This window comes from Salinicola sp. 4072, assembly GCF_036663415.1.
Lineage (GTDB): Bacteria > Pseudomonadota > Gammaproteobacteria > Pseudomonadales > Halomonadaceae > Salinicola > Salinicola salarius_A.
The window spans coordinates 1-57,297 of the sequence record NZ_JAXOVV010000012.1 but is presented as its reverse complement, the minus strand read 5'-3'; the positions used below and the strand labels follow the sequence as shown (position 1 = coordinate 57,297).

The following is a 57,297-nucleotide window of genomic DNA, read 5'->3' as shown; positions in this document are numbered from 1 at the left end:
ATGTCGTAAGCCGGGTCGTCGCTGACGTACCAGACATCGGCGATCGAGGTTGCGGTATTGGCATGAGCTTCCTGCGTCGGATCGACACGAAACAGCTCGGGGCGCAGTTGCTGGCAGAGGAACTGGGTCAGAAAGGGACGTTCCGGATCGTGCAGCATGTCCAGCGCCACGCTCACTTCCTCGTTGCGGCCGCCGGGCAGATGCGCCATGCGGCGGAAGATGATCGGGCACGCCTCGGAAAATCCCCGTGCCGCCACCAGAGCGTGATCGCGCTGGATGCTGTCGCTGTCGAGCGCCACCATGGCGATGCCGTCACCCACCGTGATCAGGCGCGCCTCGATCAGACGACCAAACTGGAAACCGTTGTCGTCCTGATAGTCCAGGCATTCCGGGCGACCGATGCCGATCAGCTCGATGAAGTTGTTGCTGAAGAACAGCAGATGGTTGTCTGTGCCCCAGGGGTGCCGGTGGCGCGAATTGACGTTGAAGCCGAGATCTCTCGCCGCCTGGGCGGCGTGATCGAGATGATTGACCGCCAGTAAGGGGTGATCGATGCCGAAGCTCATGAGCCTTTCATCCGTGGTGTGGTTGTCTGCAGTATTGCCCAATATCGGAATTCCTGAAGGCAGGGTACGGGATAAGCCTTCGGTTTTCTCACCTCAGCGCCGCCATGGCGCGGTCGATGTCTTCCTTCGTGTTGTGCCAATGCGGCGAGATCCGCACCAGGGCGCCGGCGGTCGGCAACCTGACGTTCAAGGGTTCGGCGGCGGTATCGCATACCTTGGCAACGATGCCGGCCGCATCGAGCTTCTGGTGAATCTGTAACGGTGCAGCGTCCGGCAGGTGGATCGTGGCGATGCCGCTTTCCGGCCGTTGCAGCAGCGGCCGAAACCCTCGTTCGCGGGCCAGCTCGTAGACCCGCTCGGTCAGCGTCGTCAGATGTTCGCGCAACGCCTCCAGCGTGATCTGCTGCAGTTCGTTGATCGCCGCTGTCAGCGCGACCTGATTCATGATCGAGACGTCCGAGGCATCGAAGCGCCGCGCCTGGGGGAGGTCGAGAAAACGCTGGGTTTCCCGGTCCAGCCGCAATCCCGCCAGTTCCGGCGCCGGGTTGGGATGCATCATGGCCACTGCCGGCTGGCTGACGTAGAGCAGCGCCATGCCGCGGGGGCCACGGAGCCACTTGCGAGTGGTGGCGACCAGTACGTCGCAGCCGAGCCGGCGCACATCGACTTCAGTCTGACCCAAGCCCTGGGCAGCATCCACGATCAGCGGGCAGTGTGATGGTCGAGGCAGATTCCCCAACGCTTCGACATCGTAGCGACGGCCTTCGATACTGGTCACCAGCGGCGTCAGAATCGCCGCCACGTCCTCGCCGATCTGACCCGCGATCGCCACGGGATCGAACTGACCGTCGGCATCGGTCGCCAGCAGCTCGATGTTGCGTGGCGACTCGTCGCTAAGGCGTCGCAGCAAGACGATATTAGAGGCCCACTCGCCGGGTGCGATCAGTAGACGCCGGCCGGCGAGATTCAGATTACCGACCACCTGGGCCATGAGCTGGGACGTGCTCGTGCCGAAAGCGACCTGAGGTTCGGGAGCGCCGATCAGGGTGGCGGCCCGGGTTCTCGTTGTCGGCAGGTCCCAGATCGCACTTTCGAGACGCTGGCGCGGGTAGGCCGCCATCTCCGCTTCCAGCCACTCTCCTAGACGTGCCGAAACCGCCGGGCTTTGCAGACCGACGGAGGCGTTATTGAGATAGCACAGATCGGATGGCTGCACGGGAGTTCCTGCCTTGGCGGTCGGGTTCACCCTGTATGCTGCCGGGGAATCGCTACCCGCGCCACCTCAATGGGTGCGAATCGAGCAGGATGCCTGCCTCGTTCCAACGAATTCGGGGCAGGCGGGCGACCGAGGCCGCCCGGAACCGATTATTCGTGGCCGCTGCCGTAGCCCATGGCGACGCTGGCTTCGACGCCGGTCTCGACCCAGACGCTCTGCGGTACGGTGTACTCACGCAGACCGTCGAGGCCGCTGGAGCGGCCAAAGCCGCTATCGCGGAAGCCACCGAAGGGCGACATCACGTTGATCGCCTTGTAGCTGTTGATCCAGACGGTGCCGGCGCGCAGTTGGCCGGCGACACGATGCGCCTTGGCCGGGTCCTGCGTCCATACCGCGCCGGCGAGTCCGAAGCGGGTGCCATTGGCGAGACGAATGGCGTCGGCTTCGTCATCGAACGGCATGGCGACCACGACCGGGCCGAAGACTTCCTCGCAGGCGATCTCCATCGAGGCATCGACATCGGCGATGACCGTCGGCGCGAGATAGTAGCCGTCGGCGCCTTCCGGCAAGCCCAAGGGGCGCGTACCGCCGGTGACAACGCGAGCGCCAGCGGCCCTGGCGCGCTCGATCATGCCGGTGACGTGCTCGAACTGGCGCACATTCTGCAGTGGGCCCATGCGGGTGGCTTCGTCTGCCGGCAGGCCGACGGTGATCTGGCTGGCGGCGCGGCCGACGCGTTCGACCACGGCGTCGAAAACATTCCGCTGGATCAGCAGCCGCGACCCGGCCACGCAGCTCTGCCCGGCTGCGGCGAAAACTGCCGCCTGCGCACCCGCCACGGCATCGTCGAGCCGGGCATCGTCGAAGATGATATTGGCCGATTTGCCTCCGAGCTCGAGCACGCTGGGGACCAGCCGACGGGCGCCAGCTTCGGCGATCAGGCGGCCGCTGTCGGGAGAGCCGACGAACACTAGCTTGCTGATACCGTCGTGGCCGGTTAGTGCCGCACCGGTGGTCGGGCCGAGGCCGTTGACGATGTTGATCAGGCCTTGCGGCAGGCCGCCGGATTCGAGCAGGCGGGCGATGACGACCGAGGAGAACGGCGTCAGCTCCGATGGCTTGAGTACCACGCCGTTGCCCGCGGCGATCGCCGGTGCCAGCTGCCAGGCACAGGTGAACATGGGCGCGTTCCACGGCGTGATCTGACCGACCACGCCGAACGGCACGTGGCGCACGTAGTTGAGGTGCGAGGTGGGCACCGGGATGACCTCGCCGTGCTGCTTGTCGCACCAGCCGGCGTAGTACTCGAACATTTCGCGAACCTTGCCGACCTCGCCGCGGCAGTCGCGGATCGGCTTGCCGGCGACCACGCTCTCGAGCTGGGCGAGCGCCTCTTCATGGCCCTCCAGGCGACGAATGGCAGCGTTCATGCGGCGGCCGCGTTCGCTGGCAGTCAGCGCCATCCATTCGACCTGAGCGCGCGAGGCGGCTTCGACAGCCTGGTCCAGCAGGTCGGCGCCGGCATCGCGGTAGGTGATCAGTTCGCCGCCGGTAGCCGGATTCGTCAGCGCGATGGCCTCGCCCCGGCCGGCGACCAGATCGCCATCGATCCAGTTGGAGCAGGGCAGCCCTCCGGCTTCCGGCGACAAGCCGAATTGGGTCAGGAGATCGCTCAACGTCTGCCGTGCCTGGATATCCAGTGCATTCATGCGGAGATCTCCTCGTCGCTGGCAGAGGATTGGACGAAATCGATGCCGGCCTGGGCCAGGATCGGTGAGGTGATGTGGTTGAAATCATCGCCGTCAGCAGGTCGCGTCGAATCAGCATGCCAACCTTCGACGACACGCTGCAGCAGTTCAAGATCGAGCTCAAGGCCACTGGCGGCATCGCGCGCCAGGCGCAGGTCCTTGCGCATCAGGCCGCTGGTGAAGCCGGAATCGAAGCGCCCGGAGAGAATCCACTCAGGGAAATTGACTTCGCTGACGGCACTGCGGCCCGAGCCGCTGTTGAGACCGGCCAGACAGGCCGCCGGGTCGACGCCGGCCCTGGCGGCAAGGGTCACCGCTTCGGCGGTGGCGATCAGGTTGGTGGCGCAGAGATAGTTGTTGGCCAGCTTGACGACGTGACCGCTACCCGGCCCGCCCACATGAGTGCGCTTGGCGGACATCGCTTCCAGCATCGGCATGAGGCGCTCGATTGTTGCCATGTCGCCGCCGAGCAGCATGCCGAGCTGGCCGTTCGCGGCCCCCCTGGGGCCGCCACTAACCGGCGCATCCAGCCATTCGAGACCGGCATCGATCACCTTGGCGGCGAGTTCGCGGCTGACCACCGGATCGCTGGTGGAGGAGTCGACGATGACGCTGCCCTTGGGGGCCAGTTCGAGCAGCCCGGGTGACCTTTCGATGACTTCACGCACATGTTCAGAGGTGGGCAGTGACAGAAGGTACACATCGCTGGCCGGCAGGGATTCAGGGTTCACGGTGGCAAGACCCTGCTCGGCGAGGCGCTGGCGCGCCGCTTCGAACACATCGCTGCCGGTGACGTCGAAGCCGGCGCCGTGAAGCGTCAGCGCCATGTTGCCGCCCATCTGGCCAAGGCCAATGACGGTGATTTTCATGAAGCTCTCCTGGATTGTTCTTGGAATGAATCGCTCTGGAATGAATTGCTTCGGTATGGCGAAACCGAAACCGAAACCGAAACCGACGCCGTCGTCACTCGTTCAGCAGTTTCTGCACTAGCGCCTGCCAGTAGGCAACGCCGAACGGGGCGATGGCGTCGTTGAAGTCATAGGCCGGGTTGTGCAGTGCTGCGCTGTCGCCGTTGCCGAGCCAGATGTAGGCCCCCGGGCACTGCTCCAGCATGAAGGCGAAATCCTCCGATCCCATGCTGGGCGCCATGTCACGGTGGACCTTGCCGATACCCGTGAGCGTCTCGAGCACTTCGGCACAGCGCGCGGCATGCTGGGGAGTATTGATCGTCGCCGGATAGCGTGCCTGATAATCAAATTCGGCCTTGAGACCATGAAACTGCGCGGTGGCATCAACGGCGTCGCGAAAGCGCTGCTTCAGCTTGGCCTTGAGTGCCGCATCGAAGCAGCGCACGGTGCCGCGCAGCTCGACCGTCTCGGGGATGACGTTGTAGGCATCGCCGGCATGGAACTGGGTAATGCTGAGCACGGCGGACTGGTGCGGCGGCGTCTCCCGGCTGATCAGCCCCTGCAACTGGTTTGCCAGCTGGCAGGCGGCGAGCACCACGTCCGTACCCAGATGCGGCATGGCCGCGTGACAGCCTTGCCCCGTCAGGCGCAGGGTGAAGACGTCGAAGGCGGCCATGACCGGGCCGTCGTGCACCGCCGCCTCGCCGACGGCGAGCCCTGGCCAGTTGTGCAGGCCGTAGACCGCATCCATCGGGAAGCGCTCGAACAGGCCTTCCTCGACCATCACGCGGCCGCCGCCTTCGCTCTCTTCGGCGGGCTGGAAGATACAGTGAACCCGGCCGGCGAAGTCCGGAGCTTTCGCCAGTGCGCAGGCAGCGCCCAGCAGCATCGTGGTGTGGCCGTCGTGGCCGCACGCATGCATGCGACCCGGTATCGACGAGCGGTAGTCGATATCGTTGAGTTCCTCGATCGGCAGGGCATCGATATCGGCACGCAGCCCGATGGCACGGCCCGGGCCTCGGTTCCCCTCGATGGTGACAACGACGCCGGTGCCGCCGCCCAGGCCGGTGACCGGATCAAGGCCGTGTTCGCGCAGAATCTTGACGATACGTTGGCTGGTGCGGGTCTCCTCGAAGGCGATCTCCGGATGACGATGGAAATCGCGGCGCCATTCGGTCAATGTTTCAGGATCGGGATAGACAGCGGGTTGATTCATGATCTCCTCCGGCAATGGCTCATGATCTACTCGGATCATCGAGTGGCGCGCTCTGCATAGGTTGGGCTTGCAGAGGTGGAATAGGCCGAGCGCGCCGATGAAAGGACGTTTACAGCAGTGTCTGGTTTACAGCAGCACCTGATTTACAGCAGCGCTTGATTTATAGCAGTACCTGGGCCACGACCGCCGAACCGACATAGGTGCCGGTGAATACCAGCAACGAAATGATGATCAGCTTCCAGCCGGTCTGGCGGAACATCGTGAATTCGCGACGGCTGAGCGCCAGACCGGCGTAGGCGAGCACCGGCGTGACGATGGCGAGAAAGTTGACCGCGGCGAGCTGGTCGACGATCCATCCGCTGCCGGGGAAGAACGGCAACGTCATGACGATACTGACCAGCGATACCCAGGCGACGCCGGGCAGATAGAACGGGGCCGCCCGCGTGATCACCAGGCCGATCAGGGTCATGACGTAGAGAATGATCATGCCCGGCAGGGCGTCGATCAGCGAGGCGCCGTTGATGGTGTTGGCGATCCAGCCGACCACGCAGGCCATGGCCAGTACCGCGGCGGTCTTGCCGAGATGGGCCTCGGGGCGTTCTTCACTGGGGAAATCGGCATCATTGCCATTGGCGGCCATGGCGCCGACCGAACTCGTCGCACGACTGCGCCCACCCAGGCGACGATACAGCCATTCAGCCATGGGCAGCGCGATGAACAGCGAGACATAGAGCCCGGTAGCGTAGGTCAGCAGGTTGCTGGCACCGGCGAAGGCGAGCAGGTCATCCGCGAGATCGGGCGCTGCCCCGGCCAGCGCGCCGGAACACGCCGCGACCATGCTGCCGCTGCCCACGCCGCAGGCCATCGCCAGTGCCCGCGGATCGAACCAGTCCAGCGAGGCCAGATAGCCGGCCATCAGCGCGAACCATAGCGTGCCGAACATGGTACCGACGACATACACGCCCATGACGCCGATCCCCTCCGGCCCCTTGAGGCCGTACTTGTCGGAGATGATCGCGATGTTGGGTTCGCGGGCGATCGAATAGGTGGCACCGATCGCCTCCCGCCCCATCTTGAGCACCAATACCGCTACCGGCAACGCGACCAGCATGGTGCCGAGGTTGCCCAGCTCCTGCAGGATCAGGGCAGGGCCGGCGCTGATGATCTGATCGATGGCGGGGCCAATGGTCGAGCCGAAGCGCGCGATGAACGGCATGATCGAGATCAGGATCAGCGGGGTCGCTGCCTGGCTGAGGCTCTCGGGGAGAAATCGCTTCGTCCCGGAGAACAGGTGCGGATTGAGCAGTACGCCGAGAACGAAGGCGTAGAACAGCGGCAGCAGGAGCAGCGTGCCGGGCCCGAGCGGAATCTTGAGAATGCCGACCCATTCGCTGAGCAGTGACAGCACGACGACCAGCAGGTGCAGCCGCCAGTTGAGCAGTTGGGAGAGGGGCATCGATCTTTACCTCTTTGTTGTTGGTGGTGAGGTCATCCACCGAGTATCCAGAGAGAGCGTGATCGAATGAAAGGCGTGAGGTGTTCTGTTTTTTGGATGACTGGAACGGGATCAGCCATTCGCAACGAAAAACGGGGTGAGCCAAGGCCCACCCCGTCAATGCGATCATGATCGCAGCTGCCCGTCGGTTATCGGGCTAGGCGATCACTCTTCCGGCAGTGCGTACACCACGACCTGATCGCCGACCTGATCCTTGAGGATCGTGTTGCCGCCGGCCACGAAAGCGACGTACTGGCGGCCTTTGTACTCGTAGACCGAGGGATTGGCGACGGCAGGCGCCTGGGCCTGGTCTTCCCACAGCTCTTCACCGGTCTCGAGCGAGTAGGCACGCAGCTTGGCATCCATCGATGCGCCGATGAACACGACACCACCCGCGGTCACGGCCGGACCACCGATGGTCGGCGAGCCCCACCTCTCGGGCATGAAGAAGCCGTACTGCTGAGAGGCGCCGACCGGCTTACGCCATTTCACGTCACCGGTATGCATGTCGATCGCCACCAGTTCACCGAAAGGCGGTTCCCAGCACGGCATGCCGAGCCAGTTCATCGCCACTTTCAGGCGCATGCCATAGGGCGCACCTTTCTGGGGGGCGAAACCACTTTCGTTGCCGGAGCCGCTATCGGCCTCTTCGTAGTCTTCACGGTTGTACAGCTTGACGTACTGCACGATATGCGAGGTGTTGACGATGGCGGTCTGGCTTTCGGGATCGAACGCCACGCCACCCCACTGCACGCCGCCCGAGCTGTCCGGGTAGGTCAGCGCACCTTCGCCTTTGGTGGTCGGCGGCGTGTACATGCCTTCGTACCAGAGATCGTCCCACAGGCGCGAGCACTGGCCGCCGCCCACGGCATCGGCGAGGCCCCAGATCTTGGGTTTCTCGGACTGATCCAGCAATGGCGCCGGTTTGGTCGGGAAGGGCTGCGTCGGTGCATAGACTTCACCCTCGACGGTGCCGTCGCCCTGCGGTACCGGACGCTCCTCGATCGGCCAGACATCTTCGCCGGTCAGACGGTTGACCACGAACAGGAAGCCCTGCTTGGTCGCCTGAACCAGCGCCGGGATCTGCTCGCCGTCGACAGTGATGTCCATCAGCGTCGGGGCGGAGTTGATGTCGTAGTCCCAGATATCGTGGTGAACCCACTGGCGGGACCACACGACTTCACCGGTCTCGATATCGAGCGCAGTGGTCGAGGTTGCCAGCGGCGCCTCTTCGGTGCGGTTGCCGCCCCAGTAGTTCGGTGACGGCGAGGAGACCGGCAGGTAGAGCAGGCCGTTCTCGCGGTCGGCGGACATGTGCGTCCAGACGTTGGCGGTACCGCTCTTCTCGCGCATCTCGTCGGAAAGCGCCTGGAACGTCCATTCGAGATCGCCGGTCTGGGCGTCGAGCGAGAAGATCGTTCCCGGCGGCGCCTGTTCGTAGGCCCAGTCCATGCCGGCCCAGCCGAGCATCAGATGGTCGCCGACCACGGTCGGTGGCTGGAGCACGGAAAGCGGCCACTCGGCGTGGGTGTCGTTCCACTGGTTGACGTTGAGCACGCCGTTGTCGGCGAAGCCCTTGCAGAGTTCGCCGGTATCGGCATCCAGCGCGAACAGCTGCGCGTCCATGGTGCCCATGTAGACGATCTTCTGGCACGGTTCGCCGGCGACCGGATTTTCGGCTTCCCAGTAGGAGACGCCGCGGTTCTTCAGCACCGGCTGGGTCAACGCCTCGCGCGAGGATTTCGTGTCGAAGCTCCACTTCTCTTCGCCGGTGCCCGGGTCCAGCGCAATCAGACGATAGAAGGGCGTACCGATGTAGATCGTGTCGTTGGCGAAGACCGGGGTCGCCGACCATACCGTCGCCGGGATGTCGCCGGAGCCGTCGGAGATATCGCCGGTGTGGTACTCCCAGACTTTCTCCAGTTCGCCGACGTTATCCGCCGTGATCTGGTCGAGCGGGCTGTACTTCTGAGCGTTGAGCTGACCGTGGAAGCTGTCCCAGGTCGGCTTCTCCGGCACCAGCGGAATCGGCGGCCGGTTGGCATTCTCCTGGTCGCTCGAGCCCGCGACGCTGACGTTCTGTGACCCAGAACTCTGGGAGTCAGAACTCTGGGAGTCAGAACTCTGGGAGTCAGGACTTTGGGAATCAGAGCTCAGGGAGTCGGACGACGACTGAGCGTCGCTCTGGCCCGATGTCTGGCTGGCGTCGGCTGGCTGATCCTGGGCGAACAGCGGGACCGGGGCGAGCAGTAGCGCCAGTGCCGTGGCGGTCCCCAACCGCTGTGCGGTGAGTTTCAGTGCAGGCACGGGCATTTGGGGCAAGGAAGTTGGCATGAATCGGCTCCTCATGAATGGGCTGGTGACTTGGAAGCAGCTGGACTGGCCATGTCCAGCAGCAGGCCGATCAGGCCAACCACCATGGCGGCCGTCAGCCACCACTGATGCAGCAATAGCCCGGCGAAACCGGTGCCGACGAGATCCAGCAGGATCAACACTCGCAGCGCCACGCGTCCGCTGCGGCAGGAAAGCGGAGCCAACACCAGCGTCATGATGACCAGCGCAATCGACGTGAGGATGACGACGAGGGCGCCAAGCGTACCATCGACGCCGGTCAGCGGAGTGAAATAGGCATAAAGCGATACGGCGAGCCCGGCAAGCGAGGCCACCAGCAGCACTATGATGCCCGCCCTGAATGATCGAGATTGGGACATGAGGTCGTTGTCTCCTGATGAGATCGATTGGTGCACCTGGCGGCTGTTTCTGCATCGTTCTGATGTTGCATCAGGCCAATTGATAGTGTCGAAACAGTCGGGTGTGGTTACGTGTGCGCGGAATCCACTTTCGACGTGGTAGCGATGGGTCGCCAGGCGGCGGTGTGGTTACGTGTGCGCGGAATCCACACACCAGGCAGACTAAAGTGTAGGATATTTTCGGACGTTAGCGTGGAAACGATTGATTTTTTTGACGGAAACTTTGAGCGTCGCGGCGGTCCGTTTGCGGCAAAGCAAGCGCAGCCAGCATAATGGCCGACCGTCACGCCGCGAGAGTCACGTTGTATGGAATCGTTCAACACCATCGGTCTGATTGGCCGTCTGGGCAGCGACAAGGTGGTCGAGACGCTCAAGCGCCTGGTGATCTTTCTCGAGCGTCATGGTCTCGAGATCGTGATCGAGGATCGTACCGCCGCACTGCTTTCCGGCCATGGCCACAGGGAAGCCCGGCGCCGGGAGCTGGGCACGTTGTGCGATCTGGTGATCGTGGTGGGCGGCGACGGCAGCCTGCTGGGCGCGGCTCGGGCCCTGTGTCATAGCGCGACGCCGGTACTCGGCATCAACCGTGGGCGGCTGGGCTTTTTGACCGATATTTCCCCCGACGAGGTCGAACAGAAGGTGGCCGAGGTACTGGAAGGGCAGTACGACACTGAAAGGCGATTTCTGCTCGAGGCGGAGCTCTATCGTGGCGAGCGTCTGATCGGTTCCGGCACCAGTCTCAACGATGTGGTCGTGCATCCGGGCAAGGCGGCGCGGATGATCGAGTTCGAGCTTTTCGTCGACGATCGCTTTGTCTATTCGCAGCGCTCCGATGGCCTGATCATGGCGACACCCACCGGCTCCACGGCCTACGCGCTCTCCGGTGGCGGTCCGATCGTGCATCCGGGGCTGGAGGCGATCACGCTGGTGCCCATGTTCCCGCATACGCTCTCCAGCCGGCCGATCGTGATCGATGCCGCCAGCGAGATTCGCGTGCATATCGGCGATATCAACCAGGCCTATCCCCATGTCAGCTGCGACGGCCAGACTCGCGTCGTCTGCAAGCCTGACGACATCCTCTACGTCCGTCGCCACGCCGAGCGCCTGACGCTGATTCACCCACGCGGGCACAGTTTCTTCGAAGCCTGCCGCTCCAAGCTGGGATGGAGCAGCAGGCTGGGAGACTGACATGGCGCAGGAAAGCGATGTCGATGGCTACGATCTGATCGGGGATGTTCATGGCTGCGGCCAGAGCTTGGTCAGGCTGCTGGAGAAGCTCGGATACCGGGCAGAAGATGGGGTGTTTCGCCACCCGCGCCGCCGGGTCATCTTTCTGGGTGACCTGATCGATCGCGGGCCCACCATCCGGCTGGCGGTTTCCGTTGCCAAACGCATGGTCGACGCCGGCGAGGCGCATATCGTGATGGGCAACCATGAAGCCAACGCGTTGGCCTACTGTCACGAGGCACCGAGCGACAGCGAGCGCGAATGGCTTCGGGATCATACCCCGCGCAACAATCGCATCATCGGTCGTACGCTGGAGCAGTTTCACGACTTCCCCCTGGAGTGGGAAACCTGCCTTTCCTGGTTTATGACGCTACCGCTGTGCCTCGATCTGGATGGCCTGCGGGTGGTGCATGCCTGCTGGGACGAACCGCTGATCGCCGACTTTCTGGCGCGTTGCCCCGATGCCCGAATCGACCGTGATTTCCTGGTCGAATCGACACGGCATGGCAGCCTGGCGCACCGCGTGCTGGATCGCCTGACCCGAGGCACCCAGATGCCGCTGCCGCCCGGCGTCGAGATTCGTTCGGGGGATGGATTCACGCGCCGCTCGTTTCGTACCCATTTCTGGTGCCGAAATCCGCGCACCTACGGGGATGTGGTATTCCAGCCCGACAATCTGCCGCTGGGGCTCGAGGACCGTCCGCTGGACGACAGTGAACGGGAACGGCTGACCTACTACCCGGAATCGGCGCCGCCACTGTTCGTGGGGCACTACTGGTGCAAGGGCGTACCGGCGCTGCCGCGATCAAATATCGCCTGCCTCGATTACAGCGCGGTGAAGTACGGCCGGCTGGTGGCTTATCGCTGGGAAGGGGAGTCGCGGCTCGATGCCAATCGCTTCGTCTGGGTCGACGTGTCACAGGAAGGGATTCGTGACTGATACCGTTGCGGCATATCAGTTAAATTGCATTTTTTTACATTGGCCGTAGGAGGCTGATTTGGCGGCTTTTTTACCGCTAAATGAAACGGATTAGGGAAAGAATGGGAAATTTTTCGCTGCGCGTGGGAACTCCTGCCACTGACGACCCTCAAAGTCAGTGTTCCCTTGAATGATCCCTTGCTCTTATCCGGCGGCCCTCCCGCCGGATTTTTCTTTGTTGGGTCTGTAAAATTTCGCGGTGCCTGTAGAATGGCGATTTCGAACCCGTCACGGGTTCGCGCTCCATGACATTTCCATGCTGGGCTTCAGCGCCCTGTCCATGCTGGGCTCGGCGCCTGAGTCTCAGCATCGGGCTTCTCGATATTCTCTCGGTAAGCGGGTCGGACATCTTCCATGTACAAACTCCTCGAACTGCCTGGCGATCTGGATACGCGTCCTCTGAGGCAGGCGCTCTGGGCGCACCACATCGGCCATCGCTTCACGCATCAGGAGAATCGGCAGGTGCTGTGGATTGCCGATCCCGATCAGAGAGACGCGGCCGCGCGACTGATCGAGCTCTGGCACCGGGGGGAGCTGGACACCGCTTCCACGACCGGAGCACCACGGCGTCGGCCCGGTATCACCCGCCAGGCGTTCGGACAGGCACCGCTCTCGGCCGGGCTGATCGCCGTCTGCGTGCTGATCTTCCTGGCCATGATCTTCGCGGGCGATGCCATCGTTCGCGCTTTCACCATCGTGCCGCTCGACATCGTCGGCCAGCGGCTGGTGGCGGGGGATCTCGTCTCCGACACCCTGGCCGGCGGCCAGATATGGCGTCTGTTCACGCCGGCGCTTTTGCACTTCGGCTGGATGCACCTGATCTTCAACATGCTGTGGGTATGGTATTTCGGCCGTCAGGTCGAAGCGATCCAGGGATGGCGCCGGCTCGGCCTCATCGTGCTAATCGCGATGCTGGCTTCCAACCTGGCGCAGTACGTCACCGGCATCGTGCTGTTCGGGGGCATGTCGGGGGTGGATTATGCGCTGCTCGGCTACGTGTGGCTGATGTCTCGCCGCCGGCCGGAAAGCGGCTTCTTCGTGCCCCAGATGCTGATGGTCTTCATGCTGGTCTGGATGGTCTTTACCATGACCGATCTTGCCGGGGCCTTCGGCTTCGGTAACGTCGCCAACGAGGCGCATCTGGGCGGATTGCTGATCGGGCTGTTCATGGGCTGGTTCGCCAGCCGCAATGCATCGGGAGGCGCCGGGCACGACGCTTCAGGAGAAAGCTCTTCAGGAGAAAATAAGTGAGCGAGATGAATTTCGACCGCATGGTCGCGCAGATGACCCAAGAGATGTACGAGAATTTCAAGCAGGCCATTCAGTTGCGTAAATGGCCCGACGGCCGCCGCTTGACCACCGAGCAGACCGAGCTGTGTCTGGAAGCGGTCATCAAGTACGAAATGATCCATGAGGTGCCGGCGGAACAGCGCGTCGGTTATCTCGAGCGCAACGAATGCGCCTCCGGCAATCACGCCTCCGCCGAGGAAGCCGCGGTCAAATGGATCAACTGATCCCGGCCGCGCAGGTCGCGAGCGAGTCCGGCCGCTTTGCCAGCGGCCAGCTCCGCAAGCTCGATATCCGGTTGCCGGCAGAGAACGGCCAGGCGGACTACACCCTGCGGGCCGGCGAGCAGCGGGTTGGGCTCAATGCCTGGCTGGGGCAGCGTGTCCGGTTGCACCATACTGGCGAGATCCACTGCGTCGAATGCGGGCGCGCCACGCGCAAGAGCTTCGGTCAGGGGCATTGCTACCCCTGCTTTTCCTCGCTGGCGCATTGCGATCTCTGCATGATGCGCCCGGAGACCTGTCACTACTTTCAGGGCACCTGCCGCGATCCGGCCTGGGGCGAACGCCACTGCTTCCGCCCGCATACCGTTTACCTGGCCAACGCCTCGGGCCTCAAGGTCGGTATCACGCGAGGCACCAATACGCCGACGCGCTGGCTCGACCAGGGGGCGATCCAGGCGCTGCCGATTCTCGATGTCGACACGCGACAGCAGTCCGGGTTGGTGGAGACGCTGTTCAAGTCGCACGTCTCCGATCGCACCAACTGGCGGGCGATGCTCAAGGGCGAGGTCGAGCCGCTCGATCTGACCGCCGAGCGTGACCGCCTGCTGGCCCGGCTCGCACCGGGGCTGGCAGCGCTGCGCCAGCGTGTCGGCGAGGATGCCATTCGAACGGTCGACGATGCGCTGCCACTGACGATCGACTATCCCGTGCTCGAATGGCCGCGCAAGATCGTCTCGTTCAATCTCGACAAGTCGCCGATGGTCGAAGGCACCCTGATGGGGCTCAAGGGGCAGTACATGATCCTCGATACCGGCGTCATCAACCTGCGCAAGTTCGCCGGTTATCAGGTCTCGGTGACGGCCGAGGCCGCGTGATGACGCCAGGCCGGATCAGCGCGGCTTGTGCTCGAGCTGGCGCTCCATGCGCTTCAGAAATACCGACATGACCTGCTCGTAGAGCGCATCCTTCAGCACCACGTCTTCCACGCCGGCATCCAGGTTGGGGTTGTCGTTGACCTCGATGACTACCACGCGATCGCCGATCTGCTTGAGATCGACCCCGTAGAGGCCGTTGCCGATCAGCTTGGTCGCCCGCAGCGCCGCCTTGACCACCTGCGGCGGCACTTCGGACGGATCGTGGGTAGTGAAACCGCCGCTGCGGGTCTTGCCGCTGGAGTGGTCGTAGATCTGCCAATGGCCGCGAGCCATGTAGTAGCGGCTGGCGAAGAGGACCTGGCCGTCGAGCACGCCGATGCGCCAGTCGAAGTCGGTCGGCAGCCACTCTTGCAGCAGCAGCAGCGCCGAAGACTCGAACAGCTTGGGCGCTTCCGCCTCCAGCTCTTCACGCGAGCGAATCTTGACCACGCCCTTGGAAAAGGCGCCGTCCGGCACCTTCAGGACCAGCGGATAGTCCAGATGGGCGAGCTTCTCGTCCAGTCGGCTCATGTCGCCGCGATGAAGCAGCTGGCCGCGAGGCGCGGGAACCTTGTGAGTGCCCAGCAGCTCGTGGAGAAAGATCTTGTTGGTACAGCGAAGGATCGACTGAGGATCATCGATCACCACCAGCCCCTCGTGCTCGGCCTTCTTGGCCATGCGGTAGGTGTGATGGTCCAGCCGAGTCGTCTCGCGGATGAACAGGGCGTCGAACTCGGCCAGCCGGCCGGCGTCCCGATGGGTGATCAGGCTGACATCGATGCCCAGCCGCCGGCCGGCGCGAATGAAACGCTTGAGCGCGCCCTTGTTGCTGGGCGGCAACTTCTCTTCCGGATCGATCAGGATCGCCAGATCGAAGCGATAGCGACGGCGTGCGCGTGGCGTGCGCCAGACCCGGGTCGAATGGCGGTTCAGCGCCGTCGCGAACAGGTCTTCCTCGCCGGACTGCAGCGCTGTCAGCGCGATGGGCTTGAGCCGCGCCAGGCGCCAGACGTTCTGGCGTTTCTCGAAGCGGGCTTCCAGCAGCGGGTGGGGCAGACGCTCGAACAGGCGCCGCGCCAGGCGCTGCAGCTCCGGTTCCCGGCACTCGCCGAAGAAGACGCGCAGCGTGAAGGATTCGCCCTCAAGAACGCCGCGCTTGTTCAGCTCCATCAACAGCGGGTCGATGGCGGCCAGCTGCATGTCGATCAATGCCTTGCGCGAGAGCTGGTTGAGCGTTTCCACGCTGGGCAGAACACGCTGGTTGCGCGCCTGGGCCAGCAGCGAAACGTAATAGCCGGTTTCCAGATAGTCGAGATTGGCGCACAGGTTGATGACGTGCGTGGCGTCATCCGCCGTTGCCGCGCCATCCAGCGCGAGAAACTCATCGGCGCTGATCAGATCCTCGGAGGGGTAGTAAGGTTGCCAGTCGGCAAGGCGATCAACGACGATACGCAGGCGTGACATGAATCGGTGGCTCCTTTTCCGACATCTTCCCGTTGGGGTGGTCGGCGATCGATGCGGCAAGCTGCCGGGGCTGCAAAAGGGAAATAGCATGCGATGATGTGAAGGCGGCGACAAGTCGTTGCCGGCGTGAAATAATTTCAGCATCGTCGGCGTCATCGCCTCGGCGACTGCCCGCCTGACGGGCCACCGGCGCGGTCCCGGTCGAACGAAGGCCGTGGCTGCACCCAGATCCCAGATGAATCAGATGAGAGCGCACGCATGCTCCGCACCATTCGCTACGGCCTGCCTGCCGATTGCGACGCCTTGTATGAATTGGAAGAACGCTGCTTTGACAGTGATCGCTTCAGCCGCCGCCAACTCGCACACCTGCTGACCCGGGCCAACGCCGCCAATCTGCTGGCGGTCGCCGAAGACCAGCGAGTCATCGGTTACGGCACGCTACTATTCCGGCGCAACAGCACCACGGCCAGACTCTACTCGTTCTGCGTCGATCCGGCCGCTCGCGGTACCGGCCTGGGACGGGAACTGCTCCAGGCGCTGGAGGATACGGCGCGAGAGCGGGGCAGCCAGCGCATGCTGCTGGAAGTTCGCGCCGACAATCGCGTGGCGATGGGGCTCTACCGCCGGATGGGGTTCATCGCTCATCGCTGGCTGGAGGACTATTATGCCGACGGCTGTGCCGCCTGGCAGATGGATAAGCGACTCGACCCGCCCGAGCCGCCCGAGTCGCCGGCTGCCGACTGATACCGGCCGCGGACCGATTCTGGTCGCATCGCGGCTCCACTTTTGATTGAGGACCGAGGCTCATGCCATCTTTCGACATCGTTTCCGAATTCGATCGCCACGAAGCGACCAATGCCGTCGACCAGGCGAGTCGTGAAATCCAGACCCGCTTCGATTTTCGCGGCGTCGACGCCAGCTTCACGCTGGAAGGCGAGACCGTCTCGATCGAGGCGGACGCCGAATTTCAGCTCCAGCAGATGATCGACGTACTGCGCAACAAACTGATCGCCCGCGGCATCGACCCGCGCTGCATGGATATCCAGGACGCCCAGACTTCCGGCGTCAAGGCGCGCCAGCAGATCAAGCTCAAGCAGGGCCTCGAACAGCCCGACGCCAAGGCGATCGTCAAGCTGCTCAAGGATTCCAAGCTCAAGGTCCAGGCCGCGATCCAGGGCGACAAGGTTCGCGTCAGCGGCAAGAAGCGCGACGACCTGCAACAGGCGATCGCGCTGCTCAAGAGCGAGGACGGCCCGGACCTGCCGCTGCAGTACGATAATTTCCGGGACTGACTGTCGTTATTCTTGCTTCCCCTCGCTGCTTTTCGTCCAGCTGTTTAGCCTCTTCCCGACGTCCTTCGCTTGTCTTGCGAAGCGGAGGCGTTGGTCATTTCGGACGTATCTTCTCTCCAAATTCTGAGTTCTCTCCCGTCTGCCTAGCCGAGCGCTGAAGTCTGCCTCTTCTGATTTCCGTTATTAAACTTTGGTCTCGAAATCAGACTCAGAGGTAAATCTTCCGACTCCAGGGATAAATCCCGTATCGATAGGCAATGCATCCAAATTACTCACGCTCATAGACTCCCCAGCACAGGGCCATGCCCATCGGGGAGTTTTCGATGCATTCAGAAGTATTGCTCGACCAGAACCAGCAGCGCTCCTATATCGGCAAGCGTCAGGCTCGTGTCGAGGATGAAGCGCTTTTGCGAGGGCTGGGACGCTACGCTGACGACCTCGCCACGCCACCCGGGACTCTTCATGCGGCGATCGTTCGCTCGCCCCATGCTCATGCCGAGATCAAGCGGGTCGATATAGACGCAGCCTTGCAGATGGCGGGGGTGCGAGATGTATTGACTGGCGAAGACGTCAAGCGTTGGGCGTTACCGTTCCCTGTGGGAGTGCGTAAGCCCATGGAGCATTGGTGTTTGGCCGTCGACAAGGTTCGTTACGTGGGTGAGCCGGTGGCAGTGGTCATCGCCGAAGACCGTTATCTGGCCGAGGATGCGCTAGACGCGGTCAAGGTCGAATACGAGATTCTGCCCGCGCTTGTCGATCCCGAAGCGGCGGCCGGTGACCGGGAGACGCTGCTGCACGATGCCGTGGGCGATAACGTCGTCAACGATCGTCACTTCCGCTACGGTGAACCCGAGGCCGCATTTCGGGCGGCGGATCGCACGCTCTCGCTCAAGGTACGCTACCCGCGCAGTTCCTGTACGCCAATCGAGTGCTATGTCGTTTTAGGCCAGTACGACCCCGCAGAGGGTGGCTACGATGTCATGGCTAATTTTCAGGGGCCTTACGCGATTCATTCGGTGATGGCGCGCGCCTTGCAGGTGCCCGCCAATCGATTGCGACTGCGCACGCCTCCAGATTCCGGCGGTAGCTTTGGGATCAAGCAGGGCGTTTTCCCCTATGTCGTGATGATGGGATTGGCGGCACGCAAGGTCGGGGCGCCAGTGAAGTGGGTGGAGGATCGCCTGGAGCATTTACAAGGCGCATCTTCGGCCACCAATCGGGTCACCACGATCGACGCCGCCTTCGACCGCGAAGGGCGGGTGTCCGCGCTGCGCTTCGACCAACTGGACGACTGCGGAGCGTACCTGCGCGCGCCTGAGCCGGCGACGACCTATCGCATGCACGGCAATCTCACTGGTGCCTACGCGATTCCCCATCTCGCGGTTCGCAATCGCATCGTGATGACCAACAAGACGCCGAGCGGGCTGAACCGCGGCTTCGGCGGCCCGCAGGTCTACTTCGCCCTCGAGCGCTTGATGCAGCGGATCGCGATCGAGCTCGACCTCGATCCGCTGGAAGTGATCCGGCGCAACCTCGTCCCCGCGGATGCCTTTCCCTACCGCTGTGCCGCCGGGGCGCTGCTGGACTCGGGAGATTACGCACGTGGCCTCGAGCTGGGTGTCGAGCAGGGCGGTCTCGCCGAGTTGCGTGCGCGCCGCGACGCCGCCCGCCGCGAAGGGCGGCTCTACGGCATCGGTTATTGCGTGGCGGTGGAGCCGTCGATCTCCAACATGGGCTACATCACCATGGCGATGACGCCGGAGGAGCGGCGTCGCGCCGGGCCCAAGAACGGTGCGGTGAGTACCGCGACGATCAGCGTCGATCCGCTCGGCGGCGTCAGCGTTCACGTCTCCTCGACGCCGCAGGGCCAGGGCCATCGTACGGTGGTTGCCCAGGTCGTGGCCGAGGTACTCGGTATCGCCATCGAAGCCATACGCGTCGATGTCGAACTGGATACCGGCAAGGATGCCTGGTCGATCGCCTCGGGCAACTACTCCAGCCGTTTCGCCGGCGCGGTGGCGGGAGCCGTACATAAGGCCGCGCTCAAGGTGCGCACGCGTCTGGCCGCGATTGCCGCTGCGCAGTGGCGGGTCGAGCAAGACGATGTGCGCTTTGCCGAAGGCCGTGTATTCACTCTGGATGGGGCGCATTCCGCCTCGTTCCACCGCCTCGCCGGCGCCACCCACTGGGCGCCGGGCACGCTGCCCGAGAGCGAAGCCGGCGGCCTGCGCGAGACGGCCTTCTGGACCCCCGCCGAGCTGACCGCGCCGGACGATGACGAACGCATCAACAGCTCGCTCTGCTACGGCTTCATCTTCGACTACTGCGGCGTCGAGATCGACACCGTCACTGGCCAGGTACGTATCGATCGCTACGTGACGCTGCACGATGCCGGCCGCATGCTCAATCCGCAACTGGTGGATGGACAGGTACGCGGCGCCTTCGCCCAGGCCGTCGGAGCGGCGCTTTATGAGGAATTCAGCTATGGCGCCGATGGCAGTTTCGCCTCCGGTACGCTGGCCGACTACCTGATCCCGACCAGTATGGAAGTGCCGGAGCCGGTGATTCTGCACATGGAGACGCCGTCGCCATTCACGCCGCTCGGTGCCAAGGGGGTCGGTGAAGGCAACAACATGAGTACGCCGGTGTGCATCGCCAATGCGGTAGCCGATGCGCTAGGTGAACGCGTCGAGCCGAGTGCTATCGAATTGCCGTTGACGCCCTCGAAAGTCCGCACGCTGCTGGGCATCAACGAACCAGCGCGACCTGAAGGGGTTGGTGAAGAGCCGGTGGATTCGACCGCCGGGGACGGTTCCAAGTTGACCGCCAGCGATAGTGTCGAGATTCCCGCTTCGCCCCAGCAAGTCTTCGACAGCATTCTGGATCCAGCCACGCTGCAGGCAATCATTCCCGGTTGCCATGCGCTGGAACTCACCGGCGAGAACACCTATCGCGCCGATGTCACTGTTGGCGTGGGCATGATTCGGGCCCGCTTCGATGCCCGCGTCGAGCTGAGCGAGCTCGATCCTCCGCACACGCTGCGTCTTTCCGGCGCCGGGAGCAGTGGCATGGGCAACGCCAACGGCGCGGCGCAGATCCGCCTGAGCGAGGTCGAGGGTGGCCATACCCGGCTCGACTACGACTATGAGGTGACGATTGGCGGCAAGATCGCTTCGGTCGGCGGACGCATGCTCTCCAGTGCCTCGAAGATGATTATCGGTCAGATTTTTTCGCGGTTATCGCAACAGGTCAGCGGCGGCAGGGTTCGACAACCGTTGCTGCAGCGTCTGCTGGGCCGGTTCGGCAAGGGTGGAGGCAAGTCATGAAACCTTGCGCTTTCGATTATTACCGTCCGCAGACGCGGAAGGAAGCCATCGATCGATTGATCGAGTTCGGCGACGAGGCCCGCCTTGTCGCTGGCGGCCAGTCGCTGATGGCGGTGCTCAACATGCGCCTGGCCCAGCCGCAAATACTGATCGATGTCGGTGCCATCGACGAACTGCGCTACATCGAGCGGCGCGACGATCATCTGGCGATCGGGGCCGCGACTACGCAGGCTGAACTGCTGGAGTACGCCGCTCTGGTCGACGAGTTGCCGCTGGTGGCGCAGGCCTTGCCCTGGGTAGGGCATTTCCAGACACGTAACCGTGGCACCGTCTGCGGCTCCATCGCCCATGCCGATCCCAGTGCCGAATTACCGCTGTGCCTGGCGACGCTGGGGGGCGAGGTGGTGCTCGAGACGCGCCGCGGAAAAACGCGGCGGGTCACTGGCGCTGACTTCTTTCAGGGCGTGCTGACCACGGCACGTCGCCCCGACGAACTGATCACCGAAGTGCGCTTTCCACTCAAGCGCGAAGGCCACGCCTATCGCTTCCGCGAAATCGCCATGCGTCATGGCGACTTCGCCATCGTCGCGCTGGCCGCCGATATCGGCGAGTCGGAAGTTCACCTTGGCGTGGGTGGCGTCGCCGACCGACCGGTCGTGCGCACGCTATCCCTCGATGACGATCTCGACGAAGCCCTCAACCATCTGGCGTGGTCGCTAGGGGCTCAGGATGACGCCCATGCCAGTGCCGCCTATCGACGCCATCTGGTCCGCGAGCTGGGACGGCGCCTGATTCTGGAGGAGCCCACTTTTGAACAGCAAGCCGCAGAGGAGAGTGCCGATGCACGTACGAGGCGATGAACTGCATCGCGTGACCTTCAGGCTCAATGGCAGGGAGCGAAGCGGCTGTGCCGCACCGCGCATGCAGCTATGTGATTTCCTGCGCCACGAGCTTGGCGCGACAGGCACCCACGTGGGCTGCGAGCACGGCGTTTGCGGCGCCTGCACCGTCCTCGTCGACGGACGGGCGACTCGTTCGTGTCTGATGCTCGCCATACAGGCCGATGGACGCAGCGTGGAGACGGTCGAATCGTTGGCAGGGGAAACAGGACTGAATGATCTGCAGCGCGCGTTTCACGAGCATCACGCGCTGCAGTGCGGGTTTTGCACCGCTGGCATCCTGATGTCATGCCATGAATTTCTGGGCCGCATGCCCGATCCGAGCGAGGCACAGGTGCGCGACATGCTATCGGGGCATCTGTGCCGTTGCACTGGCTATACCGGCATTGTCCAGGCCGTGCTGCAGGTCGCGCGTGCTCGCCAGCAAGCCAATCGACGGGAGAACGACGCATGTTCGATCTAGGTCGCAGTTTTCTTGCCACGGTGGAGCGTCGTCCGCAGGCGCTGGCGGTGTCTGACGGTGCTTTCCGACGCACTTACGCCGCCTGGCTCGAAGATATTCAAAGCGTGGCGCGAGGTTTGGGGAATCTGGGGCTGGACAAGGGTGACCGGCTGTTGGTGGTGATGCAGAACCGCTGGCAGATGGCCACGCTGCACTGGGCTTGCCAGTTCGCCGGCATCGTCGTGACGCCGATCAACTGGCGCTCGACCGCGCAGGATGTGCGTTATTGCCTCGATAACGGTGACATTCGCGCGTTGGCTTATGATGCTTCCGGCAGCGAGGCGGTCGAGGCCTGTCCCGAGGCGCGAGCCTTGCCTCGGATCGTCGTCGATGGCGCTCGGGATGATCGCGTGACGCCGTTCGAGGCGCTGTTGGGGGCGCCGGGGGAGACGATCCTGCGTGCCTCACCGGAAGATGTCTCGATAATGCTCTACACCTCCGGCACCAGCGGCAAACCCAAGGGCGTACCGCGTACCCATCGGGCCGAGCGCGCCGCAGCGCTGGCGCATGTTGCCCAAAACCTCTATCGCCACGACGAATGCACGCTCGGCGTGATGCCGATGTATCACACCATGGGCGTGCGTTCGCTGCTGGCCATGACGCTGATCGACGGTCACTTCGTGTGTGTGCCCAAATTCGATCCGCTAGCGACGTTGGAGGCGATCGAACGCGAGGGCGTCACCAATCTCTATCTGGTGCCGACGCTCTATCACATGCTGATTGAACACCCCGAGTTTTCATCTTCACGGGTCGCCAGTGTCGACAAGATCGGCTTTGCCGGTGCCGCGATGAGTGCCGGTTTGATGGCCAGGGTCGAGAAAGCTTTCCAACCGAGTCTGTTCGTCAATCACTACGGCTGCTCGGAGATCTACACCTTCACCATCGATCAGCGTGCCAATCGGAAACCGGGATCCTCCGGACGCGCCTCGCTCAACCAGCGCATCCGCGTCGTTCGGGTCGGTGCCGAATCGCCCGACGAGATACTGCCGCCCGGCGAAGAGGGCGAGATCATCGCCGATCTCGCCGGCGACGAGGCTTTCCAAGGCTATTGGCGGCGTCCCGATGCCGATACCAAGGCGATCAAGCAGGGCTGGTACTTCACCAGCGATACCGGCTACTTCGATGCCGACGGCGACCTGTTCGTCACCGGTCGGGTTGATGACCTGATTATCACTGGCGGCGAAAACGTGAGCCCGGCGGAAATCGAGAACGTACTTTCGGTACATCCCAAGGTCGAGGAGGTCGTTGTCGCCGGTTTGCCCGACGAACAGTGGGGCCAGGTCGTCGCCGCTTTCGTCAAATGTCGCGAACCAATCAGCGAGGAAGAACTGGGCCGTCATTGCGTGTCCGCCGGGCTGGCGCGGTTCAAGCGCCCGCGTCGTTATCTCTTCGTCGAAGAGATTCCGAAGTCGGCCGTCGGCAAGGTGTTGCGCCGCGTGCTGCTCACCGAGCGTGCCGACCAGGTGCAGGCCAACTAATCCGCTTTCGAGCAATCAATAGGAAGAATGCAATGAATCAACATTCTCTACAGGACTTTCTGGCTTCCGAGTTCGATGGTTTCGAGGTCCACGTCGACACCAAACACGAGCGTGCGGACATTGTCCTCAAACGGCCACCGTTGAACGTGATCTCCATGCCCCAGCGCGAGGTGATGCGCCAGGTATTCGAGGCATTGGATGCCCATGATGGCGTGCGCGTGATCGTTTTGCGTTCGGAAGGCGAGCACTTTTCCAGCGGTGGCGATATCAAAGGCTTCCTCGAAGCCTCGCCCGAGCACGTCTCCAAACTGGCGTGGAACGTGGCGGCTCCGGTGCGCTGCGAGAAACCGGTGATTGCAGTCAACCGCGGCTACACCTTCGGCGTCGGTTTCGAATTGTCGCTGGCCTGCGATTTTCGTATCGCCTCGGAGACCACGCTCTACGCCTTGCCTGAGCAGAACCTGGGACAGATTCCCGGCTCGGGCGGGTCGGCGCGGCTGCAGAAAATCATCGGTATCACCCGCACCAAGCACATGGTGATGCGCGCCAAACGTATCTCGGGGGCCCAGGCTCTGGAATGGGGTATCGCTACCGAGTGCGTGGCAGACGACCAATTGGAAGCCGCCACGCAGTCGCTGGTCGACGAATTGCGTCGCTTCTCGCCGCTGGCACAACGCACTGCCAAGAAGCTGATCAACGACAACGAGGACGCACCGCTCGCGGTCGCCATCGAGATGGAAGGGCACTGCTACAGCCGCCTGCGAAGTTCGCAGGATTTCCGCGAGGGAGTCGAGGCATTTCACGCCAAACGCAAGGCGATATTCCGCGGAGAGTAAACCCTCGCGACGGATCCGCCTGCATCGATAAACAACATAATAATCATGAGGAGTCACGCCATGTCTCACGAGCAGCTTCCATCCTCACATTCAGCGGACCACCGGACCGGCTTCTGGCAGGAGCTACCCAGGGCGCTTTCGGTCAAGGCCATCAGTACCGGCGTGGTCGCGGCGTTATTCGGTTGCTCCGGGCCGGCATTGATCGTGATCAGTGCCGCGAACGCCGGTCATTTGACCAACGGTCAAACCGTGGCCTGGTTGTTCGCGGTCTACTTCCTGGGAGGATTGATCAGCCTGGTCATGGCGATACGGTACCGCCAGCCGATCACTGGCGCTTACTCGATCCCAGGCGCTGCCATCATGAGCGTCGCCCTGGTTTCGATCCCGTTTGCCGAGGCCGTCGGGGCTTTCATCATGAGCGGTGTCATCGTGCTGCTGCTCGGTGTCAGCGGGCTGATCGGTCGCATCATGCGCTGGCTGCCGATGCCAATCGTCATGGCCATGATCGCCGGGGCGCTGATTCGGTTCGGCGTGGGTGCCGTGGAGTCCGTTGGCGCAGCGCCGTTGATTGCTGGCACGGCACTCGTTGCGTTTTTTCTGGCGTCCCGTTTCCTGAATTCGGTGCCGCCGGTTCTGGTCGCCGCGGTGGTCGGCTTCGTCGTGGCTTATTTCAGCGGTGCGGTGCAGTCGGCCGACGTGGACATCGCCATGGTAGCGCCGCAGTTCACGCTGCCGCATTTTTCGTTCGACGCCTTCATGGCGATATCGGTGCCTCTGGCGGCGCTGGTGATCGGCGCCGAGAACGCCCAGGCCACCGGTGTGCTGATGGCTGAAGGTTACCGGCCTCCGGTCAACGCGATGACGGTGATCAGCGGCATCGGTGGCATCCTGGCGGGTGCCTTGGGTGGTCACAATGCCAACATAGCCGGACCAATGACCGCGATCTGCGCCTCCGAGCAGGCCGGCGATGACCGAGACAAACGATTTGGCGCCACCTTGGTCAATGGGGTGCTCTTCTGTCTATTCGGTCTGTTCGCGGGAATGGCGGTGCCGCTGATTCTCGCGCTGCCCAAGGCGCTGATTGCCAGCGTCGCCGGTGTGGCGATGATCGGCGTGTTGCTGGCGGCGTTCCAGCAAGCCTTCACCAAGTCGGTCGGTTATCAGGTTGGTGCCTTCGTCGCCTTGGTCGTAGCCATGAGTAAGCTCAGTCTACTGGGTATCAGCTCGCCTTTCTGGGCCTTGGTGGCGGGAATTCTGGTATCGGAATTGCTTGGTGAAGCGGCAAAGACACGGAAGCATCGGGAAGCGGCCGGTCCGGCGGCTGAGCACTGAAGGTGATGTCTCGATGCTGCTCAGGTTGCCGTCCCGATTGTGTGGGCAAATGTCAGGATAGATAGAAGCGTATCTTGCTGGCGTTCGAAATAGGGCACGTGGCCGCATTGAGGCAGCCAGACCGTTTGGCAACTGGCTTTGGCATGCTGCCGAACGAGCTCAACATGCTTCGAGCTGGCGTACTCATCGTCTTCGCCTTGAATCAGCAGTAATGGAACCTCGATACCGCTCAGTAATGACGTGATATCCCAGTCAGAGAAAGCGGGGGATAACCAGGTGTCGCTCCAGCCGTGAAAGGCGCCATCGACATTGTCGCCATGGTAGCGTTCAAGCCGTTGGCGCAGGTCTCCTTGCTCGAAGCGTCGGGTGGTCGCTCGGATCGCCTCGATGCATCGGTCCTCGGCGAAGACATGGGGAGCCATGGCGACGACACCGCGAATGCGAGGATCGGAGAACTGGGCGGCGTAGGCGAGGGCGATCGTCGCTCCGTCGCTATGACCGACCAGAACGATATCTTCCAACTCCAGTGCGTCTAGAACCAGTCGTAACTCCAGGCAACCCTGGTTTTCGAGGTAATCGGGGGCGCGTGGCAGCGATAGTCGAGAGGAGCGGCCATAGCCTTGACGGCTGTATAGGATCGCTTCCCGGCCTAGCGTCTCGGCGAGCCGTTCGGGGAAACCCTTCCATAGCTCGACGCAGCCGAGGCCTTCGTGCAAGAACACATAGGTCAGGGTGTCATTCAGTGGTGTTCCTGAGCGTGCATATTCAAGGCTGGCGTGGGGCAGTTCGAGAAAGTGGGAAGGCATCGGCACTCCAGACCTGTAACGATTCGATGAACATTCAGGCACATTGACGAAGCCGTTGCTAGTGGAGAATTGGCTGGACTTCTTCGGTGGAAAGCGTCTTCTTCTTTGGTTCAATGCCGCGCTGCACCAGAAGCCCGAATGATAGGCTATGAGCTAAGGCAGCAACGTATTTAGGTTGGGCTTCAAGACACAATGTCGAATGCTTATCGAATTTTTCATGGTGGTTTCGGACGGATCGCCCTGCTGGATATGGACGAGCCGCTGGTGCCGCACGCGCACTCGGAATGTCATGTACTACTCAAGGCGACGGGGCAGAATACATTCTTCTCGGTTCGTGGCCGGCGCCTGCCTCTGACCGATGATACCGCTGTACTGGTGAACGCCTGGGAGCCTCACTATTACGATCATCAGACGGGTGAGTCCGAAAGCGTGATCCTGGCGCTCTATATCGAACCTCGTTGGCTGGCGGCATTGAAGACCGATCTTTCGACCAGTGCGCGCCCCGATTTCTTCTCGCAGCCGTGTATCGAGCTTACGCCACGCATGCGTCGTCAGGCAGATATTCTCATCGACGAGATGATGAGTTTCGGCCCCAAACCGCGGGAAAAAATGGAGAGTATGCTTTTCGATCTCCTTATCTCGATCATGGAGAAGCACTCCGACTGGCATCATCTGGCCCGTTTGAGGGCGGGACTCGCCAATGACTTCTACGATGCCCGTATTCGGCGCGCGACCGGAATCATTCTTGAGGCACCGCTCGGCGAGTTGGATATCGACGCCATCGCCCGCCAGTGTGGTCTGTCACGCGCGCACTTCTATTCGCTATTCAAGAAGACGACCGGCATGACGCCGCAGATGCTGGCCAATATGGGACGGATGCGTTCCGCTTTTCAAGGTCTATCGGATAATCCCCATGGTTCTCTGGGGGAACTCTCATTGGCGTTGGGATTTACCGAACAAGGGCATTTCACGCGGTTCTTCCGTCGCCATATCGGGGCCTCACCCAGCCAGTATCAGCGTGTCATGGACGACTATTCGCGCTGATTGTCACATCGCTCCCCAGCGCCAACATGCTCAAGTTGCCGTACATGAAACTCTCGTGAAGCGCTCGAAGCGGTTGGCCTTCCATCGCGCCGAGGCACATCAGCAGTGGCAGAAAATGTTCCGGTGTCGGGTGGGCGTAACGTGCGTTCGGGGCCGCTGCCTGCCAGTCTTGCATCGCTTTCAGGTCGCCGCGTGCGGCGATGTCGATGACCCAGTCGTGGAATCGCCTGGCCCACGCGTCGGGCGCGTCGTGAACGAAGTGCCGGTCACCGAGATTGTGAGTGGCGGCACCGGAGCCGATCAGCATGAAGTCGTTCTGCTGCGCCCAGCGTCCCAGTGCTGCGGCGATCTCGAGCTGGGCGGGTGTGCTCGTCCGTGTCGGCACGCTGATCGGGATCAACGGAACGTCCGCCTGCGGCCAGAGCAGCGAGAGCGGCGACCAGATGCCGTGATCCAGCGCCCGCTCGGGGTCCAGTTGCGCCTCGATACCCGAGGCGGCGAGTGCTGCCACCAACCGCTCGGCGGTCTCCGGCATGCCGGGGGCCGGGTAACGCATGCGATAAAGCGCGTGGGGGAAACCGTGGAAGTCGTGCCAGGTTTCGGGCTGCCTGGCGCCGCCGACAACCAGCCCGGGTGTCTCGAAGTGTGCCGAGATCACCAGCGCGCCGGACGGTTTGGGCAAACGCCCGCCCAGTTCCTTCAGGAAGGTGCGTGCCGGGTGGTCGGTCAGACTGAGGTCGGGGGAGCCGTGAGAGAGATAGAGTACCTGTCGCGTGGTCATGATGTCCGTTCCAGAGATAGAGGGGCATTACGCCGAAGCCTACGCCGATGGCGCGGCGGCACTAGCCGTCACCTGGCGAATGAACGGTTTCCCTATCGTCAATATTGGCCCTTTCCATCGCCGGACGTTGGAGAGGACGGTAAAGGCTGGTTTACACTATTGACCCAAGCGTCCTCTTCGGGTGGCGCCTCGACCAATCGTAGTGGGGATGTTCGGCATGCGTAATGCCATCTATGTCACCTTGGCCGCCATCAGTTTCGCGCTGGGCGTGATCGGTCTTTTTCTGCCCGTGATGCCGACCACGTGTTTCATGCTGGCGGCGGTCTGGCTCGCCTCGCGAGGGTCCCCCCGATTCGCCGGCTGGATTCGCAACCACCCGCGCTTCGGCCCGCCGATCCAATCCTGGGAGCGCGAACGCGCCATCCCCAAGCACGCCAAGATCATGGCCGTGATCATGCTCAGCGTGTCATGTCTGGTCATTGCCTTTACCGTGCCCAGTTGGCCGGTCAAGATCGGCCTGATCGTCGGGCTCGCGGGGCTGGCGATCTGGATCGTGACCCGCCCGCTGCCGAGCCTCCAGTGCCCGGTGCGTGGCGTGTGGTCGGAAGAGGCCCCTGAACGGCGTTGATTCATCGATAGACGCCGCCGTTTCTCTCACCTTGCACTGCCCATGTTCCCGCGCCGCGACATCGATTCGATATCGTTCCGGTGACGTGGGTAGAATGGTTTCCGATTGTCGATCGGCAGGCTTTGTCGACCCATTCGGGTTACTGACTATTGTCACGGGTTCGAGCTGCTGATTCGACCTACTCATTTCTGCAAGGAGCGTTGCCATGTCTGAGATGCAAGCGACCTATCTCAAGGATTATCTGCCGCCGGCGTACCGCGTCACGCACACCGAGCTCACCTTCGATCTCGAGCCGTCCGCAACCCGGGTCAAGGCGCGCTTGCACGTGGAACGCCACCCGGATCGCGAGCCCGGTGATAAAGAGACAGGCCTGCCGCTGGAACTGGCCGGCGAGCAGCTCAAGCTGATTAGCATCGCTATCGATGGCCAGACGCTGGAGGCCGGAGAGTTCGAGGTCGACGAAGACAAGCTGACCGTGACCTCGGTGCCGCAGCGCTTTCGGCTCGATACCGAAGTCGAGATCGATCCCGACGCCAACACGGCGCTGGAAGGGCTCTACCGTTCCAACGGCATGTTCTGCACCCAGTGCGAGCCGGAAGGCTTTCGCCGGATCACCTTCTATCCCGATCGCCCGGACGTGATGGCTACATTTTCGACCACGGTGATCGGCGATCGCGAGTCGCTGCCGGTGCTGCTCTCCAACGGCAACCCGGTGGAGAAGGGCGAGTTGCCCAATGGTCGCCATTTCGTGACCTGGGAAGATCCGCACCCCAAGCCCAGCTATCTGTTCGCGCTGGTCGCCGGCAGCCTGGAGAAGGTGGAGGATCGCTACACGACCATGAGCGGTCGCGACGTGCTGCTGCAGATCTGGGTCGAGCCGGAAAACCTCGACAAGACCGAGCATGCGATGGCATCGCTCAAGCGCTCCATGCAGTGGGACGAGGAGACCTACGGCCGCGAATACGACCTCGACCGCTTCATGATCGTCGCCGTCAACGACTTCAACATGGGGGCGATGGAGAACAAGGGGCTCAACATCTTCAACTCGGCGGCGGTGCTCACGCATCCGCAGACCGCGACCGATGCGGCCTTCCAGCGCGTCGAGGGTATCGTCGCCCATGAGTACTTCCACAACTGGTCCGGCAATCGCGTCACCTGCCGCGACTGGTTCCAGCTCTCGCTGAAAGAGGGCTTCACCGTCTTCCGCGACCAGACCTTTTCTGCCGATGTCAACTCGGCGCCGGTCAAGCGGATCGAGGACGTTTCGTTCTTCCGCACCGCGCAGTTCGCGGAAGATGCCGGCCCCACCGCGCACCCGATTCGCCCGGATCACTACATCGAGATCTCCAACTTCTACACCCTGACCATCTACGAGAAGGGGGCGGAAGTGGTGCGCATGCTGCGCCACTTGCTGGGTTGGGAAGACTTCCGCCGCGGCAGTGATCTCTATTTCGAACGCTTCGATGGCCAGGCGGTGACGATCGAGGATTTCGTCGCCTGCATGGCGGAAGTCTCCGGGCTGAATCTCGATCAGTTCCTGCGCTGGTACTCTCAGGCGGGGACGCCGGAGATCGATGCCCACGGCGAGTATGACTACGCCAAGTGCGAATACCACCTGCGCCTCTCCCAGCGGACGCCGGCGACACCGGGCCAGACCGAGAAGCTGCCGCTGCACATTCCGGTGCGCATGGGGTTGGTCGGCACCAAGTCCGGCCACGACCTGACCCTGAAGCTGGATAACGGCGGCGAGAGCCCGGCCGATCTGGGCAAGGACGGCGTGCTGCATCTGCGTGAAGCGGAGCAGACCTTCGTGTTCACCAATGTCGAAGAGGCGCCGGTGCCGTCACTGTTGCGCGGATTTTCGGCGCCGGTGAAGCTGCGCTATCCCTATTCGCGGGAAGAGCTGGCGTTTTTGCTGACGCATGATTCCGACGGCTTCAACCGCTGGGATGCCGGCCAGCGGCTGACCATGCTGGCGCTGGACGATCTGATCGCGGCGCATCGAAACGGCGTCGAGAAGGTGATGGACGTGCGTCTGATCGAGGCGTATCGCAGCCTGCTCAACGAACCGGGCGACGACAAGGCGGTGCTGGCGGAGATGCTGACGCTGCCCTCCGAAGCCTATATCGCCGAACAGCAGCCGACGGTCGACGTCGATGCGATTCACGCCGCGCGGGAATTCGTGCGCCAGTCGCTGGCCTACCAGCTGCGCGACGAGTTCCTCGCCGTCTATCGCGACAATCTGAGCGACGAGCCCTACGCGCCGACGCCAGAGCAGATCGCCCAGCGTCGTCTCAAGAACGTGGCGCTGGCCTACCTGATGAGCATCGAGGACGACGAGGCCGTCAGCCTGACGCAGCGGCAGTTGGAGCAGAGCGCCAACATGACCGATGTGCGCGCAGCGCTGACGTTGCTGGCGCACAGCGATCGCACCGATCTGGCCGAACCGGCGCTGAAGGCCTTCGGCGACAAGTGGGCTCACGACCCGCTGGTCATGGATCAGTGGTTCACTATCCAGGTCACGCGGCCGCAGGCCGACGTGCTGGAGCGCGTGCGCTTCTTGATGGGGCATCCGCTGTTCTCGATGAAGAACCCCAACAAGGTGCGCGCCCTGATCGGGGCCTTTGCCCAGAATCGGGTCAACTTCCATCGGCTCGACGGGGAAGGGTACAAGCTGCTGGCCGATGTGGTGATCGAGCTCAACCGCCTCAATCCGGAGATCGCTGCGCGCATCATCACGCCGCTGACGCGCTGGCAGCGTTTCGACGAGACGCGTCAGGCCCTGATGAAAGCCGAGCTAGAGCGCATTCGCGCCGAGAAGCTCTCGCCCAACGTCTACGAGATGGTCGAGCGGGCGCTGGCGGATGCCTGATAGAGTGATGACGTTCAGGTAGGAACACGAAGGCAGCAAAGCGAAGGCAGAAAACGGCCGCGATGGAAATCGCGGCCGTTGTCGTTGCGAATGCCGAAAGCCGATCAGGCGTAGTGAACGTACATCGTCTTGCTCTTGACGTAAGCCTCGAGGCCGTACTTGCCGTCCTCGCCGCCGAGGCCGCTATTGCGGTAGCCCTTGTGGAAGCCCTGGACCGATTCGCCGCCGCCGCGATTGACGTAGATCTCGCCGAAGTCGAGCTCGCGGGTCAGTGCCATCAGCTGCTTCACGTTCTGGGTGAAGACATAGGCAGAAAGGCCGTACTCCGAGGCGTTGGCGTACTCCATCGCCTGTTCGAAGCTATCGACCTTCATGATCGGAGCCACCGGGCCGAAGATCTCCTCCTTCATGATGTCCATGTCGTTGTCGACGTTGGTGAGGATCGTCGGAGCGTAGTAGTTGCCCTTGTCGTAATCGCCGCCGGTCAGACGCTTGCCGCCCGTCAACAGCTGCGCGCCCTGGCTCTGGGCGTGCTCGACCATGTCGTGGATCTTGTCGAGTTCGGCGGCGTTGATCTTCGGCCCCATGTCGACATCCTTGTCGGTCAGCGGGTTGCCGACCTTCAGAGCCTCGACACGCTGCTTGAAACGTTCGAGGAAGCGATCATAGATGCCGGACTGGACATACATACGCTCGTTGCAGGTACAGACCTGACCGCAGTTGTTGTAGCGCGAGGCGATGGCGGCATCCACGGCCGGATCGAGGTCGGCGTCGTCCATGACGATGAACGGCGCCTTGCCGCCCAGCTCGAGTCGCACGATCTTGAGGTGTTCGGCGGCCGCCTTGTTGATCTCGCGGCCGCCGCGCACGCTGCCGGTCATGCTGATCAGTTGGGTGATCGGGCTCTGGATCAGGTGATTGCCGATGTCCCGGCCGCGACCGTTGACCAGGTTGACCACGCCATCCGGAATGCCGGCCTGGCGCGCCAGCTCGACGATCTCCAGCGCGGTCAGTGGCGTCTCCTCGGACGGCTTGAGCACGATCGTGTTGCCTGCCGCCAGGGCCGGGCCGAGCTTGCGACCGATCAGCGCGGCGGGGAAGTTCCAGGCCGTGATACCGACCACCACGCCATGCGGCACTTTCTGGATCCAGATCTGCTCGTCGGGATCGTCCGCCGGAATGATGTCGCCTTCCAGACGGCGCGTGTTCTCGGCGGCGAAGCGAATCAGGTCGCAGCACATGCCGACATCCGCGTCGGATTCGGAGAGCGGCTTGCCCTGTTCGGTGGTGATCAACCTGGCCAGGCGATCACGATTCTCCTGGAGGAGATCGACCAGGCGGTAGAGATAGTCGGCGCGTTCCACCGCAGTCTTGCGCGACCAGGCGGGAAAAGCCTTTTGTGCCGCCTGCAGAGCCTGATCCGCGAGTTTTTCATCGGCCAACTGCGCTCGGGCGATGACTTCACCGGTCGCCGGGTTCAGGACGTCCAACAGCTCACCGTCGCCGGTAAGCCACTGGCCACCGATGAACTGGTTGTAGACGTCGACGCCGTTCTGCTGCGATTTGAGTGACTGACTCATGGTGATATCTCCTTGTCTGATGCGGCGACGGATCCTGTCGTCGATCGGTCACCAATCGGTGTGACCTTGTAAATTCAAGGTGGTAGACGAAAGGATAGATGACAAGGAGATCGCGTTGATCTAGCAGGAATAGGCATACCTTCCCGTCAATCGATATAAACGGGCAGGCACCCGGCTCAGCGAATCAGCCAGCTCAGGATCACCAGCCCCAGCAGCAGCCAGACGATGCCGCCGACGATGCCGCCGCGAATCAGTGAACGTATGCCGCTGATCAGCAGCAGCACGCCAACCACCAGTGCCGCGATGCTGAAGATCGAATCGCTGATGCCGAGCGAGCCGGTCAGGCCGTCGACGAAGCCGTCGATCGCCTGCCACAGGTTGCCGAATATGGCGTGCAGACCGTTGACTACGGTGCGAATCACGTTGCCGATCGCTTCGCCAAGCCAGTTGAAGAATCCATCCATGTCGAGCAGGTTCCTTGGGCGTGAGGGTTGGGAATGCGGGGTCCGGGGTCAGCCTGTGATGGCCGGCCATCGGCGAGCCATTCGTGAAGCCCGCCGGAGAAGCTTCGTCAATGAAGGTTAGTCGGTAAGGTCAGTCAGTGAAGGTCAGTCGGTACGCTGCTGACCGCGCAGCCACTGGATCTCTTCGGCCCAGATTTCGGGCTCGATGGTTTCCAGAATCAGCGGAATGCCGTCGGTACGGTTGTCGCGCATCAGCGCGGTGAAGGCGGGGAGGCCGATGTTGCCCTTGCCCAGACTGTGGTGACGGTCGACCCGGCTGGCGAACTCGCTCTTGGCGTCGTTGAGATGCATGCCGCGCAGATAGCGAATACCCACCACGTGCTCGAAATCGTCGAGCATGGCGACGGCGTCCTCCTCGGTGCGCAGATCGTAGCCGGCGGCGAAGGCGTGGCAGGTGTCGATGCAGGCGCCGACGCGATCCTTGTCGTCGACCCGTTCGATGATCTCGGCCAGCTGCTCGAAGCGAAAGCCGAGGTTGGAGCCCTGACCGGCTGTATTTTCGATCACGGCGACGACGGATCGGGTCGCGGCATGAGCCTCGTTGATCGACTCGGCGATTCGCGCCAGGCAGTCGCGCTCGCTGATCTTCTTGAGATGGCTGCCGGGGTGGAAGTTCAGCAGCTCCAGCCCCAGCTGCTCGCAGCGCTGACATTCGTCGAGGAAGGCCGCGCGGGACTTCTCCAAACCTTCTGTGTCGGGATGGCCGAGATTGATCAGGTAGCTGTCGTGGGGAAGGATCTGGGCCGGGCCGAAACCCTGCGCGCGGCAGGCCGCCTTGAACGCCTCGATCGTGGTCTCCTCCAGTGGCTTGGCCTTCCACTGGCGCTGATTCTTGGTGAACAGCGCGAAAGCATTGGCACCGATCTCGGTTGCGCGGCTCACGGCCTGGTCGACGCCGCCCGCGGCACTGACATGGGCTCCGATGTATTTCATACGATGATCCGGTCCTGGGGGATGAGCGCTCGCAGTTTAACAGCCGCCTCGTGGCGGCGTCCCGCGCTGGAGCCGAGGACAAGATCGAGCCGGCACGCGATCCTCGTCCGGGGGCCTTTCGAGGCGGGGGCTGCGCCGTTAAAGTTGACGAACGGACTGGCCGATAGCCTGATGGATGGACCGAAGACCGCAAGACCAATAAACGCACGACCTGCTTTCGGAACAAGGAGTTTGCGATGGATACCTCAGTCAATGCCGCCGTGGGCGCCGCCCTGGCACTGCAGAACTTCAATCAGAGCCAGGAGGCGCAGGGTAGCCTGCTGAAGCAGTCCCTGGATGGGCAAGCCGCTCATATCCAGCAGTTGATGTCCTCCGTGTCGCCTTCGCCGGAGCTGGCGGTTTCCGGCACGCTGGGAACCCAGGTCAACGCCTACGCGTGACGATGGGCAGCAAGTGTGGCAAGCAACGAACGCGCTCCAGGGAGCGCGTTTTTTTGGCTGGTATCCTCGGGCAATCGGACATTCGGACAGTCGACTATCCGGGCGATCTTGGTGAGGGCTCGCTTCAATATCCCAGGCTCGACTTGGGCTTTGGCGTTTCCGGCTTGTAGCGGGCAATCGTCTCGACGGCCGCCTGTCGCAGCAGGCTGATATCGATACCCACGGCGATGAAATCGAACCCCCACTCGGCATAACGCTTGGCATCTGCCTCGGCGGGGGCGAGGATGCCGGCCGCCTTGCCTGCGGCCTTGGTCGCTTCCAGCGTGTGGCGAATCATCGCCTGCACATCCGGGTGATTGGGGTTGCCGGCATGGCCGACGCCGGTAGAGAGATCCACCGGGCCCACGAAGACGGCGTCGACCCCCTCGGTGGCCGCGATCGCTTCGGCGTTGTCGACGCCGCTGCGGGATTCCACCTGCACCACGAGGCAGAGCTCTTCATGGGCGCGGGCCAGGTAGTCTTCCACGCTATCCCAGCGAGTGGCTCGGGTCAGGCCGCCGCCGACGCCTCGGAATCCGTGGGGCGGGTAGCGTGTCGCTGCCACCAGCCTGGCTGCCTGCTCGGCGGTATCGACCATCGGAATCATCAGCGTCTGGGCGCCGATATCGAGCAGCTGCTTGATGAGCGCCGGGTTGTGATTGACGGTACGAACGACCGGCGCGCTGGCGTAAGGCGCCACGGCCTGCAGCTGTGCCAGAACGGAAGGCACGGTGTTGGGAGCATGCTCGCCGTCGATCAGCAACCAGTCGAAGCCGGTCGTGGCCAGAATTTCGGTGGCGTAGCCGGTGCCGAATCCGGCCCAGCAGCCATAACGCGGATTGCCGTCGAGCGAGCGTTTGAAGGGGTTCTGTGGGAGTTGCATGGCTGTGGCTTCCTTATCGTCGCCGAGGGAAAAATATAGCCGCCGTGGGAAAGATAGCCCGGGCGGAATGAAACGAGCCGGGGCAATCGCTGCGCCGGCCCGATCGGGATAAAGGCTTGTCGCAGGCTTGGCGGCCTAGTTCGTCAGGCCCATCTCGCCCATGATCTTGCCGAACTTTTCGTCATCTTCGGCCATTAGTTGCGCGAAGTCATCGGCGTTTCGCCACACCACGCCGTAACCCTGCTTGGCCATGAAGTTCTGATAGGCCTCGCTGTCGTAGGCTTTCTTGAGGGCAGCTTCCAGCGTTGCCACGACATTCTCGTCCATCCCTTTGGGGCCGACGATGCCGCGCCACGCCCCCAGCGTGAAGTCGCTGCCGATCTGTTCCTTGAAGGTAGGAATGTCGGGAAAGCCTTCGAGTCTTTCCGGCGTCATGACGCCGAGGCTTTCAAGCTCTCCTGCGCCGATCATCGTCCTCGCCTCGGGGAGCGAGGAGGCCACCAGGTCGATGCTGTTGGAAGCCAGCTCGGTCATGGCGGGAGCCGAGCCCTGGCTGGGAACCCAGGTGATCTTGCCGGCGGGAATGTCCTGATCCATCAGAAAACCGTTGAGCGCGACGTGCCAGATGCCGCCGAGACCGGTGCCGGATGCGGTATAGGTGCCCTGGGGCTCGTTCTTGACCTGGGTCACGAAGTCTTCGAGGTTCTGGAAAGGGGAGTCGTTGGCGATCGAGAGGCTGGCGGAGTCGAAATTGATCTGCGCGATCGGGGTGAAGTCCTGGTAGGTAAGATCGGTGAGCCCTTGCCAATGCATCATCGCGACTTCGACGGTGGCCAGGCCCAGGGTATAACCGTCCGGCTTGGCATTGGCGATCGCGGTATGGCCGACGACACCGCTCCCGCCGGTACGATTCTGGACGTTGATCGTCTGGCCCAGCTGTTCCTCGAGCGAGGAGGCGATGATGCGGGCAGTGGCGTCGGTGCCACCGCCGGCTGCCCAGGGCACGATCAGCGTGATCGGCTTTTCGGGGTAGTCGGCCAGCGCCAGCGGCGAAGCCAGCACGGCGGCAGACAGCAACAGACTCAGGCGACGGGGAGCCGTTGATCGTTTCATGATGACCTCGCTTGGCGTACTTGTTATTTCCAAGATGAACTTTGCATGCAAAGTCATAGCAAGACGCTGTCTTCGCTACAATTGCGCAATCGTCTAATGGCATGGCGATGGGCGTCTCAGGTCGTGGTGACGAGGTCGGTGGGGATGGGGCGATTCTCGAACACGCGACGCAGCACGAAGCTGGTGTGCGCGCCGGTGACGCCCTCGATGCGGTTGATGACGTGCAGGAGAAGGTGCTGATAGTCGTCCATGTCGCGAACCAGGATCTTGAGCTGAAAATCCGCGGTCTGGCCGGTGATGATCAGGCACTCGATGACGTTGGGGACGTCCCGAATGTGTCGCTCGAAATTGTCGAAGCGCTCCGGGGTATGAAGGTCCATCGAGATATGCAGCAGTGCCATGAGCTGGTAGCCGAGAGGGCGCGCATCGATATCGGCGCGGTATCTTACGATCAGGCCACTCTCTTCCAGCGCTCTGACGCGCCTGAGACAAGGGGAGGGCGACAGGCCGATACGATCGGCCAGTTCCTGGTTGCTGATACGCCCCTCTTGCTGCAGGAGTTCGAGTATGCGCCGATCATATCGATCCAGCGCCAGGAGTGCGGGTTGGTTCATGGATTTTTTCTGCCTCTATTTTCTATTTTTCAGCAATATTGTGCCAATATACTTCGTTTGATTCCTTCATTCGCAATAAAATGTCGCGGAAAACGCTTTACACTGTTGCTGTCGTCAGATTCCGCTGTCACAAGCTGCGGATGCGTCCGCATGGCACACCCCGCCATGCGGCACGATGACCGGACCGCCATCAGCGGTCGGAACGCACCGAATTCTTCACCTTCAGGAATTTCACCATGTCTGCTTTCGATCATCGCGCCTTTGACCATAGAAAATACCGCCCGGCGCCTCGTGTGCCCGCCTTCGATCGCCAATGGCCGGATCGTGATCTCGATCACGCGCCGATCTGGGTGAGTGAAGACCTGCGCGATGGCAACCAGGCGCTACTGGAGCCGATGAGCGTCGAGCAGAAGAAGCGCTTCTGGCACCAGATCGTCAAGGTGGGCATCAAGGAGGTGATGGTCGGGTTTCCGTCGGCGAGCCAGCCGGACTACGATTTCGTGCGCTGGTTGATCGAGGAAGAGCAGATCCCTGAGGACGTGACCATCGCCGTGCTGGTGCAGTGCCGCGAGCATCTGATCGAGAAGACCTTCGAGTCCCTCGTCGGCGCCAAGCGGGCCATCGTGCACCTGTACAACTCTACATCGACCGTTCAACGCGAGCGGGTGTTCGAGATGGATCGCGATGGCATCGTCGATATCGCGGTGCAGGGCGCCACCTGGGTCAAGACCTATTCCGAGCGCTATCCGGAAGTGGAGTGGCGTTTCGAATACACCCCGGAGAGCTTCTCCAGCACCGAGATCGATTTCTCGTTGCGGATCTGCGAAGCGGTCATGGATGTGTGGCAGCCCACCCCGGACAACAAGTGCATCCTCAACCTGCCGACCACGGTGGAAGTGGCGGGGCCGCACCACCATGCCGATCAGATCGAGTATTTCTGCCAGCACATCAAGAATCGCGACAGCGTGATCATCTCCGTTCATACGCACAATGATCGCGGCGGCGCGGTGGCTTCCGCAGAGCTGGCGCTGCTGGCCGGCGCCGAGCGCGTCGAAGGCACGCTGCTGGGCAACGGCGAGCGCACCGGCAACATGGACATCGTCACCCTGGCAATGAACCTCTACAGCCAGGGCATCGATCCGGAGCTGGACCTGTCGCGGCCGGACGAGATCATCGAGGTGGTCAACGACTGCACCAACATTCCGATCCATCCGCGTCATCCGTGGGTCGGCGAGATGGTCTACACCGCCTTCTCGGGCAGCCACCAGGACGCGATCCGCAAGTCGCTCAAGAAGCAGCAGCCGGACGAGCCGTGGCAGGTCGCTTACCTGCCGATCGATCCGCGCGATATCGGCCGTGACTATCAAGCGGTGATCCGCGTCAACAGTCAGTCCGGCAAGGGCGGCATGGCGTTTCTGCTCGAGCGCGATTACGGCATCAGCCTGCCGCGCTGGATGATGCTGGCGCTGGCACCCCATGTGCAGCAGGAGAGCGAGAAGCGGGCCAGCGAGCTGTCCAGCGAGGTGGTTCGCCAGGTGATGTTCGATCGCTTCACCAGCGAGACGCCGTTGTCGCTGGCGGACTACCGGCTGTCGAAGGGCCAGGACGAAGGCATCGACGTGACCCTATGGCAGGGCGCCGAGACGCTCCGTCTTTCGGGCAAGGGGAACGGCGCGATGTCTTCCTTCACCGATGCGTGGCAGAAGCATTCCGGCGTCAGCGTCGGCATCGTCGACTATGCGGAGCACTCGCTGGGCGGCGACAGCGAGGCCAACGCCATCGCCTTCGTACAGCTCAATGTCGATGGCCAGCGTGTCTGCGCCGTGGCCGAGGACAGCGATACCGTCAGTGCCTCGCTCAAGGCCGTGATCGCCGGGATCAATCTGGCGGCCAAGGAGGCCGAGCCGAACAAGGCACGCGAGAGGGAGCGGGAAGTCTAGACGTTCTCGATGACTGTCCGACAAGCGAACGGGGCGCCTTATCGGCGCCCCGTTTCGTTGGGGCCTGTTTCGTTGAACCCCGTTTCATTGGAGCCAGTTCGCTGGCGTGATGAGCCTCAACGATAACTGACGGGCAGCAGGTACCGAAGGTCGTTGGTCAAGGGTAGCGAGAAGCTCGTGGCGCCGAGAATGGCCCGGTTGGCGATCTTCACCAGACGCACGTTGATGAATACCTGATTCTGGGCCTGGGCGTAGGTGCCGACCAGTACGGCATCCGCATTGTAATCCTGCCCCAGACGCTGGACGTTGCGCGAGAGGATCAGCTCGCCCGTGTTTTCCTCGATGTACAGGCTGTCGCGTAGCTTTACCTCGACCACGTTGAGCCCGGCCTGCACCAATCTGGACGTGAAAGCCTCGCTCAGCGTGCGGCCAAGCGTGGAGGACTGTCCGAGCTGGTCCACGTTGACGAGCGTCGTGGCGATGATCGGTTGCTGGGTATCGATGCGGTCTCGGGCGCTGGCGATCAGCTCGCCGGCAGCGTCGTCTATGCGTTCCAGCGTAGTGGCCTCTCGAGAGGGCGTGGTGGTATCCAGCAGCGAGCAACTCGCTAGCAGCAGCGGCATCAGCAGCAGCGCCACTAGGTTTGCGGTCTTTTTCAAGGTCATGTCTATGCTTTCTATCCGTTTACCAGTCTGAAGATACCGCCAGGCGGCCCCGTTCGTGGTCGTACTGGCCGCTGTCGCCGCCGCTGATGTAGTAGAGGTTCGACGAGGAATAGAGCAGCGTGTCGTACTCGTCGGCGGATACCGTGATGATGACTTCGTGGTTCGTTTCCGAAGTCCAACTGCCGCTGAAGACATCGGCGACTGCCGCGGCGGGAATCAGCCCTAATGCCGGCTCGGTCCAGTGGTTGTACGGAATGGTAGCGACGGCAATGCCGGCGGCCAGTGCGGTCAGCGCACCTTGAGGCTCGCGTATGGCCGTACGGTCGCGGTGGCGGATCACCTGAACGTCGAAGTCGATCTCGACGGCCGCTTCCGGCCGGGTCTTCACGATGGCGCCGCGGCTGACCAGTTCGCTGGTCAGCAGGGCGCGGAAGCCCTCCGCGAACGCGGTCGTCGGCATTTCGGGGGCGATGTAGAGGGCTTTCTGTCTGAGCCTTCGATCCGAAAGAATCGCGCGGGCTTCATGCTCGGCAAGCACTTCCCAATGGTGAGCCGCCTGCATGCGCTGCTGCTCGCTGATGGGATAAGTGGTGGCGATGGGAGCTTGCGACGTGTTGACGCCGAAGCAGCCGGAGAGCGCCGTTGCACCCAATACGACGGCCCAGGTCTTGAATGACATGGAGATAAGGTTCCCGTTCGATAATCTTGTCTCGATGCGGACTCGAGAATGTATTACCAGTATCGGCGAGCTACCGGGAGGACTTGAGGAGGAGGACCGGTCGGATGACAGCGGGCGCCGCTGTGACGCCCGCTGGATTCCGACGCGTCGGTCGTCGACGCCCGCCGGTCATAGACGCCCGGTGGTGGCTCAGTTGTCGCTATCGCTGCGGATCTGGGCGTGACTGATCAGGGCGAAGATGAAGGTGCCGCCGACGACATTGCCGAGCAGGGTGGGCAGGCCGAATCGGAACAGGTATTCGGCCCATCCCGCGTGACCGGAGAAGACCAGATACATCACTTCGGTCGAACCGACGATGATGTGGGTGAATTCGCCGATCGCGACGAGGTAGGTCACGATCAGGATGACCCAGATCTTGGCGCTGCCCGCGCTCGGCAACAGCCATACCATGGTCGCGATCATCCAGCCGGCGACGATGCCCTTGGCGAACATCTGCATCGGGGTGTTCACGAGGATGTGTTCCCCCAGTGCCAGAAAGGCTTCATGGGTCTGGGTCGAGAAGATCGGCAGGGCCAGAATCGCCCAGGCCGAGACGGCCACGCCGACCAGATTACCGGCCAGCACCACGCCCCAGAGGCGAAGCAGACACAGGAATTTACCGATCCGGGGTTGGCTCATCACGGGTAGTACCGCGGTGACAGTGTTCTCGGTGAAGAGCTGCTGGCGAGCCATGATCACGACCAGAAACCCTACCGTGTAGCCCAGCGATTCCACCAGGAATCCGATGTCGTTGTCCGGCAGGTGGGCGCGCAGCAGGCCTTTCGCCAGCATTGAAAAACTCATCGAGAGACCGGCGGCGATGGCCGACCAGAGCAGGGCGGAAACCGTGCGGCTCAGTTCCTTCTCGCCTTCCTCGCGAATGAACTCATGGACGGCAGCCGCTTTTGAGGGCAGCTCGTCACCGTTGAGATGAAGATCATGTTCCTCATCGTCTTTCGCGACACGGCTGGGTGGCGTGAGATCGTGATGTTTGGTCAAGCGTGCGTTCCTCTCGGTAGCGGGAAAAGACGCGCTGGACAGGCAAAGTCGCCCTCAGGTTTCCCTGCGACGGCTGGCGGCAAGCGCTATGCTGAAACGATAGTCGTAAACGAGACAAGGAGATAGCCAAGGATGTCGCCGGAATCGTGGACGATGCTGACTCATTTGGGAATAGCCTGGCTGGCTGGAAGCCTGATCGGCCTGGAGCGAACTTTTCACGGGCGTCCGGCGGGATTTCGCACGCATGCGCTGGTCTGTGTTTCTTCGGCGCTGTTGATGATGGTCACGATGTATCAATGGCAGTGGCTGGGCACGGAGGTGCCGGAAGCCACGATCCGCACTGATCCCACGCGAATGGCTCAGGGCATCATGACGGGGATCGGCTTTCTGGGCGCCGGGGTGATTTTCAAGGAAGGCCTGACGGTTCGAGGGCTGACCACGGCCGCCTCGATCTGGATAACGTCGGCGCTGGGCATTCTGTATGGCATCGGGTTTCTGTTCCCGGCGGTATTGGCAACGATAGTGACCTTGTTGACGCTCTCACTGTTTCGAGTAGTGGAAGCGCGTATGCCGAGCCGGATTTTCGCCCGGTGCATCCTGCGTTTCGATAGTCAGGCCGTGATGGCCGAGGCACAGGTCCACGATCTGATGGCTTCGCATCGGTTTCGGATCGAGAGCTTGAGCTATCGCACACGCGACGAGGGCCGTCAGTTCGAATATCGCATGATATTGCGGACTCACGATCGCAAATATATTCCGCCGCTGGCCGCCGATCTGCGTGACGACGCTCGCCTGCTGGAGTTTCAGCTTTCCCCCACGGGTGATTGATATCGGGAGTGGTTGTCATTCCCTTGCCAGCCGATAGAGTAGGCGCTCTTGAAATGGTGGCGAGGCAGTGATGCAGGCACGCGAGGAACGTCCGGCTTTCTGGATATTGATGGGTGCGGTGATGCTGTCGCCATTGGCGATCGACATCTATCTGCCGGCGTTGACGGCCATGGCCGACGAGTTCGAGCGTCCCTACGCTGCGCTGCAATTGACCATCACCCTGTTCTTGATGAGTGTCGGCGTCGGGCAACTTCTGGTGGGGCCGTTGACCGATCGCTTTGGTCGCCGTCCGGTACTCCTGGGGGGCGTGGCTATCTACATGGTAGCGGCAGTGATCGGCATGGCTGCCAGTTCGATCGTGATGCTCTATCTCTCGCGTGTCCTCCAGGGGTTGGGAGCCTGTGCATCCGTGACTGTCGCCTTCGCCGCCATTCGCGACAGCTATACGCCGACCCAGGGCGCCAAGCTCTACAGTTATCTCAATGGTTCCCTGACGCTGGTGCCATCGCTGGCTCCGGTATTGGGCGGGGCACTGACCGTGGCGCTGGGGTGGCGCAGCAATTTCGCCTTCATGACCGCGTTCGCGGGGATGCTGTGGCTGAGCGCGTATTGGCGTTTCGGCGAGACACGGCCATTGGGGACGACGATCGAAAAGCGTCTCTACCGTTGGTCCCGTTATCGTCCGGTGCTTTTCCATCGGCGGTTTCTCTACTACGCGACGCTCGTCAGCACGATGATGGCGGCCATTCTCGTCTACGTATCGGCGGCCCCGGTGGTCATGATGGATCGCCTGCGCCAGCCGGAGTGGGTCTTCAGCCTCTGGTTCGGCGGCAATGCCCTGGTCAGCACGGTAGCATTCTTCATCGTGCCGAGACTGATGGCTCGGTGGGGAAGAAAGTCGACCGTGCAGCGGGGGCTGCTCGTCGTCATTGGTGGGGGTGCCCTGATCGCCTGCCTCTACTGGGCAGTGCCGGTGTCGGTAATCACCTTCATGGGGCCGGTGGCGATACTCTCGATCGGCTTCTCGATGGTGCTGGGGGCGGCCGCTAGCCTGGCGCTGGAGCCGTTCCCCGAGCGTGCGGGAACCGCGGCGGCATTGCTCGGGGCGATTCAACTGGGCGGCGGCGCCACGCTGGCGACACTGCTGTTGATGACGCCGCTGGCGCCGCAGACATCGCTGGCATTGATCTGCTGTGGCGGCGGGCTCGTGATGTGGACCCTCGCAAGAGGGCTTGCCGAGCGCGCCGACTCCGGGGCGTGATTGCGGTGGCGGAGCGATTTTCCGAGAGCGTTGTCACAGCCATGCCATCTCGAGTCGTTTGCTACGGCCCCGGGCGGCTGCGTTGGCGTGAGGTTTAACGCGCTCGACATCGCGGTGGCATGAACAGGCTAGAATGAAGCGGTTAGCGAGAGATTTCGGCACGACGAAGGTGATCGTTCGGCCTCAGGAAAGGAAAAGATGGGTATGGCCACTCATGGCAAGGACAGCACATGGTTGATTCTCAACGGTAAATCCGCCCAGCAGCCAGAGGTCCGGGAAGCGGTCGAGCATCTGCGCCGCCAGGGGCACGACCTGCAGGTGCGGGTGACCTGGGAGGGCGGTGATGGCGTCTGGCTGGTGGAGAGCGCGATGGCTGGCGGTGCTGCGCGAATCGTCGCTGGCGGGGGAGACGGATCTATCAACGAGATCGTCGCCGGCCTGATGCGACAGCCACCCGAGCGGCGTCCGGCACTGGGTATTCTGCCGCTGGGAAGCGCCAACGACTTCGCGCATGGCTTGAATCTGCCGATGACACCGCTGGCGGCGCTGGAGCTGGCCCTGACCGGGTCCGTTCGTCAGGTGGACATCGGCAAGCTGGACGACGAGGCGTTCATCAACGTGGCGTCCGGCGGCTTCGGTGCCGAGATCACTACCTCGACGCCGGTCGCGCTGAAGCGCCTGTTGGGTGGCGGCGCGTATTCGCTCATGGGCATGCTGAAAGCCTGGAATTACCAGCCCTTCGAAGGGCATATACGCTGGCCGGAGGGGGAAGCACGGGTCCCGCTCTTCATGCTGGCGATCGGCAACGGCTGCCAGGCAGGCGGCGGCCAACGGCTGGCGCCCTCTGCCAAGCTGGATGACGGTCTGTTCGAGCTGCTCTTCGTGCGCCACTTCAATTCGCTGGGCGAACTGAAGCGAATCATCGACGAGCTCGAAAACCTGCCCCAGGACGGAGAGTTCGTGCGCTATCTGCGTGTGCCCTGGGTCGAGTTCGACAGCGACGGCGCCTTTCCCCTGAATCTCGATGGTGAACCGCGTCGCTATGAGCATTTTCGTGCCACGCTGGATCGTGAAGCACTACCGCTAGTGGTGCCAGAAAACTGTCCTCTGCTACGCCACGGCAAGTAGCTCGAGAATCATCGGTATCCTGGGGAGCTGTTGCCGTTTCATGCACGGCCGCGCCTGGCCTGGCGCCATTTGGCGCAGCAACGTGGTTTGCGCTGAAATGGCAACAGCCCCTAATGCATCGACCCGTGAGAAAGGAGTGGATCACATGGATAATTTCATGCAGGAAGCCATCGAACAGGCCAGGCTCAGCCTCGACAACGGCGGTGTTCCCATCGGCTCCGTGCTGGTCCACCGGGGGGCGATCATTGGCCGTGGCCATAACCAGCGCCAGCAGAAGGGAAGTGCAATTCTGCACGGGGAGATGGATGCGCTGGAAGATGCGGGGCGTCTGCCCGCCTCGGTCTACCGTGACTCGGTGCTCTACACCACGCTATCACCCTGTTCGATGTGCAGCGGGGCCATCCTGCTCTACGGCATACCCAAGGTCATCATCGGTGAGAATCGCACCTTTCTCGGAGAAGAGGCATTGCTGCGCGAGCGCGGGGTCGATGTCGAGGTTCTCGACGATCCGGTCTGCCGCGAATTGATGACGCAGTTCATCGCAGCCTATCCGGAAGTGTGGAACGAGGATATCGGAGAGCCCTGAGCGGCTCGGATCATTGGCAGGTGACATGAAAAAGCCCACCTGACGGTGGGCTTTGCTCAAGGCGGTGAGACTTCAGGATCGAAATCCCGGAGTCTGGAACCCTTGACTGGGATTAGCCAGATACCTTGATGTTGGCGGCCTGAAGGCCTTTCTTGCCCTGAGTAACGTCGAAGGTAACCTTCTGGCCGTCCTGCAGAGTTTTGAAGCCTTCTGCCTGAATTTCGGAGAAGTGTGCGAACAGATCATCGCCGCCGTCATCGGGAGAGATGAATCCGTAGCCTTTCGTGTCGTTAAACCATTTGACAGTGCCAGTTGCCATTGTCGATATCCTTAACTTGCATAGTGATGTAGCCGAGCGTCCCGGGGGGATGCCCGAAATGCGTGGTCAGACTAGGGGGGAATGCGCACTAGGAGTTCGACGAGATCGACTAACAACTGACGACATTCTGCCTGCAAACCTACGCAACGGATGTTGCATCGGCGGATATACCGGGTCAAGCAACAGCAGCTTGACTTTGGTAGAACCGTTTCCCATGCCCCGCTTACGAACCATAGATGGAAATTCCATGCACGTCTATAACCTGCCAGACCCTTTTTTTCGGGTTGATCGCGTCACACGGTATGGTTTTATTAACGCTTTTTAAGAAGATTGATATAACACCGTCACATCGTCGGAAGCCGACGACGCAGCGTGCAGCGAGGCTATTTATCGTGAACATGTATCGCAGTAGGGTCCTCGGGTAAGCTGTCACTCGCCTTTTCGGGTCGCTGCGGCAATCGCGCCTAGGGCCAGTGACCATTCATCATTCGAGTCAGGAGCAATGTGCGTGGCACAACGTGAAATCAGTTTCAATGACACTCACAGCAAGGCCATTGGTTATTTGCTGTGGATTTTCGGGTTCACCGGAGCGCACCGCTTCTACTATGGTAAGCCCGTCACCGGAACTCTATGGTTTCTTACCCTGGGGCTGTTCGGGATCGGTTGGTTGATCGACCTGTTTCTGATCCCGGGCATGGATCGCCAGGCCGATCTGCGCTTCCGGGCCGGGCCGACCAGCTATACGCTGGCCTGGATCCTGCTGACGTTCCTGGGGGTTTTCGGGATCCATCGGATGTACATGGGGAAATGGATCACGGGTTTGATCTATCTGCTCACGGGTGGTCTGTTCCTGGTCGGGGTGCTCTACGACTTCTGGACGCTCAATGACCAGATTTCTCTGAAACACGCGCGCCGCGGGCTGTAATCCGCCCCGGTCGACTCGTTCCAGGCGCTCGACGCCAGGGAACCCTTTTCGACGTCACAGGGAGGTGGCGCATGTCGGAGCGACTCCAGCTTACCGATATTCTCGAAACGCTCGACCGTCAGGTCGAGGATGACAAGATCACGCTGCAGGACATCGTCGATACCTTCAATTCCCGGGGCTTCGGACCGGTGGTATTGCTGCCGGCGCTGATTGCATTATTGCCGACCGGCGGTGTCCCGGGCGTGCCCAGCGCCTGTGGTATCTTCATTGCCTTGATGGCGATCCAGCTGGTATTTGGCCGCAGGAGCCCATGGCTACCAAAGGTATTGAGTCGACGCGGCGTCAGCCACGAGCGCTGGCATCGTGTTACTCAGCGCGCTAAACCCTGGACTCGGAGAATCGATCGGTTCCTCGAGCCTCGGTTGCGCTGGTTGATGGGTGACGTCACTCAGCGCTTGTTGGCGCTGCTGATGGTCGTGCTCGGATTGGGGATGATCCCGCTGGAGCTGCTGCCGTTTGCCGCTGCCATACCGGCGCTGGCGATCGTCGTCATGGCCTTGGGGCTCACGGCCGGCGACGGGGTAATGATGCTGCTCGGCCTTGGCGTTACCCTGGCTGGCGGCGTCGGCATCGGATTCTGGATGTTGTAATCGATCACGGCGAATCAGCCACGACGAATCAATCACGAATCAACCGCGCACGCCAACGGAAAGCCCCCGACGATCCATCGGACCGTCGGGGGCTTTGCCGTGGCAGAGCAGACGCGAGCATCCACCGCTGCGATGCCGTATCAGTTCCGTGCGATCAGGGTCGGGTCGTAGTCGCCCTGACGCTCGGCCTGGGACAGCATGGCGACACCGCGAGTGTCACCCTGCTTGGCCAGGCTTTCGAAGATGACCCGGTAGGCCAATACGGCCTGCACGTAGTCACGCGTTTCTCGGAATGGGATGCTTTCGACGAATCGATCGAATTCGCGCGGGGCGGTGGCAAGCCAGCGGTCCACGCGATGGGGGCCGGCATTGTAGGCCGCCGTCGCCGCGATGCGATTGCCGCGGTAGCGCTCCAGCATCGAGCGGATGTAGGTGCTGCCGAGCTGGATGTTCACCTGTGGCTCGAACAGCTCCGCAGTACTGGGTGCGCTGATGCCGAGTTCTCGAGCGACGTGGTCGGCCGTCCCCGGCATCAGCTGCATCAGTCCACGGGCCCCGACCGGTGAAGCGGCACGGGGGTTGAATGCGCTCTCGCGTCGCGCGATACCCATCAGCAGATAGGGATCGACCTGATTGACCTCTGCCCATTTCAGGAACGAATCGCGGTACGCTGCCGGAAACCGCCAGGGCAACGCGTCCCACTGCTTGGCAGCGATCGTGGTCTGGATCGCCATGCCGTACCAGCCCTGGCGAATGGCGTAGTCGGCCAGCGCTGCGGCCTGGTCCGGCGTATCGCGGGCGGCGGCCGTGAACCACTCGCTGCGCGCAAGACCCTCCTCGCTAATTCGCATCAATGCCTCGGTACGCTGCACGACCGGCAGCATGCCCGTCAGCTCCTGCTGCAGCGTCGAGACGCTGGTGTCTGCCATCTCCAGCTGATAGGGCTGACCCAGACGATCGGCGGCGGCAAAGCCGAAGAAGCTGCGATTCTGCGCGGCCATTCGGTAGGCCTGGTGTGCCTTGGCATCGTCGCCCATGGCTTCGCTGGCACGCCCGAGCCAGTACTGCCAGTGGGCTTCTGCGCGCACCTCCGGGGGAAGCGCCTCGCTCCAGCGCGCGACGTTAGCCCAGTTGCCTTCGGTCACCGCGTTACGGATACGCAGCTCGATGAGATCGGCATCCGCGAGGCGTGGTAGCGTCGTATCGACCCAGCCCTGGTTGTTATCGATATTGCGAACCATGGAGTAGAACGCCAGATCGTGCTCGACCTGGTGGCGCCGGTCCTCGCCGATCGATACATGGGGAGAAATCTTGCGCCAGGCTTCCAGGGCGGCCTCGGTATCCGCGCGGATCAGACCATGCATGGCGGCAGCGATCAGCGCGCCACTGGCCTGGCCGTCGGGGCCGAGATCCAGCGGGACCTGGGTGACGGCGGCGTAATTGCCGCGGACCGTGTCGAAGCTGTTGATGGCCCGCTGCCAGGTGTCGTCCAGGCCACGCTCGAGATAGGTGACCAGCCCGCTCTGGCCGTTTTCCCAGGCCAGCATCATGCGCTCCCAGGTGTCCTCGTCTGTCAGCACGCCGCGATCCTCGAGCGTCGCGAATAGCGGGTCGCAGGCTTCGGGCTGCGAGGTGCCGACGTGCCACAGTGCCTCACCGCCCGCCGCGGCCCTGGCCGGCTCCCGGTCGAGCAGGGCAGTGTAGTAGTAGCACTGCCGGATGGTGCTGGAAGGCTCGCCGTCGCTGATTGCCAGGAGATCGTCGTAACGCCCCAGCTCGCCGAATCGTGTCTGCGCGGCGCCGCGCATCCAGTCGGACAGCGGAGAGTCGCCGTAGCGGGTGACGAAGTCGTTTACCTCCGCGGCCGAAGCCGTGGAAAGCCGGGAGCGAAGGCGGTGATATTCCACGTAGCCAGCCAGGACGTGGCCCTCGATAGCGGCCTGATCGATATCGTTCCAGCGGCGATCGCGGGCGGCATCCAGCGCCTGCTTCATGGCCTGGTCGGCCTGGGTCGTGGTGCTCGGTGTCGTCACCGCGGCTTGCGCGGTCGCACTCAATCCGATGGCGCCGACGAGGCACCAGCGTAACCAACGTCTGCGGGTGGGCAATGCGGGCATTGGGTCTCTCTCTTTCTCGAAGGGCCGTTCTTCAACGCGCACGCTTGAAAGGGGCTGCTCTTTTCGGGGCTGCCTTGCAGCAGGCCACTCCGACAGACCAGGGTAGCGCTGCGTTCTCGGCGAGATACGCGTGTCACTTCGCCAATTCACCAATTCACCAATTCACCAATTCACGGCCCCATCGTCGCCGATGCAGGCCCGCTTGGGTAGTACCGTTTCGCAACGATCTGGTGCCTTCCGGTGACGCTATCGCCTCTCGCGGCGAGGAGAACATTGAATCCTGGCCCGATCGTGACCATCTAAGGGCTAGTTCAGTCTTTAGTCGGCGTCGATCGTGCCTGCTTCGCCCCAACGTCACTACCGGAGATTCCACCATGAATCCTTGGCGTTTTCTGACCCAGCTGTCCCGTCTCAAGCAGCGCAGCGGCGCACTGGCCCGCATCGGCCGCGCCTTTCGGGTCTTCGGCCCCATGACGCTGGACGTCTTGCGCGGGCGCTACCGGCCGATTCCGTGGGCTGCCTTCGGCTGGATGGCGCTGGCACTGGTGTACTTGGTGTCGCCGCTGGATCTGATTCCCGATTTTCTGATGATCCTCGGGCTCGTCGATGACGTCTTCATCGTGGGCTGGCTGCTGACCCGGGTCGACCGGGCGATGAGTGACTACCGGCGCTGGAAGGGCATCGACGACGAGGAAGTCACCACCGAGTGACGGCTCGGCTTGAAATGGGGCTGGCGAGCCCCATATCGCTGAACACCGTGATTTCATTAGCTTTATTTCGTAACCGCCTCGAGAGGCCTGTCAATGACCACTGCGACTCAAGAAGAAACGCTCGGCTTCCAGACGGAAGTCAAACAGCTTCTCCATTTGATGATTCACTCCCTGTATTCCAACCGGGAGATTTTCCTGCGTGAGCTGATCTCCAACGCTGCCGATGCCTGCGACAAGCTGCGCTACGAGGCGTTGGACAACGACGGTCTCTACGCAGGCGACGCCGAGTTGCGCATCGAGATCGAACACGATGCCGACGCCGGCACCGTGACCGTGCGCGATACCGGTATCGGCATGAACCGTGACGAGGTGATCCAGAACCTGGGCACCATCGCCAAGAGTGGTACTGCCGAATTCCTCAAACAGCTTTCCGGCGAAAAGCAGAAGGATGCCAAGCTCATCGGCCAGTTCGGCGTGGGCTTCTACTCCGGCTTCATCGTCGCCGACGAAATGGTCGTTCGCACGCGTCGCGCCGACAGCGACCAGGGCGTCGAGTGGCGCTCCAGGGGCGAGGGTGAATTCACCATTGCCGAGATCGATCGCCCCGAGCGTGGCACGGAGATCGTGCTGCACCTGAAGGAAGACGCCAAGGAGTTCGCCGACGAGTTCCGCCTCAAGAATCTGGTGCGCAAGTACTCCGACCATATCGACGTGCCGGTGCGCATGCCCAAGGTCGAGAAGGCTCGCGACGAAGAGGGCAAGGAGATCGAAGGCAGCGAGACCGTCAGCTGGGAGACCGTCAACGAGGCGACCGCACTGTGGGTGCGCCCCAAGGCGGAGATCGATGATGACGAGTACAAGGCGTTCTACAAGCACATCGCTCACGATTTCAGCGATCCGCTGACCTGGAGCCACAACAAGGTCGAAGGCAAGCTCGAGTACACCAGCCTGCTCTACGTTCCCGAGCGCGCGCCGTTCGATCTCTACCAGCGTGATGGCGTACGCGGGCTCAAGCTGTACGTGCAGCGGGTCTTCATCATGGACGACGCCGAGGCGTTCCTGCCGCTGTACCTTCGCTTCGTCAAGGGCGTGCTGGATTCCCGCGATCTGCCGCTCAACGTCTCCCGCGAGCTGCTGCAGAAGTCGCCGCAGGTCGATTCGATGAAGGCGGCGTTGACCAAGCGCGCGCTGGACATGCTGAAGAAGCTGTCCAAGGACAAGGAAGCCTACCAGACCTTCTGGAACACCTTCGGCGACGTCCTGAAGGAAGGGCCGGCGGAGGATTACGCCAACCGTGACAAGATCTCCGGCCTGCTGCGCTTCTCCACCACGCATACCGACAGCACAACGCAGGATCAGTCGCTGGCGGATTACGTCGAGCGCATGAAGGAAGGTCAGCAGAAGATCTATTACATCGTCGCGGATGGCTTCAAGGCGGCCAGCCACAGCCCGCATCTGGAGATCTTCCGCAAGAAGGGCATCGAGGTCCTGCTGCTGCACGATCGCATCGATGAGTGGCTGATGAGCCATCTCACCGAGTTCGACGGCAAGTCCTTCGCCGACGTCGCCAAGGGTAATCTGGAGCTCGACGACATGGCCGACGAGGCCGAGAAGCAGGCGCAGGAAGAAACCGCCAAGGCCAAGGAGGATCTAGTCAAGCGGGTACAGCAGGCGCTCGGCGACAATGTTCAGGAAGTTCGGGTCACGCATCGCCTGACCGATTCCCCGGCCTGCGTGGTGTTGCCGGAGCACGAGATGGGCTTCCAGATGCGTCGCATGATGGAAGCGGCCGGACAGCCGTTGCCGGAGGTGAAGCCGATCCTCGAGCTCAACCCCGATCACGCGCTGGTATCGCGTCTCGAAAGCACCGAAGGGGGCAACTTCGACGATCTGGCCCATATCCTGCTGGATCAGGCAGTCATCGCCGAGGGTGGACATCTCGACGACCCGGCGGCCTACGTCAAGCGCCTCAATACGCTGCTAAGTGCTTGATCGTCATCGATCATCGCGCGCTCGAGCGTGTCATGGCCGGCCCTCGTGGCCGGCCATTTGTTTAGTGTAAATGGCCTAATTGCACGTTCTTTCCTCAACTTTGCAGCCAACTACTGGTAACCTGCCGACTTCTTCATGATGGAGGAGCGAGTATGTCGCTATCCTTCCCGAGGCTTTTTCACCGACGTTCCGTCCGTGAATGGCCCTTTCTTCGACGACCTTTTCGACACGAGACCCAGCCTGCCCGCCGACAACGCATCCTGGCGGTCGTGACGGGGACAGTCCTGACACTAGGCTTCGCAGTGTTCCCGATAGCGTCTCGAGCCGAGTCGATATCCGAAACCGTGCCAACCCTCGAAAGCCAGATCCAGCGGCCCGCGCTGGACCCCGTCACCGAGCTGCCCGACCTGCGTGACATCAAGGCTGGCCCCAAGCGCAAGGCGGCGTTCCTGGGCATGCTGGTGCCGCTGGTACAGGCCGAGAATGCGCGTATCCAGCGCGACCGCAACTGGCTGATCGGCGTCGGCAGCCGCATCAATCCGATGACGGCGGACGAAAAGCAGCGGCTGGCTCAGCTATGCGACGACTACGGCGTCGAATGCGAGCCGGGCGAGGTGAGCCAGGAGCTGCTGGCGCGGGTCAATACCGTGCCGCTGGAGATGGTGGTGATCCAGGCGGTGGAGGAGTCCGGCTGGGGCACCTCGCGGCTCGCCCGGGACAGCAACAACCTGTTCGGCATGCGCTGCTTCAGCGAGGGGTGCGGTATCGCTCAACTTGGAACCTCGCGGCGTTTTCAGACGTTCGACAGCGTGCGTGATGGCGTCGGCGCCTATCTGCACAACCTGAATACCCATCGCGCCTATACTCAACTTCGCGGGCAGCGCGCCGCGCTAGCCGCCAAGGGCAAGTCGATTTCCGCCGAGAAGCTGATCGGCACGCTGCACAACTATTCGACCTCGCCCGATTATCAGCAGCAGCTCCTGTCGCTATTGCGCACCAACGGCGACTTGATTCGCACCCACGGCGCCGATAACGCCTTCGTGACGGGCAGCACGGCCTGATACCCCGAACCTCTCCGTCGACCGGTATTCGGATGATGTCCGCGTACCGGTCGAACGTGTGCGATCGGCCAGTTGGGCTAGACTACAGCCACTTTCCTGCCAACCCGAGGAGGCCCCCATGGCCAGCGATAGCTCCCTCGAGACATTGACTTTCGATAATGTCTGGTCCCGCTTTCCCGAGGACTTCTTTACGCGGGTGAAGCCAACCCCGTGGCGCGATACCCGGCTGCTCGACGTCAGTCCGAACGGGGCGGCGCTCCTGGAGCTGGATCCCGAAGAGGTCGACCGCGACCGCCTGACCGCGTTGATGAGCGGCGAGCGACTCTTGAGCGGCATGGATCCGCTGGCCCAGAAGTACACCGGGCATCAATTCGGCACCTACAACCCGGCGTTGGGTGATGGGCGCGGTCTGTTGCTCGGTGAAGCGATGACATCGCAGGGACCGATCGATCTGCACCTCAAGGGCGCCGGGAAGACGCCGTATTCGCGATTCGGCGATGGCCGCGCCGTGTTGCGCTCCTCGATTCGCGAGTACCTGGCCGGCGAAGCGATGGCCGGACTCAAGATCCCGACGACCATGGCGCTGGCCGTCGCCGTCAATGGCGAGAAGGTCATGCGCGAGCGGGTCGAGCCGGGGGCGACCCTGCTGCGGCTGGCCGAGAGCCACGTGCGTTTCGGTCACTTCGAATGGCTGTATCAACAGCAGCGGGTCGAGGATCTCGAACGGCTGATGCGCCACGTCATCGATCGCCACCGCCCCGATCTGGCGCAGGAGGCGGCGCCGCTCGAGGCGCTGTTCCAGGACGTGGTCACGCGGACCGCGGAATTGATCGCTCGCTGGCAGGCCTATGGCTTCGTTCATGCGGTGATGAACACCGACAACATGTCGATCCTGGGGCTGACGCTGGATTACGGCCCCTATGCGTTCATGGATCGCTTCGAGTCCAACCTGACGCCCAACCATACGGATACGACCGGGCGCTATGCCTTCGACCAGCAGCCCGGCGTGGCGCTATGGAATCTGACCGTGCTGGGGCAGTCGTTGACGCCATTGATCGCGGTGGAACGGTTGCGAGAAATCCTCGATACCTACGAGCCCACGCTTCAGGCGGCGTATGCCATTCTGATGCGCGGGCGTCTGGGGCTCGAGACCGAGCAGGAAAGCGACGGCAAGTTGATCGACGACTGGCTATCGCTGCTCGAGAGCTCACGGGCTGATTTTCATCGCAGCTTCCGCGCCCTGAGCGATCAGGATGTCGTCGGTGGCCTGTCGTTGCGCGAGGAGATCGTCGGCTCGGGTTCGGGTAATCAGCTCGATGAGTGGCTCGAGCGCTACCGCCAGCGTCTTGCCGACGAGTCGCGTGGAGAGACGGAGCGGCTGGCGGCAATGCGGCGGGTCAATCCGCTTTATGTCTTGCGTACCCATCTGGCGCAGCAGGTCATCGAAGCGGCGCAGGAAGGCGATACGCGCCCGTTGCAGACGTTCCGCGAGCTGCTGTCGTCTCCCTTCCTCCAGCGGCCGGGCATGGAAGTCTGGAGCGAGGCGCCAGCGCCCAGCGCGCCTCCCGTTTGTCTCTCCTGTTCGTCCTGATCGATACTCTTGATGATTGAATGCCGGCTCCCGATGCCGGCATTTTCTTAGGTGTATGGTCCCGAAATACAGGAACCGACGGATTCGAACGGGCGTTGTGCCTTCGCTCCGGCATCAATCCCAAAACCGCACGCAAGTAGCGCAGCAGGGAGACCATCGAGGCCTTCCGGCTGGCCCCCAGGGTTCCCTGTTTCACGTCGCTGATACCGATGGGCGCATTCCCTGTAGGGAGCTGCACCAATTTGAAATGCAGCGGTTTCATTTGCCTATTTGATACGCCTGGCAGGCTGTCCACTCACTTCTAAACCACTATCTTGGCGATAGTTCACCAGCAAGTGAACACTTGGATAGTTCATGCGTACTGTCATGTTTCATCTACGCTGCTGTGGCTAAAAATTAGCAGAAACGACTTTTCTTAAAGCGGCCTGAACTATCATTCGGTTTAATGCTTAAATACGACTTGCTAGGCAACTCATTGCTGAGATAACTCATGCTTTTAGACTGGCAATGCATATGGTTGGTAGTCAATATCTAAGTATGTAATTAGTTAATTTTCCTGGTTTTTGTGGGCGCTTCGTGATCCCTGTTCTGCTTGTTAACTTTAATTAATGTACTGGCTTTAAAAAGCTACTGTGATGCAAGCAGGTTTCTCTCTCTGCAGAAACAAGGGGATTCTTCATGGTTACTAATAACTTTTCTAAAAGCAGCCTCGACCTTAACGGCAAGATTTCCCTTAATCCCGGCTTATTCATGAGGCCGACCTGAAAACGAAGATGGCGAGTGGTTTTCTCTTGTAGAATCAGGATGTTCCTGCCAGAACACGATTCAAGAGGACCACTCGCCATGGGTGAAAGCCTATCCACCTGGACGCCCTCATGCAACGGCTCTGTCCGTGTTGAGCTGAGCGGCCAGCGCACCACCAGCGACAGCGGCGCTCTGCTGCTGCGTGAAGCCCTCGACAACAGCGGCGTGATCGAGGCGCTGGAAGACAATCTGGTCGATCGACGCCACCCGCTGCGCATCCGTCATTCGCTGGCCAGCCAGTTGCGTACCCTGGTGCTGCAGCGTGCGATGGGCTGGATCGATCTCAGCGATACCGACACGCTGCGCCGTGACCCGCTTTGGCAGTTGGCCTGCAGCGATGCACGCGGCATGACACCCCTGGTCCAGGACCGGCCGTCTCAAGCCACGCTGTCGCGGCTGCTGAGCTGCCTCGGTCGTAACGACAATATCGATGCCGTGCACGAAGGCCTGTTGCGGCTGGTGGTCTGGCGCCTGACCTCGCTGCAGAACGGTGAACGTCCCAAACAGCTGACGCTGGACATTGATGGCCTGCCGATCGAGGTGCATGGCCATCAGGGCGGGTCGGCCTATCATGGCCTTTACGGGGCCCGCATCTACTCGCCGCTGGTCGCATCGTTGGCGGAGACCGGCGACATGGTGGGCGGCCTGCTGCGCGAGGGCAACGCCGGCCCGGCAGAGAACGCCGACACCTGGATCCCGCATCTGGTACGACGACTCAACGAGAGCACCGGGGCACAGGTTCGTGTGCGCATCGACGCCGGTTTTACCGATAACGCGACGCTGGAGGCCCTGGAGGATCGGGAGATCGAATACCTGGGCCGGTTGCGCAGTCACACCGGTCTACAGAAGCTGGCAGCACCGCTCCTGAAGCGGCCACCCGGCCGGCCACCCGAGCAGCCTCGCGAGTGGTGCCACGATCTGGAGTACCAAGCCGGCTCCTGGTCGGCACCGCGGCGCGTAGTGCTGGTGGTGCAGGAACGCCCCGATGACCTGCTGCTGCATGCCTTCTTCCTGGTCACCAACCTCGGCAAGTTCGACTGGCCGCCGGAGAAGGTCCTGGCGCTCTACCGCAAGCGCGGCAGCGCCG

51 protein-coding genes (1 of these 51 only partly in view) are annotated in these 57,297 nt (G+C 62.2%); 29 read left to right on the top strand and 22 right to left on the bottom strand.

Going from position 1 to position 57,297, the window contains the following annotated elements; genetic code table 11:
• The 8 genes from R3F72_RS10000 to R3F72_RS09965 all read right to left on the bottom strand — a co-directional run.
• Positions 1–566: the 5' portion of a VOC family protein gene (locus R3F72_RS10000; RefSeq protein WP_087718896.1), read on the bottom strand. The gene continues 307 nt to the left of window position 1, outside the view; the window shows 566 of its 873 coding nt (coding positions 1–566); it begins with the start codon at positions 564–566; its stop codon lies off the left edge, out of view.
• An 88-nt stretch (positions 567–654) separates the two neighbouring features.
• Positions 655–1,782, bottom strand: coding sequence for an aminotransferase class V-fold PLP-dependent enzyme (locus tag R3F72_RS09995; RefSeq protein WP_087718897.1), 1,128 nt, complete (start codon positions 1,780–1,782; stop codon positions 655–657).
• A gap of 149 nt (positions 1,783–1,931) precedes the next feature.
• On the bottom strand, positions 1,932–3,491 hold the full coding sequence (locus tag R3F72_RS09990; RefSeq protein WP_087718898.1) for an aldehyde dehydrogenase family protein: 1,560 nt from the start codon (positions 3,489–3,491) through the stop codon (positions 1,932–1,934).
• Positions 3,488–4,399, bottom strand: coding sequence for an NAD(P)-dependent oxidoreductase (locus R3F72_RS09985; RefSeq protein WP_087718899.1), 912 nt, complete (start codon positions 4,397–4,399; stop codon positions 3,488–3,490). Before R3F72_RS09985 ends, R3F72_RS09990 begins: the two co-directional genes overlap by 4 nt.
• A gap of 94 nt (positions 4,400–4,493) precedes the next feature.
• A complete protein-coding gene (locus R3F72_RS09980; protein ID WP_087718900.1) occupies positions 4,494–5,654 on the bottom strand; it encodes a M20 aminoacylase family protein in 1,161 nt (386 codons plus the stop codon).
• 160 nt (positions 5,655–5,814) lie between these two features.
• Positions 5,815–7,110 (bottom strand): DUF3100 domain-containing protein, encoded by a 1,296-nt coding sequence (locus tag R3F72_RS09975; RefSeq protein WP_087718901.1) that lies wholly within the window; start codon positions 7,108–7,110, stop codon positions 5,815–5,817.
• A gap of 204 nt (positions 7,111–7,314) precedes the next feature.
• Positions 7,315–9,483 carry a pyrroloquinoline quinone-dependent dehydrogenase gene (locus R3F72_RS09970; protein WP_332779559.1) on the bottom strand — a complete coding sequence of 723 codons (2,169 nt, stop codon included), beginning with the start codon at positions 9,481–9,483 and terminating at the stop codon, positions 7,315–7,317.
• Between the two features lie 11 nt (positions 9,484–9,494).
• On the bottom strand, positions 9,495–9,860 hold the full coding sequence (locus tag R3F72_RS09965; protein ID WP_303852991.1) for a hypothetical protein: 366 nt from the start codon (positions 9,858–9,860) through the stop codon (positions 9,495–9,497).
• Positions 9,861–10,205: 345 nt separating this feature from the next.
• On the opposite strand from R3F72_RS09965, the gene R3F72_RS09960 reads away from it, so the two are divergent.
• The 5 genes from R3F72_RS09960 (at position 10,206) to R3F72_RS09940 (ending at position 14,491) form a co-directional block, all read left to right on the top strand.
• Positions 10,206–11,087 (top strand): NAD(+) kinase, encoded by an 882-nt coding sequence (locus tag R3F72_RS09960; RefSeq protein ID WP_071232087.1) that lies wholly within the window; start codon positions 10,206–10,208, stop codon positions 11,085–11,087.
• Position 11,088: 1 nt separating this feature from the next.
• Positions 11,089–12,066, top strand: coding sequence for a metallophosphoesterase (locus tag R3F72_RS09955; RefSeq protein WP_332779558.1), 978 nt, complete (start codon positions 11,089–11,091; stop codon positions 12,064–12,066).
• Positions 12,067–12,459: 393 nt separating this feature from the next.
• Positions 12,460–13,356 (top strand): rhomboid family intramembrane serine protease, encoded by an 897-nt coding sequence (locus R3F72_RS09950; RefSeq protein ID WP_303852993.1) that lies wholly within the window; start codon positions 12,460–12,462, stop codon positions 13,354–13,356.
• Positions 13,353–13,619, top strand: coding sequence for a YeaC family protein (locus tag R3F72_RS09945; RefSeq protein ID WP_087718907.1), 267 nt, complete (start codon positions 13,353–13,355; stop codon positions 13,617–13,619). The genes R3F72_RS09950 and R3F72_RS09945 overlap by 4 nt, the downstream gene beginning before the upstream one ends.
• Complete coding sequence (locus R3F72_RS09940; RefSeq protein ID WP_332779557.1) at positions 13,607–14,491, top strand: DUF2797 domain-containing protein; 885 nt, start codon at positions 13,607–13,609, stop codon at positions 14,489–14,491. Before R3F72_RS09945 ends, R3F72_RS09940 begins: the two co-directional genes overlap by 13 nt.
• Before the next feature lie 15 nt (positions 14,492–14,506).
• On the opposite strand, the gene R3F72_RS09935 is transcribed toward R3F72_RS09940, so the two are convergent.
• On the bottom strand, positions 14,507–15,994 hold the full coding sequence (locus R3F72_RS09935) for a RimK family protein (protein ID WP_087718909.1): 1,488 nt from the start codon (positions 15,992–15,994) through the stop codon (positions 14,507–14,509).
• A 258-nt stretch (positions 15,995–16,252) separates the two neighbouring features.
• On the opposite strand from R3F72_RS09935, the gene rimI reads away from it, so the two are divergent.
• The 8 genes from rimI (at position 16,253) to R3F72_RS09895 (ending at position 25,659) form a co-directional block, all read left to right on the top strand.
• The gene (rimI, locus tag R3F72_RS09930) at positions 16,253–16,738 is read left to right on the top strand and encodes a ribosomal protein S18-alanine N-acetyltransferase (protein ID WP_087718910.1); all 486 of its coding nucleotides are present in this window, start codon (positions 16,253–16,255) and stop codon (positions 16,736–16,738) included.
• Positions 16,739–16,800: 62 nt separating this feature from the next.
• Positions 16,801–17,286 carry a YajQ family cyclic di-GMP-binding protein gene (locus R3F72_RS09925; RefSeq protein WP_087718911.1) on the top strand — a complete coding sequence of 162 codons (486 nt, stop codon included), beginning with the start codon at positions 16,801–16,803 and terminating at the stop codon, positions 17,284–17,286.
• A gap of 323 nt (positions 17,287–17,609) precedes the next feature.
• Positions 17,610–20,612 carry a xanthine dehydrogenase family protein molybdopterin-binding subunit gene (locus tag R3F72_RS09920; RefSeq protein WP_087718912.1) on the top strand — a complete coding sequence of 1,001 codons (3,003 nt, stop codon included), beginning with the start codon at positions 17,610–17,612 and terminating at the stop codon, positions 20,610–20,612.
• Entirely contained in the window at positions 20,609–21,472 is an 864-nt protein-coding gene (locus R3F72_RS09915) for an FAD binding domain-containing protein (RefSeq protein ID WP_332779556.1), read from the top strand. The genes R3F72_RS09920 and R3F72_RS09915 overlap by 4 nt, the downstream gene beginning before the upstream one ends.
• Positions 21,453–21,974, top strand: coding sequence for a (2Fe-2S)-binding protein (locus R3F72_RS09910; RefSeq protein ID WP_332779555.1), 522 nt, complete (start codon positions 21,453–21,455; stop codon positions 21,972–21,974). The genes R3F72_RS09915 and R3F72_RS09910 overlap by 20 nt, the downstream gene beginning before the upstream one ends.
• Positions 21,962–23,491, top strand: coding sequence for an AMP-binding protein (locus tag R3F72_RS09905; protein WP_332779554.1), 1,530 nt, complete (start codon positions 21,962–21,964; stop codon positions 23,489–23,491). Before R3F72_RS09910 ends, R3F72_RS09905 begins: the two co-directional genes overlap by 13 nt.
• 32 nt (positions 23,492–23,523) lie before the next feature.
• A complete protein-coding gene (locus R3F72_RS09900) occupies positions 23,524–24,327 on the top strand; it encodes an enoyl-CoA hydratase/isomerase family protein (protein ID WP_087718916.1) in 804 nt (267 codons plus the stop codon).
• A 60-nt stretch (positions 24,328–24,387) separates the two neighbouring features.
• Complete coding sequence (locus R3F72_RS09895; RefSeq protein WP_332779553.1) at positions 24,388–25,659, top strand: benzoate/H(+) symporter BenE family transporter; 1,272 nt, start codon at positions 24,388–24,390, stop codon at positions 25,657–25,659.
• 20 nt (positions 25,660–25,679) lie between these two features.
• Here the strand turns inward: R3F72_RS09895 and R3F72_RS09890 are convergent, their stop codons facing one another.
• Positions 25,680–26,579, bottom strand: coding sequence for an alpha/beta fold hydrolase (locus R3F72_RS09890; RefSeq protein WP_332779552.1), 900 nt, complete (start codon positions 26,577–26,579; stop codon positions 25,680–25,682).
• A gap of 78 nt (positions 26,580–26,657) precedes the next feature.
• Between R3F72_RS09890 and R3F72_RS09885 the strand changes: the two genes are divergently transcribed.
• The gene (locus R3F72_RS09885; protein ID WP_322527669.1) at positions 26,658–27,509 is read left to right on the top strand and encodes an AraC family transcriptional regulator; all 852 of its coding nucleotides are present in this window, start codon (positions 26,658–26,660) and stop codon (positions 27,507–27,509) included.
• On the opposite strand, the gene R3F72_RS09880 is transcribed toward R3F72_RS09885, so the two are convergent.
• The gene (locus R3F72_RS09880) at positions 27,487–28,290 is read right to left on the bottom strand and encodes a DODA-type extradiol aromatic ring-opening family dioxygenase (protein ID WP_332779551.1); all 804 of its coding nucleotides are present in this window, start codon (positions 28,288–28,290) and stop codon (positions 27,487–27,489) included. The two genes, R3F72_RS09885 and R3F72_RS09880, sit on opposite strands and share 23 nt — an antisense overlap.
• 217 nt (positions 28,291–28,507) lie before the next feature.
• Between R3F72_RS09880 and R3F72_RS09875 the strand changes: the two genes are divergently transcribed.
• Together R3F72_RS09875 and pepN are read left to right on the top strand one after the other, a co-directional pair.
• A complete protein-coding gene (locus R3F72_RS09875; RefSeq protein WP_306298797.1) occupies positions 28,508–28,918 on the top strand; it encodes a YbaN family protein in 411 nt (136 codons plus the stop codon).
• Positions 28,919–29,123: 205 nt separating this feature from the next.
• Positions 29,124–31,790: an aminopeptidase N gene (gene pepN, locus R3F72_RS09870; RefSeq protein ID WP_332779550.1), complete on the top strand. Its 2,667-nt coding sequence runs from the start codon at positions 29,124–29,126 to the stop codon at positions 31,788–31,790.
• A 104-nt stretch (positions 31,791–31,894) separates the two neighbouring features.
• Here the strand turns inward: pepN and aldA are convergent, their stop codons facing one another.
• The 3 genes from aldA to nfo form a co-directional block, all read right to left on the bottom strand.
• The gene (gene aldA / locus R3F72_RS09865; protein WP_087718923.1) at positions 31,895–33,370 is read right to left on the bottom strand and encodes an aldehyde dehydrogenase; all 1,476 of its coding nucleotides are present in this window, start codon (positions 33,368–33,370) and stop codon (positions 31,895–31,897) included.
• A gap of 176 nt (positions 33,371–33,546) precedes the next feature.
• Positions 33,547–33,834: a hypothetical protein gene (locus tag R3F72_RS09860; RefSeq protein ID WP_087718924.1), complete on the bottom strand. Its 288-nt coding sequence runs from the start codon at positions 33,832–33,834 to the stop codon at positions 33,547–33,549.
• A gap of 144 nt (positions 33,835–33,978) precedes the next feature.
• Complete coding sequence (gene nfo / locus R3F72_RS09855) at positions 33,979–34,827, bottom strand: deoxyribonuclease IV (RefSeq protein WP_087718925.1); 849 nt, start codon at positions 34,825–34,827, stop codon at positions 33,979–33,981.
• Between the two features lie 236 nt (positions 34,828–35,063).
• Between nfo and R3F72_RS09850 the strand changes: the two genes are divergently transcribed.
• Complete coding sequence (locus tag R3F72_RS09850) at positions 35,064–35,267, top strand: putative motility protein (RefSeq protein WP_087718926.1); 204 nt, start codon at positions 35,064–35,066, stop codon at positions 35,265–35,267.
• 124 nt (positions 35,268–35,391) lie between these two features.
• Here R3F72_RS09850 and R3F72_RS09845 read toward each other — a convergent pair whose 3' ends face one another.
• From R3F72_RS09845 to R3F72_RS09835, 3 genes are all read right to left on the bottom strand, one after another.
• Positions 35,392–36,189 (bottom strand): HpcH/HpaI aldolase family protein, encoded by a 798-nt coding sequence (locus R3F72_RS09845; RefSeq protein WP_332779549.1) that lies wholly within the window; start codon positions 36,187–36,189, stop codon positions 35,392–35,394.
• Positions 36,190–36,324: 135 nt separating this feature from the next.
• Positions 36,325–37,302 carry a tripartite tricarboxylate transporter substrate binding protein gene (locus R3F72_RS09840; RefSeq protein ID WP_332779548.1) on the bottom strand — a complete coding sequence of 326 codons (978 nt, stop codon included), beginning with the start codon at positions 37,300–37,302 and terminating at the stop codon, positions 36,325–36,327.
• Positions 37,303–37,418: 116 nt separating this feature from the next.
• Positions 37,419–37,916 (bottom strand): Lrp/AsnC family transcriptional regulator, encoded by a 498-nt coding sequence (locus R3F72_RS09835; protein WP_303853016.1) that lies wholly within the window; start codon positions 37,914–37,916, stop codon positions 37,419–37,421.
• Positions 37,917–38,152: 236 nt separating this feature from the next.
• On the opposite strand from R3F72_RS09835, the gene R3F72_RS09830 reads away from it, so the two are divergent.
• Positions 38,153–39,856 (top strand): 2-isopropylmalate synthase, encoded by a 1,704-nt coding sequence (locus R3F72_RS09830; protein ID WP_332779547.1) that lies wholly within the window; start codon positions 38,153–38,155, stop codon positions 39,854–39,856.
• 116 nt (positions 39,857–39,972) lie between these two features.
• Here the strand turns inward: R3F72_RS09830 and R3F72_RS09825 are convergent, their stop codons facing one another.
• The 3 genes from R3F72_RS09825 to R3F72_RS09815 all read right to left on the bottom strand — a co-directional run bounded on the left by R3F72_RS09825 (position 39,973) and on the right by R3F72_RS09815 (position 42,238).
• The gene (locus R3F72_RS09825) at positions 39,973–40,515 is read right to left on the bottom strand and encodes a FlgO family outer membrane protein (protein WP_332779546.1); all 543 of its coding nucleotides are present in this window, start codon (positions 40,513–40,515) and stop codon (positions 39,973–39,975) included.
• 25 nt (positions 40,516–40,540) lie between these two features.
• Positions 40,541–41,200 carry a hypothetical protein gene (locus R3F72_RS09820; RefSeq protein WP_332779545.1) on the bottom strand — a complete coding sequence of 220 codons (660 nt, stop codon included), beginning with the start codon at positions 41,198–41,200 and terminating at the stop codon, positions 40,541–40,543.
• Between the two features lie 189 nt (positions 41,201–41,389).
• Positions 41,390–42,238: a formate/nitrite transporter family protein gene (locus tag R3F72_RS09815; RefSeq protein ID WP_087718933.1), complete on the bottom strand. Its 849-nt coding sequence runs from the start codon at positions 42,236–42,238 to the stop codon at positions 41,390–41,392.
• A 153-nt stretch (positions 42,239–42,391) separates the two neighbouring features.
• Here R3F72_RS09815 and R3F72_RS09810 point away from each other — a divergent pair, with 153 nt between their 5' ends.
• From R3F72_RS09810 to R3F72_RS09795, 4 genes are all read left to right on the top strand, one after another.
• Entirely contained in the window at positions 42,392–43,066 is a 675-nt protein-coding gene (locus R3F72_RS09810) for an MgtC/SapB family protein (RefSeq protein WP_303853024.1), read from the top strand.
• A 70-nt stretch (positions 43,067–43,136) separates the two neighbouring features.
• Positions 43,137–44,327: a multidrug effflux MFS transporter gene (locus tag R3F72_RS09805; protein WP_218776992.1), complete on the top strand. Its 1,191-nt coding sequence runs from the start codon at positions 43,137–43,139 to the stop codon at positions 44,325–44,327.
• A gap of 198 nt (positions 44,328–44,525) precedes the next feature.
• The gene (gene yegS / locus R3F72_RS09800) at positions 44,526–45,455 is read left to right on the top strand and encodes a lipid kinase YegS (RefSeq protein ID WP_256961196.1); all 930 of its coding nucleotides are present in this window, start codon (positions 44,526–44,528) and stop codon (positions 45,453–45,455) included.
• Between the two features lie 145 nt (positions 45,456–45,600).
• Positions 45,601–46,041: a nucleoside deaminase gene (locus R3F72_RS09795; RefSeq protein ID WP_087718936.1), complete on the top strand. Its 441-nt coding sequence runs from the start codon at positions 45,601–45,603 to the stop codon at positions 46,039–46,041.
• A gap of 112 nt (positions 46,042–46,153) precedes the next feature.
• Here R3F72_RS09795 and R3F72_RS09790 read toward each other — a convergent pair whose 3' ends face one another.
• Entirely contained in the window at positions 46,154–46,360 is a 207-nt protein-coding gene (locus tag R3F72_RS09790; protein ID WP_035471072.1) for a cold-shock protein, read from the bottom strand.
• A gap of 508 nt (positions 46,361–46,868) precedes the next feature.
• Between R3F72_RS09790 and R3F72_RS09785 the strand changes: the two genes are divergently transcribed.
• Positions 46,869–47,285: an NINE protein gene (locus R3F72_RS09785; RefSeq protein WP_256961197.1), complete on the top strand. Its 417-nt coding sequence runs from the start codon at positions 46,869–46,871 to the stop codon at positions 47,283–47,285.
• 71 nt (positions 47,286–47,356) lie between these two features.
• Positions 47,357–47,935, top strand: a complete 579-nt coding sequence (locus tag R3F72_RS09780; RefSeq protein WP_087718938.1) for an exopolysaccharide biosynthesis protein — start codon at positions 47,357–47,359, stop codon at positions 47,933–47,935.
• Positions 47,936–48,075: 140 nt separating this feature from the next.
• On the opposite strand, the gene R3F72_RS09775 is transcribed toward R3F72_RS09780, so the two are convergent.
• Positions 48,076–50,052, bottom strand: a complete 1,977-nt coding sequence (locus tag R3F72_RS09775) for a transglycosylase SLT domain-containing protein (RefSeq protein WP_087718939.1) — start codon at positions 50,050–50,052, stop codon at positions 48,076–48,078.
• A gap of 374 nt (positions 50,053–50,426) precedes the next feature.
• Here R3F72_RS09775 and R3F72_RS09770 point away from each other — a divergent pair, with 374 nt between their 5' ends.
• The 5 genes from R3F72_RS09770 to R3F72_RS09750 all read left to right on the top strand — a co-directional run.
• On the top strand, positions 50,427–50,762 hold the full coding sequence (locus R3F72_RS09770; RefSeq protein WP_256961198.1) for a YkvA family protein: 336 nt from the start codon (positions 50,427–50,429) through the stop codon (positions 50,760–50,762).
• Positions 50,763–50,855: 93 nt separating this feature from the next.
• Positions 50,856–52,754 (top strand): molecular chaperone HtpG, encoded by a 1,899-nt coding sequence (gene htpG / locus R3F72_RS09765; protein WP_332779544.1) that lies wholly within the window; start codon positions 50,856–50,858, stop codon positions 52,752–52,754.
• A 344-nt stretch (positions 52,755–53,098) separates the two neighbouring features.
• Positions 53,099–53,815 (top strand): glucosaminidase domain-containing protein, encoded by a 717-nt coding sequence (locus tag R3F72_RS09760; protein WP_256961199.1) that lies wholly within the window; start codon positions 53,099–53,101, stop codon positions 53,813–53,815.
• Between the two features lie 118 nt (positions 53,816–53,933).
• A complete protein-coding gene (locus R3F72_RS09755) occupies positions 53,934–55,406 on the top strand; it encodes a protein adenylyltransferase SelO (protein ID WP_303853034.1) in 1,473 nt (490 codons plus the stop codon).
• Positions 55,407–56,210: 804 nt separating this feature from the next.
• Positions 56,211–57,297 (top strand): IS1380-like element ISPsp9 family transposase (locus tag R3F72_RS09750; RefSeq protein ID WP_332779543.1); only part of this gene is annotated, 1,087 nt, incomplete at its 3' end.

What these genes read in the sequence shown, in the direction of transcription:
- pepN (WP_332779550.1), top strand. Translation starts at nt 29,124, where the DNA reads ATGTCTGAGATGCAAGCGACCTATCTCAAGGATTATCTGCCGCCGGCG.
- R3F72_RS09845 (WP_332779549.1), bottom strand. Translation starts at nt 36,189, where the DNA reads ATGCAACTCCCACAGAACCCCTTCAAACGCTCGCTCGACGGCAATCCG.
- R3F72_RS09970 (WP_332779559.1), bottom strand. Translation starts at nt 9,483, where the DNA reads ATGCCAACTTCCTTGCCCCAAATGCCCGTGCCTGCACTGAAACTCACC.
- R3F72_RS09755 (WP_303853034.1), top strand. Translation starts at nt 53,934, where the DNA reads ATGGCCAGCGATAGCTCCCTCGAGACATTGACTTTCGATAATGTCTGG.
- R3F72_RS09990 (WP_087718898.1), bottom strand. Translation starts at nt 3,491, where the DNA reads ATGAATGCACTGGATATCCAGGCACGGCAGACGTTGAGCGATCTCCTG.
- R3F72_RS09770 (WP_256961198.1), top strand. Translation starts at nt 50,427, where the DNA reads ATGAATCCTTGGCGTTTTCTGACCCAGCTGTCCCGTCTCAAGCAGCGC.
- R3F72_RS09960 (WP_071232087.1), top strand. Translation starts at nt 10,206, where the DNA reads ATGGAATCGTTCAACACCATCGGTCTGATTGGCCGTCTGGGCAGCGAC.
- R3F72_RS09860 (WP_087718924.1), bottom strand. Translation starts at nt 33,834, where the DNA reads ATGGATGGATTCTTCAACTGGCTTGGCGAAGCGATCGGCAACGTGATT.
- R3F72_RS09965 (WP_303852991.1), bottom strand. Translation starts at nt 9,860, where the DNA reads ATGTCCCAATCTCGATCATTCAGGGCGGGCATCATAGTGCTGCTGGTG.
- htpG (WP_332779544.1), top strand. Translation starts at nt 50,856, where the DNA reads ATGACCACTGCGACTCAAGAAGAAACGCTCGGCTTCCAGACGGAAGTC.
- R3F72_RS09950 (WP_303852993.1), top strand. Translation starts at nt 12,460, where the DNA reads ATGTACAAACTCCTCGAACTGCCTGGCGATCTGGATACGCGTCCTCTG.
- R3F72_RS09935 (WP_087718909.1), bottom strand. Translation starts at nt 15,994, where the DNA reads ATGTCACGCCTGCGTATCGTCGTTGATCGCCTTGCCGACTGGCAACCT.
- R3F72_RS09830 (WP_332779547.1), top strand. Translation starts at nt 38,153, where the DNA reads ATGTCTGCTTTCGATCATCGCGCCTTTGACCATAGAAAATACCGCCCG.
- R3F72_RS09985 (WP_087718899.1), bottom strand. Translation starts at nt 4,399, where the DNA reads ATGAAAATCACCGTCATTGGCCTTGGCCAGATGGGCGGCAACATGGCG.
- R3F72_RS09775 (WP_087718939.1), bottom strand. Translation starts at nt 50,052, where the DNA reads ATGCCCGCATTGCCCACCCGCAGACGTTGGTTACGCTGGTGCCTCGTC.
- R3F72_RS09840 (WP_332779548.1), bottom strand. Translation starts at nt 37,302, where the DNA reads ATGAAACGATCAACGGCTCCCCGTCGCCTGAGTCTGTTGCTGTCTGCC.
- rimI (WP_087718910.1), top strand. Translation starts at nt 16,253, where the DNA reads ATGCTCCGCACCATTCGCTACGGCCTGCCTGCCGATTGCGACGCCTTG.
- R3F72_RS09795 (WP_087718936.1), top strand. Translation starts at nt 45,601, where the DNA reads ATGGATAATTTCATGCAGGAAGCCATCGAACAGGCCAGGCTCAGCCTC.
- R3F72_RS09975 (WP_087718901.1), bottom strand. Translation starts at nt 7,110, where the DNA reads ATGCCCCTCTCCCAACTGCTCAACTGGCGGCTGCACCTGCTGGTCGTC.
- yegS (WP_256961196.1), top strand. Translation starts at nt 44,526, where the DNA reads ATGGGTATGGCCACTCATGGCAAGGACAGCACATGGTTGATTCTCAAC.
- R3F72_RS09940 (WP_332779557.1), top strand. Translation starts at nt 13,607, where the DNA reads ATGGATCAACTGATCCCGGCCGCGCAGGTCGCGAGCGAGTCCGGCCGC.
- R3F72_RS09955 (WP_332779558.1), top strand. Translation starts at nt 11,089, where the DNA reads ATGGCGCAGGAAAGCGATGTCGATGGCTACGATCTGATCGGGGATGTT.
- R3F72_RS09905 (WP_332779554.1), top strand. Translation starts at nt 21,962, where the DNA reads ATGTTCGATCTAGGTCGCAGTTTTCTTGCCACGGTGGAGCGTCGTCCG.
- R3F72_RS09790 (WP_035471072.1), bottom strand. Translation starts at nt 46,360, where the DNA reads ATGGCAACTGGCACTGTCAAATGGTTTAACGACACGAAAGGCTACGGA.
- R3F72_RS09895 (WP_332779553.1), top strand. Translation starts at nt 24,388, where the DNA reads ATGTCTCACGAGCAGCTTCCATCCTCACATTCAGCGGACCACCGGACC.
- R3F72_RS09915 (WP_332779556.1), top strand. Translation starts at nt 20,609, where the DNA reads ATGAAACCTTGCGCTTTCGATTATTACCGTCCGCAGACGCGGAAGGAA.
- R3F72_RS09780 (WP_087718938.1), top strand. Translation starts at nt 47,357, where the DNA reads ATGTCGGAGCGACTCCAGCTTACCGATATTCTCGAAACGCTCGACCGT.
- R3F72_RS09805 (WP_218776992.1), top strand. Translation starts at nt 43,137, where the DNA reads ATGCAGGCACGCGAGGAACGTCCGGCTTTCTGGATATTGATGGGTGCG.
- R3F72_RS09885 (WP_322527669.1), top strand. Translation starts at nt 26,658, where the DNA reads ATGTCGAATGCTTATCGAATTTTTCATGGTGGTTTCGGACGGATCGCC.
- R3F72_RS09910 (WP_332779555.1), top strand. Translation starts at nt 21,453, where the DNA reads ATGCACGTACGAGGCGATGAACTGCATCGCGTGACCTTCAGGCTCAAT.
- R3F72_RS09875 (WP_306298797.1), top strand. Translation starts at nt 28,508, where the DNA reads ATGCGTAATGCCATCTATGTCACCTTGGCCGCCATCAGTTTCGCGCTG.
- nfo (WP_087718925.1), bottom strand. Translation starts at nt 34,827, where the DNA reads ATGAAATACATCGGAGCCCATGTCAGTGCCGCGGGCGGCGTCGACCAG.
- R3F72_RS09850 (WP_087718926.1), top strand. Translation starts at nt 35,064, where the DNA reads ATGGATACCTCAGTCAATGCCGCCGTGGGCGCCGCCCTGGCACTGCAG.
- R3F72_RS09900 (WP_087718916.1), top strand. Translation starts at nt 23,524, where the DNA reads ATGAATCAACATTCTCTACAGGACTTTCTGGCTTCCGAGTTCGATGGT.
- R3F72_RS09980 (WP_087718900.1), bottom strand. Translation starts at nt 5,654, where the DNA reads ATGAATCAACCCGCTGTCTATCCCGATCCTGAAACATTGACCGAATGG.
- R3F72_RS09835 (WP_303853016.1), bottom strand. Translation starts at nt 37,916, where the DNA reads ATGAACCAACCCGCACTCCTGGCGCTGGATCGATATGATCGGCGCATA.
- R3F72_RS09820 (WP_332779545.1), bottom strand. Translation starts at nt 41,200, where the DNA reads ATGTCATTCAAGACCTGGGCCGTCGTATTGGGTGCAACGGCGCTCTCC.
- R3F72_RS09925 (WP_087718911.1), top strand. Translation starts at nt 16,801, where the DNA reads ATGCCATCTTTCGACATCGTTTCCGAATTCGATCGCCACGAAGCGACC.
- R3F72_RS09880 (WP_332779551.1), bottom strand. Translation starts at nt 28,290, where the DNA reads ATGACCACGCGACAGGTACTCTATCTCTCTCACGGCTCCCCCGACCTC.
- R3F72_RS09810 (WP_303853024.1), top strand. Translation starts at nt 42,392, where the DNA reads ATGCTGACTCATTTGGGAATAGCCTGGCTGGCTGGAAGCCTGATCGGC.
- aldA (WP_087718923.1), bottom strand. Translation starts at nt 33,370, where the DNA reads ATGAGTCAGTCACTCAAATCGCAGCAGAACGGCGTCGACGTCTACAAC.
- R3F72_RS09920 (WP_087718912.1), top strand. Translation starts at nt 17,610, where the DNA reads ATGCATTCAGAAGTATTGCTCGACCAGAACCAGCAGCGCTCCTATATC.